The sequence below is a fragment of the Flavihumibacter sp. genome, from assembly GCF_036676075.1.
Classification (GTDB): Bacteria; Bacteroidota; Bacteroidia; order Chitinophagales; family Chitinophagaceae; genus Flavihumibacter.
In genome coordinates this window covers 576,715-634,385 of sequence record NZ_JAKFDQ010000006.1, presented here as the reverse complement: position 1 = coordinate 634,385, position 57,671 = coordinate 576,715, and the positions used below count along the sequence as shown (strand labels likewise).

The following is a 57,671-nucleotide window of genomic DNA, read 5'->3' as shown; positions in this document are numbered from 1 at the left end:
TTCTGAATCCTTATAAGCCTTAATACCTTCAAAAATAGCCTGGCCATAATGTAATGCCGCCAGGGAAGGATCCATCTGCAGGGGCTGGTAGGGTTTGATGGAAACCGATTTCCATTCGCCATCAGCATACTCGGCCTCAAGCATATGATCAGTAAAATACTTTCCGAAAGGGATATTCTTCAGAGGGATATCATTGAGCCGGGTCCGTTCAACTTTAGTAACCGGAATATCGGTAGCTGCAATCATAATTGGTACATTTGCTGCAAAGTAACAACGAAAAATACGGGCGGCCAAACCATTGGAAGAATTTTACTAACACTTGTTAGTAGCTTGTTAACCTGGGTAATTTGCCTGCAACAGACAATCATATCCACCAATGTCAATCAATGATATAGACCTTTCCGGTGAATTATTACAGGCACTTTATAAGGATTCGCTGGTTATAACCATCCCCGAAAAGAGCATCGCTGAAGAGGTGAAGGCGCCTGGCCCCCCGCTTCAATATCTGGGGAACAACAGTAAGCGTTTCGTTATACTTGTAAATTATCCGGAACAGCTCCATCTTCCGGATGAGGCTTTTACCTTTTTAGCTAACCTGCTGAAAGCCTGCCAGTTGAATGCGGCTGATGTAGCAATTGTGAACCTGGCAAAGCAGGCAATCAGTTTGCCCGAGCTCCGCTTTCAGCTGGAACCATCTGTGATTCTGAGTTTTGGGGACAATTCACTGAATGCCGAACTTCCTGCCACAACCCAGCTTGTAGCTGAAAAAACAAATGATTTCGGGTACATGCTGGCCCCTCCTATCGAAACCCTGAACCAGGTTAGTGATACGGTGAAGCCCTTTAAGAAAAAACTCTGGGATGGTATCCTCCAATTAATTCAATCTTAGCGTATGGATCTGATCTTTGCAACCAATAATATTAATAAGATAAATGAGATCCGGCAGATCATTCCCGCCGGATTCAACCTGATAACGCTGCATGAGGCAGGCATAAAGATTGATATTCCTGAACCACATTATACATTTCAGGAAAATGCCTCTGAGAAAAGCCAAACCATTTATAAGCTGACCGGCAAAAGCTGCTTTAGTGAAGATACCGGTCTGGAAGTGGATGCCTTAGATGGCGCCCCGGGGGTAATATCTGCCCGTTTTGCCAAAGAGGATGAAGGCTATTCGGGAAACAACGATAAACTCCTGAAACTGTTGGGACACAACCCCAACCGACATGCCCGATTCAGAACGGTCATTTCCTTAATTTTAGAGGGTGAGGAGTATTTTTTTGAGGGAAAATGCGAGGGGACGATCCTGATGCGGCCAAAAGGTTCTAACGGATTCGGATATGATCCGGTTTTTGTTCCCGATGGCAGTGAAAAAAGCTTTGGGGAGATGAGCATGGAAGAGAAAAAAACATTCAGTCACAGGCGCAAGGCCATGGATCTGTTGATCGCTTTCCTGCAGAAAAGGTCATAAGCGATCGAAAACCTAAGAAATAAAAAAAAGTGGAGCAATCAGGCAACCAAAATATTACGGATTACGACTTAATCAAAGGAAGTATTGCCGGAGACCCCAGGATACAGGAGATTCTGTACCAGCGGTTTGCTCCGAAAATGTATGCTATCTGCCTGCGTTATGCGGGAAATAATGATGACGCCCAGGACCTGCTCCAGGAGGGATTTATCAAAGTTTTCAGAAACCTGGAGAAATTCAGGAATGAAGGCTCATTTGAAGGTTGGCTCAGAAGGGTTTTTGTCAATACATCCATTGAACATTATCGTAGGAAAGTTCACCTTAACAGTATTTCTGAAAAGGAGGAAATAGGCATCGAGGATGTTTCGGTTTCGGTGTTGGACCAGTTAGCGGAAAGAGATATAGTGCAACTGGTTCAGGAATTATCGCCAGGCTACAGGGCGGTATTCAACCTGTATGTGATTGAAGGGTATTCTCATAAGGAGATAGGTGAGATACTCGGCATCAGTGAAGGCACCAGTAAATCGCAACTAGCACGAGCCAAATCCATACTACAGAAAAAAGTGGCAGAACATTTAGGCGTAACAAGAAAATAACCACCAGCTGATGAATGATCCTTTACGAGATAAAATGCATGATTGGCAGGCCGGTCCACCACCTGGTGCGTGGACAAAGATTGCCGCTGAGCTTGAAGAAGTGAATGCGGAGAAGGCAATCAGCAAAAGACTGACAGCCTTCGAATCCACACCTCCCGTTCAAATCTGGAACAGGCTGATGCAGGAGCTTCATGAAGCCAAACCTGAACCAGAACAATCTATCCCCCTCAATCCTGTTGTTCCTGTAAGACCATTATACCCTTACCTGATAAGATATGGTGCAGCAGCCGTTTTAATTGGTCTGCTCATCTGGGCTTTCAATAGCAATCCATTTGATAATACTGCACAAACAGCCACCGCTTCACTGGTTCCGATTGAAAATAATTCAGGAATGGCCGTTACTTCACCAGGTGCAACCCCACAGGCAGATCCTGTTATAAAAGCAGCCCCCCAACAGATACATATAAACGAAGCGCCAACAGAAATAAGGCAAACAAGGCGGCAGCCCCGGTATTCTTCACTCCGCAACAAGCCGGCGGAATACAGTGATAATGGCGATCCGGAAATCTCCGTGAATTATCCGCACCCACCAAGAATTTCACAGGCAATACTTCCCGTACAGAGCAACGAAGAAGGTTATATCATATTGAGGCAGGGAGATGGGCAAAAGGTCAGGATGTCGACCAAGTTTGCCCCTTTATACTATTCACTGATGAATCAGCCAGAGCTCTCTGCAAACGCCAGTATGCTTAATACTTTACAACAGCGCATAAACCGCTCTCCTTATATTCCTGATCCCAATAATTTATTCGATCTGCTGCGCTTAAGTGATCTTATTCAGCAGGATTAAAAATCTTTCTTTTATAAATTTCACCCATGGCCCGCATAAGGTTAAACATGCCCGAGAAGTATATCTTCACAACCGAGCTACCGGTCAGGATCACTGATCTGAATTATGGCGGACATGTTGGTAATGATACCATACTCACCCTGATCCACGAAGCCCGGATGCTATTCCTCAGGAATGCAGGATACACTGAGATGAATGCTGCCGGTGCATCACTTATCATGGCAGATGTTGGTATCGAATTCAAAAATGAATTATTCTATGGCGACCGGCTCCAGGTGAAAATTATTGCTGCAGAATTTACAAGGGTAGGATTTGATATCTTTTACCAGCTGGAAAAAATAAGTGGTGAACGATCAACCATTATTGCCCTTGCTAAAACAGGGATGGTTTGTTATAACTATGAGCAGAAAAAAGTAATATCACTGCCGCAGGAATTGATACAAACGCTGGGAACACCTTAATGCATTATTCGATGCTATTCCAGATCCGCCAACTTTCTTCTGCCTGGATAATCAGCATGTCATAACCATTTTCAATGGCTGCACCTCTTTGTTTACCTTCTTTAAGAAATCTTGTTTCAGCCGGATTATAAACAAGATCATATAAGTAATGGCGGGCTCCTATTGCATCATAGTTAAGTGGAAGGATCGCGTCTTCATTGGGATGCATTCCAACAGGTGTTGTATTAATCCAAAGTGTTGAACTCCTTAGCAAATCTTCTGAAAGAGATTCATAATTGATGGTGGCACCATTACCCTCCACTTTTCTGCTTGCTATAATAAATTCTATTCCAAGTTTTGAGAGCACATATTGAACAGCTTTGGAAGCGCCCCCTGTTCCAAATACAAGGGCTTTATCATGTTCTTTCTTCAGGTACTTTTTCAATGACAATTCAAAACCGATAACATCGGTATTAAATCCCTGCAATTTGCCATCCCGGATTCTAATGCAGTTGCAGGCACCAATAGTTTTCACCACTTCATTTGCTGAATGGAGAAAAGGAATTATAGTTTCTTTATGTGGAATGGTGATATTGAACCCTTCCAAAAGAGGATTGGTAAGCAGCAATGCAGGAACTTCCTGCACTGATGCCATCGGGTAATTATTGTATACGGCATCAATACCTTCCCTATCAAATTTTTCCGTGAAATATCCTTTGGAAAAAGAATGACCAAGTGGGTATCCTATTAAGCCGAACTGGCGCATCAGGCCATTTCTTTATCAAGGAACATATGAAAAGTATCGCCTCTTAATCCAACCCGCATTGCTTCAAGGGAAAGCATTTCAGTAGGAGCGATATTACCCAGATTAACATTGGCGCCGATCAGTTCAATGAAGTAAAGTTGCTGGGCTTTCTGGGGCGCTTCCCAGATGATTTTTTCTTCGGGTATCTGTGTCAGGATCTCCTGCACCAGACCTTCCCTCACTTCCCCGCTTCCGCGATAGATACCAACATTACCCGCTTCCCGGGCCTCTGCAATAACATAGGTAGAACCCGCATCCAACTCTGCCCGCATAAGTTCAATCCATTTATAGGGAGGGATGATATGGGCTGCATCCTTACTTCCTACTTCACTTAATACAGTACCATGCTTGGTGAGTTTTTCAATATATCCACATTTCTCAGCATGCGGGATGGTTATAGAACCATCACTCACTTCCATGTAGCTGATGCCATAATCTTTACAAACACTTATATAATCATCAAACTGGTTTCTGATCAGGAATGCCTCAAACAAAGTTCCGCCAAAATAAACAGGCATATCATAAGAACGGTAAATTTCCAGCTTTTCGCGGAGGTTGGGAGTTACATAAGAAGTTCCAAAACCAAGCTTCACTATATCAACATGAGGATATGCAATACTCATGAAATTCTTACTCTCTTCAATACTCAGGCCCTTATCCATTACCATTGTAATCCCTTTCATTCGCGGCTTGGCAACACGTTCAGGGATCTGCGTTAAATTGAAATTCATTTGCTTTTGTTTAAGGAATTGCCGCGCAAAAATAGGAAACGGAAGGCATATTACGGACGGCTACCTTTCCTGTTCCTGGCAATTACATCAACAACAAGCTGATTTTGCAGTACAGAGGGATGAAGTGCAACAAATTCTTTCAGCTGTTTAGGTGCTTTCTGAATGGCTCTTTCCAGGTATATCAGCGCTTCCCTTGATTTGCCGAGGGCAAACAATATTGCACTTTTATAGTATATAAAAAGGGGCTTGCCTTCAGTATGCTGAAGGGCTGCATCTGCCTGTTCAAGCGCTTCCTCCATAAAAGAGCCTTTGTATAAACAACGTATAAGCGCTTCCCAGCCTGTGGTGCTTTTTGGTCTCGCCCTCACAACATTGGAAAAATAAAATATGGCATCGCGGGTTTCACCCAGCTGGATCTTGCACTCACCCATGGCGAGGTTGAATTCGGGTACCGATTTTTGGATCTGCATGGCCGTTTCAAGCTGTTTAACTGCCTGTGCCCAGAGCTCTTCATTAATATAGGTGCAACCGATCTTATAATAGAGCCTGGCATCATCCGGATTGAGGTGTACTGCTTTCCTGTAATAGAACCTGGCCTGGCCATAATTCTTTATTCTGTCATAGCAGTGACCGATAGCTTCATAGATAACATCTTCAGGGCGACTTAGCTCTAGCACTTTTTCCAGCACTTCGATTGCTTCCCGGAATTTACGCATGCGGATGAATGCATCTCCCATGTTCCGGTAAGCATAATCAAATTTTTCGTCAATGGTGATGGCGAATTTATAAGCATCGATCGCCTTCTCATAAAGCTTAAGTCCCTGGTAAGCCGCGGCGAGGTTGAACCAGGCTAGTTCATTATAAGGGAGCTCTTCGAGGATCTGCTGGTGCAGGCGAATGCTCTCCTCATTCCGGCCGGTGAAATCGGTCCAGAAGCATATCTTATAGAGTGCTTCTTCGTTTGCGGGTTCCTGTTCCAGGATCAGCTTAAGGCAGTCAAATATCTTATCGAACTGCTCGTAATCATCATAAACATCTGCCAGCTCGAAGAGTAGTTCGATCCTCTCCTCCCCTTCAAAATAATTCAGGGCATTCTCCAGTAATTCAACGGCCTTGTCCTGCTGGTCGAGCGCAAGGTAGGCATCGGTGCGCAGAATGAAGAGATTGATATCTGTACTATCGAGGAGTTCAGCGAGGTCTAAAATGGAAAGAGCATCCTGGTATTTGCGGGACGCTATCAGTATATCTGCTTTTCGGATCAATAAGGTGGAAGAATAAGGAAACTGCTCTACTGCCATTTCACTGGCTTCAAGCGCCTGTGCGAGATCTTCGGCCTGGTCGAAGTGATTAATTATCTTTTCATAGGCTTCCTCATCCAGAAAGGAGTAAGAACGGCCGGATTTCCTGTCGTTATACTGCCTGAGCAACTCCTCAATATCCTCTTTATCCTGGCGAAAGGGGTATTCTTTCATTTACTATAGGTTATCCTAATATAGGCTATTCAAAAAAAACATCCAATTAATTGTAACTTTTTTTATCACCATCCGTTAAATACATATTAAAGTTTGTGATAAACGGTTTCGGAATTAGCAAATATTTTTATTATTTTTGTCTCGATGTTAAGAAATCTCCATACAAGAATTGCCCGGCATAGTTTAAAGCTGTTTGTTGCAACAGCTTTCCTGGGGTTCGCCTGCTTTGCATTCGCAAGTATGGGTGGGGAGAAAAAGAACCGCAAAGGCTCAAAGCTCACTGCAGATTTCGTTCCTATCAAAACCAGCTCCGGATTTACACTTAAAGCTGGTCCATCTTACAAAGGCAGCATGATCTTCAAACAGGAGAAATCAGCCAGTCACCTTACTTTCAACACCCTCATCACTTACCAGAAGGGTAACACCACTTATATCATGCCCTATAATCACAGGGTGACTATCAGTAAGTCAGGAGCAGCGCAGGACAACCTGCAATTACTTCGCCTGAAGGTGAAACTCAATAAGTGATCAATTAATTTTTTCTTCCCCTTTTACTTTCTTCGTAGGTCATTTCTCGATAACCAGCTTTTGGTATGTCGAATTTTGATACGGGAACGGGATTCAGTGATACCTGTGATACAACATACCTGATGTTCAGTTTTCCCTGGGTTAGTTCATATTCAAGGGGCAATCCCTTTAAATTGGTGAACTGGCTGTTGTAATCATTGTTCTCCGGAATGATATCTTCTGTATAATAAACTACAAAAGAGCTGCCATCCTTCATCTCAGCAACTGCCTTTTTACAAAGGTAGCCTGCCAGCATCTTGGTTTCAGTGCTGGGTATGAAACGTATTCCCTCATATTTCCGGTTCTTATCTTTCCAGTTATCGGCTGTCATCCGGATCAGCACTTTTTGCCCACCTACTTCCTGCAAAACAACCCCTGCGCCTGTACGTGAGTCATGTATGGTGGTGAACTTTGCAAGGGCGCTTACCATTTCCGACCTACTGTGATGGCCTTTGAGGTAAACCGTGGTAGTTGCACCGTCAAATGCATCTGCCAGCCGGGGCTCAACACTGCCGGTAGTTATGACGGCATCGTAGATGATAGTTAAGTCAGCTGTTTTTTTCTGGGCTTCGGAAGCCAGCGCTGTAAAAAACAGGGAGCCGGCGAGTAATAATTTTTTCATGGTCGATCTTACGGTATCAGACGATTTTTAAACCTTTCAGGTTGTCTAAAATAAGAAAGCCCATCGAAAATGACCTACTTTCCTTTTTTCTGCATGTTCTGCACCCGTTTCTGGGAATTCTGCACTTCCTCCATTTTCTCCTGCCATTTCGATTTGGTCTTCGGTTTAAGGCGGTTTTGTGCGAGCTGGGCAACTATCTGGTCATGATTGATGATATACTTCTGAATAATGAACTGTAGCACCAGCGTAATTACGTTTGATACTGTATAGTACCAGGTTAGTGCTGAAGGCAGCCTGTTAAAAAAGAATAACATTACAACCGGAAAGATATACGGCATGTATTTGAGCATCGGATTGTTCTGGTCCGGCGTCATATTCATGTTGTATAATGATATCAGGAAGCTGGTTATAACAGCCAGTAAAGTAAACAAGCTGATATGATCTCCAAATCCAAGGGGGATGGAGAATGGTAACCGGGCTATTACATCATAAGTAGAAAGATCTTCGGCCCAGAGAAAACGTTCACCCCTAAGCGCCACATTAGCATTAAAGAAACTATAGAGTGCAAAGAAGATCGGGATCTGTAATAATGCAGGAATACATCCGCCCAATGGATTCACGCCGGCTTCCCTGAAGAGCTTCATCTGCTCCATTCCGAATGTTTGCTGGTCGTCACCATGTTTGGCTTTCAATGCATCTATCTCCGGCCTGAGCGCTTTCATTTTTGCACCGCTGAGATAACTGGAGTAAACAAGTGGTGAAGTGATCAGACGAATAAACAATGTCAGCAACGCGATCACTATTCCAAAGCTGCCGATGAATTTCTTAATGAAATCAAATACCGGCATTACCACAAACTGGTTGATGGGTCGCACAAATGCATAGAAGCCCTGGCCCAGGTTAACGATCTTATCCATATCGTCAACGCCAACATTCCGAAGGATCTTATAATCATTAGGACCAAAATAAAACTGTAATGGGATCACGGCAGTATTATCACCAGTCAGTTTTTTCTGGAAACTGGCTTTGGCTGCAACAATAAGGCTGGTGGTGTCTTCACCCGGACTGGTCCAATCAACCTGTGCCGCATCAAACTTGTCTTTAGCAATTAGTGTGGTGTTAAAAAACTGCTGCTTTATACTTGCCCAATGTACAGGCTTTTCGAATTTCTCCTGGTCGCTTGAAAACAGATTGAAGTAATCATATTCACCATCTTCCAATATCACCAACTGAGATTGCTGCCTTTCGTACTTCACGTCTTTTTCCTGCTGGTGTGCATCAACAACCCAGTTGAGGTTCAGTTGCTGCTGTGTGAGAAGGCTATTAACGCCATTCAGGCGAATGGTATAATCAACGAGATAACTTCCCTGTTTCAACGCATATTCATGAACGATAGTTTCACCATTATTACCAGTTACTTCATAACTGATGGTCTGGTTTCCGGAAGGATCTTTCTTAATATCTTTTAGCTGGAAAAACAGTTCTCCTGCCTGGGCAGTCTGGTTAGGACCAATATTAACTGCATAACTTATATTATCGCTGCCATCATGAATCAGGGTAACCTGGCTGCTGTCGGATCTTTTGTAATTTTTCAGCTTCACCTGAACAGGCTGGGCACCTTTGTTGGTAAAGCGAATGGCTAATACATCATTCTCAAGGTCCTGGAATGATTCTGCCGCGGATGCCGCACGTGCCCATCCGGTTGCTGTTGAATCAATTGCAGTAACAGCATTTACGCTGTCAGTTATTACCGGGGCAGTTTTCTTTCTGGCTGATTCTATCTTTGCTACCGAATCTTCGTACTGCTGCTTCTTGACCTGCAGCTCCTGGCTGTTTTTGGAAGAAATGAAGAGATAAACAAAAAGTAGGACTCCCATCAACACAAAACCAATGATCGTATTTCTATCCATGCTCTGCATGTAGTATGTTTTTTGACGTGCAAAGATAGGGTAATAAAGGCCCTCACGGGCCTTTTATTTATATCATTTCACTCTGTAAAAGTGGGTTCCGGATGCCTTCTTTTTTTTCTGCATTTTCCTTTGCTGCCTTAATAAAGTGTACAAAAACCGGCTGAGGATTCTCAACTGTACTCTTTAATTCAGGATGGTATTGCACACCAATAAAGAATGGATGGCCTGGTAATTCCACGATCTCCACCAATCCGCTCTCCGGATTTCTTCCACTCGCAATCATACCTGCCTGCTCAAAATCAGCGAGGTACTGGTTATTGAATTCCCAGCGATGGCGATGCCGCTCACTAATTAATGTGCTGCCATATACAGTATGCGCCAGACTTCCCTCCCTGATTTCGCAGGGATATGACCCAAGCCTCATGGTGCCGCCCTTGGCAGTAACTGCCTTCTGGCCTTCCATCAGGTCAATAACCGCATGGGTTGTATTCGGGTCCATCTCGGTACTGTGGGCATTTTTCCATCCCAATACATTTCGCGCGTATTCAATTACACTCATCTGCATACCCAAACAAATTCCAAAGAATGGTAATTTATTTTCGCGCGCATATTTTACCGCAGTGATCTTTCCTTCAATACCCCTGTGTCCAAACCCTGGTGCAACCAGCAAACCATCAAGGTGACCAAGCTTTTCTTCCACATTCTCTTCCGTGATAAATTCACTGTGAACATTCACCACATTCACCTTGCATTCATTCATCGCACCTGCATGTACAAATGCTTCGAGGATCGACTTATAAGCATCCTGCAATTCAATATACTTACCGATCAACCCGATGGTTACCTTACTCTTGGGATACTTAAGCTTATCAAGGAACTCTTTCCATTTACCCAGTTCAGGCTCTGAATAATTAGTGATATTCATTTTCTTCAGGCAGATCAGGTCAAGTTTCTCACGCATCATTGCTAAAGGAACCTCATAAATGGTAGGTGCATCCGCTGCTTCAATTACTGCTTCCTTTTTCACATTACAGAAGAGCGCAATTTTCTTTCTTATTTCGGGGGATAGTGATTCTTCGGTGCGGCATACAAGTACATCGGGATGTACACCCTCCTGGCTAAGCATCCTGACGCTGTGCTGTGTGGGCTTGGTCTTTAGCTCCTTTGCAGCACGGAGGTAAGGAATCAATGTAAGGTGAACCACCACACAATCTTCTTCGGGTAACTCCCACTGCAACTGACGAACCGCTTCTATAAAAGGTAAGCTTTCAATATCACCAACTGTTCCACCAATTTCAGTTATTACAATATCATAGCCCTGCTGACCAAGTAATAACATTCTGCGTTTGATCTCGTCAGTGATATGTGGTACAACCTGAACTGTTTTACCAAGGTATGCTCCTTCCCTTTCCTTGTTAATAACGGTCTGGTATATGCGACCAGTTGTAACGTTGTTAGCCTGCGAGGTAAATATGCTCAGGAATCTTTCATAATGACCAAGATCAAGGTCGGTTTCAGCACCATCTTCTGTTACATAACATTCGCCATGTTCATAAGGATTAAGCGTACCGGGATCAACATTGATATAAGGATCAAATTTCTGGATCGTTACATTCAATCCCCTCGCCTGAAGCAACTTCCCCAGGGATGCTGCAATAATTCCCTTACCTAATGATGAGGTTACCCCTCCTGTTACGAAAATGTACTTGGCCATATTTTGAATTTTTTCAAAAAAATAAACTCCCAAGCCATAATAGCTTAGGTTATTGCTGACATCCTGTCTTTTAATGTTGAACCGCTTCTCCAGTCTGAATACTGACCTTGCGGAAAAATGGAATATGTATATCCGGGAGGTCATGCAAAGATACAGTATTCCCCATTCCACCCAAGTTGGGAATTGCCTTGTGGAAAAAAACTGTATAGCCGATCAGTCTGTTTACTGGCATTGTTTGAACAAGAGGGCCACTGGATTGTAATCTTAAAAAGTTTACTCATATGAAAAAAATCATTCTTTTTGTTGCCGGTTTGTTATTCATAAAAGCTGCCAGTGCCCAGGAACCAGTTTCCTGCTGTGCGGCAATGGCAACAGAATCATTTGCACAGAATGCCTCCAGCAAATCATTCCGTATGAGCCATGACGAGCCCCTTCCCTTTAAATACCAGTCTGATGCAGGCAAAGACATCAATTATGCTACACCCGATGGTAAAACAGCACATGCCTGGGAGGTAAAATCAGCAACACCAACTAAGAATTACCTTTTCGTGGTTCATGAATGGTGGGGACTTAACGATTACATTAAGCAGGAAGCAGAAAAACTTGGCCGCGACCTTGGAATAAATGTGATAGCGCTTGATCTGTATGACAATGTAGTTGCCACAAACAGGGAGGATGCAGCTAAAACGATGCAGTCGGTAAAGTCAGAAAGGGCCGAGGCCATCATAAGAGGTGCTTATAAATATGCCGGCGACGATGCCCGTGTGTTTACCATCGGTTGGTGCTTTGGCGGCGGCTGGAGCCTCCAGGCCACATTACTGGGTGGCAAACAGGCGGCAGGGGGAATAATGTATTATGGCCAGCCTGAAAAGGATGTTGAAAAACTCAAAACTTTGAATGCAGATATCCTGGGATTCTTCGCCAACCAGGACCAATGGCCGAGCCCGCAAGTAGTGGATGAATTCGCTGAAAACATGAATAAAGCCGGCAAGAAGCTTTTGCTAAACCGCTATGATGCTACCCATGCATTTGCGAATCCGAGTAATCCCAACTTCAATAAGGAAGCAACCGAGGACGCTTACAAGAAAGTACTGGCCTTTATCCGTGAAAGGAGCTGAGGCAGGAACTACCTTAAATACAATAGGCACCCGGTTTCCCGGATGCCTATTTTCCTTTTGGTGATTATTGCTAATTATATAATCCTAATTTACAGATGCCTGGATGATAGGTGTTGCTTTGATCAGACCAGTATGATTTCTTTTTAAAAGGATGTCTTTGATCTTTTCGCTGCCACCTTTATTGGCATGCATAGCCACGATGGCTATAATTTCTAATAGTAAAATCCAACTGCTAATATTCTTTTTCATATCTGTGGTTCAATGGTGGTAAGTCCAACGCGCTGCAAATTACCTCAATTAGGCCTAGCCGCAAAAACCTCCTGTTGTATTTACCATATTAGATTAACGATCTACCCATTAATATATTATTAATAACGTTTTTTCTCATGTATTATGCGGTAGATGCATAAAAATTATCCCTTTTGTATCTTGTCGTAGCTGGCGGCAATCCCTTTTATAAGTGATGAACTGAACCCCTGGTGCTCCATTTCATTAAGTCCCGCTATGGTACAGCCCTTGGGAGTAGTCACCTTGTCGATCTCCTGCTCCGGATGGGTACCTTTTTGTAACAATAGTTCCGCCGCTCCCTTAACAGTTTGAGCAGCAATGAGGCTGGCAGTTGCCGCATCAAAACCTATTTCGATACCTCCCTGTATATTGGCCCTGATATACCGCATCGCATAGGCCGTTCCACATGCACCCAGTACAGTTGCCGCGTCCATAAGCTTTTCATCAATGATGGCAACCCGCCCCAGCTGGTTAAATAATGCCATCACCCACTCCACCTGGGCAGCATCAGCCCGGGTATATCCCACACAGGTCATGCTTTCCCGAATGGCTATAGCCGTATTGGGCATCGCCCTGAATATGGCAGTTTCGCCTTTCAGCTCCTTGGCCAATTCTGCAATGGTCACCCCTGTTACCACCGAGATGAGCATTTTTTCCTTGCCGGTGACCTCTGAAATTTCACGAACAACCTCAGCAGCCTGGAATGGCTTAACGGCAAGAAGAATAACGTCGGCCTGCTGCGCCGCCTCCACATTATTATTCGTTACATGTATCCCTTTCTGCTGTAAAGGCTGTAAAAGAGCAATATTTCTACGCGTTACAGTAATGTTCCCGGCTTCTGTGAATCCACCGGCCAATAAGCCTTCCGCTATTGATATTCCAAGATTTCCGCCACCGATAATGGCTATTTTTTTACTCATCTCACATAGGTTTAAAAAAATGCCATCACTCTTTCGGAGTGATGGCAGCAATCATATTGTAAATATAATGATTTAAAAGTACTTACCCGGTACAAGGTAATTTCTTACATAATCCTCAACCCCTTCTTCCAGTGTATAAAAGCTTTCGGGATAGCCCTGGTCACGGAGTTTCTGCATGTTTGCTTCGGTGAAATACTGATACTTATCACGGATGTCCTCCGGCATATCAATAAATTCTATTACCGGCTCACGGTCCATTCCCCTGAAACTTGCCTTAACGAGGTCCTCAAATGCGCGCGCCTTGCCCGTACCCAGGTTGTACAGGCCTGAAGCAGGCTGGTTTTCCATCAGCCACACACAAACCTTCAACACATCCATCACATATACAAAATCACGGAGCTGCTGACCATCCTCAAAATCTGGCCGGTGCGAACGAAACAACTTCACCTTCCCCGTTTCCTTAATCTGGTTGAAGGAATGCCAGATCACGCTTGCCATCCTTCCCTTATGGTTTTCATTCGGGCCATAAACATTGAAGAATTTGAGTCCGGCCCAAAACGGGGGATGACATTCTTCATGCATTACCCATTTGTCAAATTCATTCTTTGAAACCCCATATGGGTTCAGTGGCTGCAAATTGAAAACAAGCTCATGACTGTCGTCATATCCAAGTTCACCCCCGCCGTAGGTGGCAGCAGAAGACGCATAAACGAGGGGGATATTATGAATGGTGCAGTAGTTCCAGATCTTCTGGGAATATTCCACATTCAGTTCCTGGTGGATGGAATAATTGAATTCAGTAGTATCGGTTCTGGCGCCAATATGAAATACAAAATCGATCCTGGGTTTGTGCTCGCTAAGCCATTCGAAGAAATGGTTACGTGGAATTTTCTCCAGGAACAACTTGCCTTCAGTATTAGGGGCCTTGTCTTCCCTGCTGAAATCATCCACCAGTAAAAGATTATTGAATCCTTTCTGGTTAAGATAACCCACCAGGCAACTACCTATAAAACCTGCAGCGCCGGTTATTACAATAACTGAATCTGTATTCATATATAAGGCAGTTTACACCATTATTAAATAGGCGTCATGGCAAATTCGGCATCATGACCTGCCAGCAATCTTTCAATGGCAGTATCATACTTCTTTTTCCAGGAATTAATATCGCCCCAGTCTTCTCCATCAATGGTGATATTGCCGGAGCTTACAGTTCCGAGTTTCCTGAATGCTTTTCCCGCGAGACTAGCCTCGAACTGCGACTGACTTTCCGGATTAACGGATACGATCACCCGACTTTGACCCTCCCCGAAAAGGAATGCATCCTTACGAATGGCGGGGTCAGTATCGATGCTGAATCCGAGATCGCGGTTAAATCCACTTTCTGCCAGCGTAATGAAAAGTCCACCTTCACTGATGTCATGGGCCGAGTCAATCAGTTTGTCTTTTATCAATTCACTGATCGTTTGCTGAAGGGCAAATTCTTCTTCAATATCAAAATGCGGAACGGGTGAATGCTCCACACCCACTATTTTATTTAAGTATTCAGAGCTATTGATACAGTCTGTACTGTTTCCAATAATGTAGATGGAATCACCCTCCTGCTTAAAATCAAGCGTCATTTTATTGTCGACAGAATCCAGCAATCCAACCATTCCAATAGTAGGTGTTGGGTACACCGGACCATCGGGGTTCTGGTTATAGAAGCTCACATTACCGCCGGTAACCGGGGTATTGAATCTGCGGCATGCGTCACCCATTCCTTTAATGGCCTGAACAAACTGGTAGTAGACCTGTGGGTCGTAGGGGTTTCCGAAATTCAGGCAGTTGGTAACACCGAGAGGTTCGCCACCACTGCACACGATATTTCTCGCGGCTTCAGCAACTGCTATCATGGCGCCTTTGTAGGGATCGGCATATACATAGCGGCTATTACAATCTGTTGTTACCGCAAGTGCTTTATTGCTTGGTTTTGCCAGTACTACAGCTGCATCGCTTGGAGCATTGGTGGAAGTATTTCCTGTTCCAACCATGCTGTCATACTGAACATAGATCCAGCGCTTGGAAGCGATATTGGGGACTTCAACCAATTGGGATGCCACTGCCTTAAGGTCGGCAGGTACCGGAACTTTCGCAGCATCAAAAGCAGCGATCTTCTCGAGGTATGCCGGCGCTTCATATGCACGGTCATATACAGGTGCACCGCCACCAAGTACCAGTTCATAGGCCGGGATGGAAGCCTCCAGTTCACCATGCATATAGAAATCGAGGAGTCCGTTATCAGTCACTTCCCCTATCACTGAACAGGGCAGATCCCATTTTTCAAAGATCTTCTCCACCAGCGCCTCCTTGCCCTTTTCAACCACCATGAGCATGCGCTCCTGGCTCTCGCTAAGGAGGAGTTCCCATGTTTTCATATTCTGCTGGCGGGTAGGCACTTTATCCAGATCGATCCTCATTCCCACGCCACCTTTTGCACTCATTTCTGCGGTGGAGCAGATGATGCCTGCGGCACCCATATCCTGCATGCCAACTACTGCGCCTGTTGTAATCACCTCAAGGCAGGCCTCGAGTAATTTTTTTTCCTGGAAGGGATCACCAACCTGCACCGCCGGCAGTTCCTCGGTACTTTCTGCGGTGATATCAGCAGAAGCAAAAGATGCTCCGCCAATTCCATCCTTACCGGTAGCAGAACCCACAAACATAACCGGGTTGCCTAGTCCTTCGGCAGTGGCACTTACTGTACCGCCCGCCTTTACAATTCCAACACTCATGGCGTTCACGAGTGGGTTGGTATGATAGCATTGTTCAAAATATATTTCGCCCCCCACGGTAGGTACACCAAAGCAATTGCCATAATGGCCAATGCCATGTACCACCCCACCTAACAGGTGCTGGGTTTTACCTTCAGTGAGTTTACCAAAACGGAGAGAATTCAATGCGGCAATAGGTCTTGCTCCCATGGTGAAAATATCCCGGTGAATACCACCAACACCAGTTGCTGCACCCTGGAATGGTTCAATGGCAGAAGGGTGGTTATGGCTCTCGATCTTGAAAACAACGCCATATCCATCACCCATATCCATGAGTCCGGCGTTCTCTTCTCCTGCTGCTACCAACATTTTGCCACCTTCCCTTGGGAGGGTTTTCAACCATTTAATGGAGTTTTTATAGCTGCAGTGTTCACTCCACATTCCACTGAAGGCGCAGAGTTCATTGAAATTAGGGGTTCGGCCGAGTTTCTCTTTGATCAGTTCAAATTCTTCGGCGGTAAGACGTAATTGTTGCGCGGTTTTAACGGTTACTTCCATGTTGCTTTTGCGGATGGTGTAAGAAAGCGCAAAGGTAAGGTAAGGCAGTGAATGCGAAAATTATTGATGCCCTTCAATGCCGGCCACTGCCTGTTTATAATGGGCGATAATTATACTGATATCAAATTGTGCCTTTACAAGCTCCCTTCCCTTTTTACCCATGCTCATGCGAACGGATGGAGTCATAAGCAGCAGTTCCTCCATCTTTAAGGCAAGGTCAAAAGGATCGCCGGGCTTTGAGAGCAAACCGTTTTCAAGATGCTTCACCACATCATGGCAGCCCCTTGAATCAGAAGTAACAATCGGCAGTTCCATACTGGCCGCTTCCATTAAGGATCGCGGCACACCCTCGTTATAGGTGGAGGGAAACACAAAGCAATCTGTCTCCGAAAGCCATGGCCTTACATCATCCATGAAACCCTCATAACGGAGCAGACCTTCCTTTTCCCAACGCGCCAGCTCTTCCATTGAAATGGAATCGGGATGATGGGCTTCCACTGACCCGATCAATACTGATCTGAACTTATGCCCTTTCTTTCGCAGTAACCTGCAGGCATCAGCATATACGCCGATACCCTTGCTTTTTAAGAGACGGCTTGCCATCAGGAAACAAAAATCACCATCTACTTTATCGATTTTTGGTACAGGCGAAAACCATTCGGTATCGATGCCTTCACCCGGCAGCACCCGCGTTTTTTTTATATCAGTAATGCCATTACGGGTAAAGAAACCCGCGTCCTCATTATTCAGAAACCAAACCTCACGGGCACCCTTAAGTGCTTTGCGGTACAATTGCTTTACTATTTGGTAGAGGATATTCTTTTGCGAAAAGGCATAACCCAGTCCGGTTACCACTGCAATGGATGGAATGCCTGCTGCAGTGGCAGCCATGGTTCCATAAATATTTGGCTTGGCAACAAAATGAAAAACAAGATGGGGACGGTATTGCCTGTAATATTTCTTTGCCTCCAGGTAAAATTGAAAATCGGCCAGGGGACTTATCGAGCGGTTATCAAAGTGAAGGGGCTGGTACTGGCATCCTTCCTTGCGGAGCTTGTCAACAAATGCATCCTGCGGACATAAAACCAGGATACGATGCCCTGCCTGCAGCAGGCTCCGGATCACATCGAGCCTGAAATTATAAACGGACCATCCGTTATTGGAAACAAAAGCGATGAGGAGGGATCTGTTTGTTGCAACTTGCATTCGGCCACATTAAAGCCAAATGTATAGATTTGAAAAGGAAAATCAAGAAACCCGGATGGATATATACCTGCGCTACTTCATTGTTTTGATCATTGTTGTGTTGCTAACGCGATGGCTCACCCGAAAAGCTGAGTGGGGTTTCAGCTGGAGCCAATTGCTGATTGCCATGGCAGCAAAGGTCCTCATGGGTTCTCTTTATGGATTTGTGTTCCTTCGGTTTTATGGCGGCGATGATACCTGGTTCATCAATGGCGACAGCATGAATGAACTCGAAAAGCTCCTAACCCGACCAGCGCATTTTTTTGAGGATGTAGACATATTCCGACTTGTATCAGAGAATGGCTGGGCAGGGGGATTGGCAGTTTTCCAGATGAAAATGGAGCAGGCCCTTATCATTAAGCCCCTTGCCTTTGTAAACCTTATATCGGGCGGCAACTATTATATTAATGTGGTTGCTTTCAGCGGTATTAGCTTCTGGGGACATTTCTGGCTTTACCAGGCCTGCCTGGCTGCCTGGCCCCAACTAAAGCAATGGCTGTTCATGCTGATCTTTCTCTATCCCCCCACCCTGTTCTGGCTTAGTGGCATAAGATCGGATGCCTGGCTATTCTTCTTTTTCGGACTCCTTATATATATATATGGAAAATGGTTGGCCCGCGGCCAAGCCGGATACCTGGTGCTTACTATCCTGGCACTGGCAGGAATCAGTTTTATCCGCGCACCGCTGGTAGCCGTCATCATCCCATCGCTTGTGGCCTGGTGGCTGGTGGTGAAAAAACAAAAGCCCCAGGTAAAAGCATTTCTCGGGGTGCATATGATCGCGATGGTGATGTTTTTCCTGAGCGGATTATTACCCTCCCCTCTCAACCTGCCAGAAATGGTTGCTGAGAAGCAAGCCTCATTTTTTGCGCTGGAAGGAAAAACAAGGGTCAGCCTCCAAAAGATGGAACCCTCTCCCGCATCATTTATAAAGATGCTGCCACAGGCTGCTGACAACGCCTTTCTACAACCCCGGCCATGGAATACGAGCGGCGCCCTTCAATTGCTGATGGTGGTTCAGAACCTGGTTCTGCTCGGATTATTTCTAACGCTTATTGCGCGTCGTTACCCCGGCAGGGCTCTCCTTGCCCCTTACCCAATGTCGGCCCTGCTCGCTTACACTGCCCTCCTCACCTGCCTCTTCATCGGTTATACCATTCCTTTCCCCGGTGCACTGGTTCGCTACAGGGCGATCCCCGAAATATGCCTGCTTATCTGGCTGAGTCTGGCGGCCGCAGGCGATAAAATTTCACATTATAAATTAATTAATGTTTATAAAAACAGAGGTTTCTGATATTTATTCTGCACGAAAAGGATGATTTGCATCATTTTTTTACTCAACTTAGAGGAAATTTTTGAAAACCCTGTTAAGGGTCCTTCAAAAAGCTGAGATTATCATTTTTTTCAATAGCTAAAATTAATTCTTAATGTCATTACGTTTCAGTGCTTTAGAAGGCATCAATGAAGGAAAAGAAGTGGAAGTTTCGGGATCTGCCAAGATTACTGCGATTTTTGGGGAGAATGTTTTCACCATCCAGAAGGCCAGGGCCTTTTTGAGTGATGAAGGCTATAAAAGTCTGCTCGCCTCCATTCGCGGTGGAAAGAAAATTGACCGCAATGTTGCCAACCAGGTTGCAGCAGGTATCCGCCAGTGGGCAGAAACAAAAGGTGTAACGCATTACACGCACTGGTTTCAGCCTTTAACAGGAACTACAGCCGAAAAGCATGATTCGTTTTTCACATTAAAGGGAGATGGAACCGCCATTGAAGAATTTGATGGTGCCGCGCTCATCCAGCAGGAACCTGATGCCTCCTCTTTCCCGAGCGGTGGTATCCGTGCCACTTTTGAAGCCCGTGGTTATACAGCATGGGATCCCTCCTCTCCTGCCTTTATCATGGAGATCGGAAATGGCCGCACACTTTGCATCCCAACCATATTTGTTTCTTATACCGGCGAAACACTTGATTATAAAGCGCCGCTTCTTAAATCACTGGAAGCACTTAATAAGCATGCTGTTGATGTTGCCAACTACTTTGATAAAAATGTAAACCGCGTTTCTGCAACCCTCGGATGGGAGCAGGAATATTTCGTGATTGATGAGGCTATGTTCAATGCCCGTCCAGACCTGGTGCTTAGCGGCAGAACCGTTTTTGGTCATGCGCCTGCAAAGGGACAGCAGCTGGAAGATCATTATTTTGGTTCCATCCCCGAGCGCATCTATGCATTCATGCGCGATTTCGAGAACGAATCATACAAGTTGGGAATTCCCCTGCGTACACGCCATAATGAAGTTGCTCCAGCACAGTTCGAATGTGCTCCCATCTTTGAAGAAGTGAGTGTTGCTGTTGACCATAACACCCTGCTCATGGATGTAATGGATCGTGTTGCACGTCGTCACAGGCTTCGTGTACTGGTTCATGAAAAACCTTTCGCAGGAATCAACGGTAGTGGTAAGCATAACAACTGGAGCATGTCAACCGATACCGGTGTTAACCTTCTTGCTCCCGGCAAAACGCCAAAGACAAATCTTATGTTCCTGACTTTCTTCGTGAATACGATCAAAGCGGTTCATGACTATGCAGATGTTCTCCGGGCATGCATCGCTTCTGCAGGAAACGACCATCGTCTTGGCGCAAACGAAGCACCTCCTGCCATCATCTCAGTATTTGTTGGTGGATACCTCAGCAATGTATTGTCTGAAATCAAGGAAAGAGTGAGTGCTAAATTTGATGAGCAGGATGAGGCCATCCTTAAGCTCGACCTGCATCGCAGCATTCCTGAATTGCTCCTTGACAATACCGATCGTAACCGTACTTCTCCTTTTGCCTTCACAGGTAATAAGTTTGAGTTCCGTGCCGTTGGTTCTTCTGCCAACTGCGCAAACCCGATGACTGTTTTGAATACCATCATCGCTGAAACACTTAAGCAATTCAAGAAAGATGTTGACGCGCTGATCGAGAAAGGTGAGAAGAAAGAGATCGCTATCATGCATGTGATCCGCGAATATATAGTTGCGAGCGATAAGGTTCTTTTTGAAGGTGATGGATACAGTGAAGAGTGGGCAGAAGAAGCAGCCCGCCGTGGACTTCCAAATGTAAAGACCACCCCACTTGCTTTGGATGCAATGGTTACCGACAAAACAAAGAATCTCTATGAGAGCAATGATGTACTAACGCACGTAGAGCTGGAAGCACGTCATGAGATCGAACTCGAGAAATACATCAAGCATGTACAAATTGAAGCGAGGATCATGGGTGAACTTTGTACCAGTCATGTGCTGCCTGCAGCTATCAAATATCAGAATATCCTTATAAGCAATATAAGTGGATTAAAAGAGATCGGGCTGAAGGAAAGCAGTTATGCAAACCAGCTGCAGATCCTTGAAAAGATCAGTGAGCATATCAATATATTGAGTGACTTGGTGGAGAAACTGATCGAGGCTCGTAAAGTCTGCAACAAAATTGAAAATACAAGGGAAAAAGCCATCGCTTACGAAAGCCAGGTTAAAGCACCTTACTTTGATTCTATAAGGTACAGGGTCGACAAACTGGAACTATTGGTGGACGACAGCCATTGGATGCTTCCGAAATACAGGGAGATGCTTTTCCTGAGATAATTCTCTTAACCAAAACTAACATTGCTACCAGCCCGTTTCAACTGAAACGGGTTTTTTTATTGCAGTTTCTCCTTCACCCATTTCTGCGCAATATGAAGCTGTTCCTGCATGGTCAGTTTTGAATTGTCAAGAACCAATGCATCATCTGCCTGGCGTAGCGGACTCACTTCGCGGTTGCTGTCAATATAATCACGCATTTCGAGGTTATTCTTTACTTCCTCAATAGTGATGTTAGGATTCTTTTCAAACAGCTCACGGAACCTTCTCTCCACCCTAACAGCATTGTCGGCAGTCATGAATATTTTCAATTCAGCTTTGGGAAAAACAACCGTGCCTATATCGCGGCCATCCATAACAATTCCTTTCTTTCGTCCCATCTCCTGTTGTTGCTTAACGGCAAATGTCCTTACCTCCCTGATGGCAGCAATCTCACTCACCTTTTCTGCAATTACCAGATCACGGATCACATATTCAACGTTCTCATCGTTGAGGAACATTTCAGACTGCTCACTCACTTCATTAAAACGAAAATCTAGCTGGATGTTCGCTAAGGCTTCTTCTACTTCTGCAGTATCGGTCCAGTCAATATGGTTCCTTAAGAAGTACAAAGTGATTGCACGATACATGGCGCCACTATCAATATATACATAGTTGAGTTCTTTTGCCAGTTGCCGCGCCAGGGTACTTTTGCCACAACTACTCCAGCCATCAATGGTAATGATTATCTTTTTCTTCGCTGCCATTTTACAAAGATAGTAAATAGAGAAAAGGCAATAGTGAATGGAAAAAAGGGAAAGGTTCTGATCATCTTCACTTAGAACGGAATGCCTCAACCAGTGGTAGAATAATAAGCAGGCCACAGATCACGAAAATGATAAAAAAATAAGAAGGCACTATAGCTGTGCGTGCGGATTCTACCATGGTCACCTCCACGATCAAAAACAATAGAGCAGTAAGAAGATTTGTTGTACTTAGTACCCGATACTGTGCCTGCTCACTAAGTTGAATCTGGTATGGACCCGGTTTGCGAAACTTTCTGAAATAAGGATTTTTAGTGTTCATCACAAACCATAATATTCCTGTAGTAAAGGTGGCAATCACCGGAATAAGAAAGACCAGAACCTTGTTTCCATATCCATCCACCTCTCCTCTTAAGTTGAAATGTGAAGGAACTGTTTCAGGAAGTGCGTCATACGCCATTAATGGTACAATCCATGTTGCAGCTAAAAGTGCGAGGCTTATGAAATTAAATACCCTTGTATAAAAAGGAATTTCATCCTCACTGATAAACTTTTTTACCATGCTTCAATTTACAAAAAAAGGCCGTCGAATGACGGCCTCTCATATTCTGATTAATTAGAAATTATGCTTCTGACTTTTCCTTCTTGGGAGGAGATGATTCCTTAAGACTAAACCTGATCTTGTTCTGCTCTTTGTCAAGGTCAGCAATAAGTATATCACCATCCTTGATCGTCATATTCAGGATCTCTTCTGCCAATGGATCTTCCAGGTATTTCTGCAGCGCCCTGTGAAGAGGTCTTGCACCAAACTGCTGGTCATATCCTTTCTCTGCAATGAAGTTCTTGGCTTCTTCTGTAAGCTCAAGAGAGAATCCAAGATTCTTCAGGCGCTTCATTACTCCAGCCAGCAGGATATCTATGATCTGGAAGATATGCTCCTTGGTGAGCGAATTAAACACGATCACATCATCTATCCTGTTCAGGAATTCTGGTGAGAATGTTCGTTTCAATGCCTTCTCAATAACCGCCTTGTTGTTCTCATCACTGCTGGCAGTTCTCGCTGAAGTGGCAAATCCAACTCCTTCTCCGAAATCCTTCAACTGGCGAACACCAATGTTAGATGTCATGATGATAAGACTGTTCTTGAAGTCAACTTTGCGACCAAGGCCGTCAGTCAACTGGCCATCATCAAGCACCTGCAACAGTATGTTATAAATATCCGGATGTGCCTTTTCAATTTCATCGAGCAGGATCACAGAATATGGCTTACGGCGAACCTTCTCGGTAAGCTGACCGCCTTCTTCATATCCTACATAACCGGGAGGCGCACCTATCAGTCTGCTGATCGTGAACTTCTCCATGTATTCACTCATATCAATCCGAACCAATGCATCTTCACTATCAAAAAGATAACGTGCCAATGAACGTGCCAGCTCGGTCTTACCAACACCGGTTGGTCCCAGGAAAATAAATGTACCTACTGGCTTCTTGGGATCTTTCAATCCGACACGGTTACGCTGGATGGCCTTCACCACTTTCTGGATGGCCTCTTCCTGTCCAACAACCATATCAGCCATATCAGTGGCCATCTTCTTCAGCTTCTCGCTTTCTGCCTGAACCATTCGCTTAACAGGGATACCTGTCATCATGCTCACCACTTCAGCGATATCATCTTCACTAATGGGGAAACGCTTGTGTTTGCTTTCTTCTTCCCACTGCGATTTTGCTCTCTCGAGGTCTTCCTGTAAACGCTTTTCCGTATCTCTTAGTGAAGCAGCTTCTTCAAACTTCTGGCTCTTCACAACACGGTTCTTTTCATTCTTCACGTCCTCGATCTTTCTCTCGAGTTCTAGGATCTCCTCAGGCACATTAATATTCTTCAGGTGAACACGCGCACCAACTTCATCCAATACATCAATAGCCTTATCGGGAAGTAACCTGTCCGTCATATAACGGTCGCTCAGCTTCACACAGGCATTGATAGCATCATCAGAATAATTGACGTTATGATATTCCTCGTATTTCGATTTGATATTGTTGAGAATAAGAATGGTTTCATCAACACTCGGCGGATCTACCATCACTTTCTGGAATCGACGATCCAATGCACCATCCTTCTCGATGTACATACGATATTCATCGAGCGTGGAAGCACCAATACACTGCAGCTCACCTCTTGCGAGGGCGGGCTTGAATATATTGGATGCATCTAGTGAACCGCTGGCACCACCAGCTCCTACTATGGTATGTATCTCATCAATGAAGAGGATCACATCACGGTTCTTCTCCAGTTCATTCATGATGGCCTTCATCCTTTCTTCAAACTGTCCGCGGTATTTGGTACCGGCAACAAGCGCTGCCAGGTCAAGTGATATAACTCTTTTATCAAACAAAACCCTCGATACTTTACGCTGTACAATTCGCAGTGCCAAACCCTCCACAATAGCCGTCTTACCAACACCCGGTTCTCCTATGAGGATGGGGTTGTTTTTCTTACGCCTGCTAAGGATCTGTGATACGCGCTCAATTTCATACTCACGTCCTACGATAGGATCGAGTGCATTTGTTTCTGCCAGCCGGGTGATATCTCTTCCGAAATTATCAAGTACCGGTGTCTTGCTCTTTGTTGCTCCCGTTGCCTTTGCCTTTTGCTGACTGTATTTCTTTTCCTCATCAAAGTCGTCTTCATTCTCATCCTGGAATTCACTCCTAACGTCATTGCTTTTTACCACGCCTAATTCATTGCGGAAAAGATCATAGTCTACATCAAACTGGTTGAGGATCTGGGTAGCAATATTTTCTTTGTTTTTCAATATAGATAGCATTAGGTGTTCGGTTTCAACTGTGGGACTTTTAAGTGCCTTTGCTTCAAGTACCGTTACACGAATCACTTTCTCTGCCTGCTTGGTAAGCGGCAGACTATTGATGTTAGCAATATTCTTTCCTGTCTTATCTTTTACCGCGAGTTCAACTTCTTTGCGGAGTTCATAAAGGTCAACATTGAAACTTTTTAGAATACGGACAGCGGTGTTGTCACCTTCTCTTATCAGTCCCAGCAGCAAGTGCTCCGTACCGATAAAATCATTCCCCAATCGCAACGCTTCCTCCCTGCTGAACGAGATGATCTCTTTTACCTGGGCTGAAAAATTGTTGTCCATTTTATAAGTTGTTGTGTGTTATACAATAATAACGAATATTTTTGAGTTTAGGTTTGCCCCCCCAGCACTCAAAGAACGAATAAATCGTCACTTAATTTTACGCGTATGCAGGTCAAAATTGATACCAAGGAAAAATTCCATGCCATAACGTTGCTTGACGAGCATATAACTGCTAATATGACAGCAGACTTGCAGAATCGTTTAGAAAGCTTTCTCCAAAATGGCGTTAAAAACGTTGTGTTAAATATGGGAAGCGTATCATCTCTTGATCTTAAGGCAGCCGAAACGTTGATCAAAGTGCAGCAATCTTATTATGAGAATAATGCATCTTTCGTTATTTGTGAATTGAAGCCCGAGGTAGAAGAATGGCTTGATAAAGAGCAATTGCTGGAGATCATGAGTGCAACACCTACTGAATCAGAAGCCTGGGATATTGTTCAGATGGAAGAAATAGAGCGTGAATTACTGGATGATGAAGATCCCCTGTTTTAAATAGTGCTATGCTTGGTGTAACCATATTAGGAAATAACTCTGCTTTACCTGCATTCGACAGGCATCCTACCGCGCAGGTAGTGACGCTGGATGAATTCCTGTTCCTGGTAGATTGCGGGGAGGGCACCCAGATGCAGATGGCCAAGTACAAGATCAGGCGGAGTCGTATCCAGCATATTTTCATATCACACCTGCATGGTGATCACTACTTCGGATTGATCGGTTTGATCACCAGTATGGGGCTATTGGGTCGCGAGATCGATCTTAACCTTTATGCCCCTGCACCCCTGCTGGAACTTATCGAGATGCAGTTAAGAGTTGCCGATACATCCCTACCTTATAAACTTCATTTCCATGCACTGGAAGGAGAAGGCGTAATTGCGAAGCAGGAAAAGTTCCAGGTGAGTTGCTTTCCGGTAAGCCACCGCATACCTTGCTGGGGATTTCGTTTTGAAGAAGTGAAGGCACCGCGAAAAGTAAATCCTGAATTGGCCCGCCACCACGAAATTCCCGCTATATTCTTCGACAGACTTAAATGGGGTGAAAATTACACAAGAAAAGATGGAAGGGTTGTTTTGAATGAGATGGTTACTGACCCGGCACCGCGACCAAAGAGTTATGCTTATTCTGCCGACACCTGCTATGACGAGCGACTGATTGAAAAAGTTAGAGGAGCTGATATTTTATATCATGAGACCACCTATCTCAAAGACCTGGCTGATCGTGCTAATGCAAGGTTCCATTGCACCACCCACCAGGCGGCAACCATTGCAAGCAAAGCTGGAGTAGGTAAATTACTGATCGGACATTTCAGTTCTAAATATGAAAAGCTCGACCAGTTCCTGGAAGAGGCAAGGGAGTTATTCCCTGATACATATCTTGCATTGGAAGGGGTGAGTTACCGGTTATGATCCTTTATTCAGCCAGTCGATAAATGCCGGGAGCTGGCTTCTCCAGGCGGCTTCATTGTGCTTTCCATTTTCATTAACGATGATCGGGAAACTATTCTTCTTTTGTGGATGGACAAGTTGCTGTAGCATTGCATGCACCCTCTCCATATCGGGAACCATTTCCTTTCCTTCCTGCTTACCACCATAAAAGAAATAATCCTGGCGACTATGTGTATTGCGCTTCACCGCTTCCCGCGTATGCTCTTCAATTTGTGGCGCTATCCAGAAAGAGGGTGAAAACACGCCTACTTTTCCAAACGTTCCGGGATACCAGATGCCTGCATAGTAAGAGATGAGGGCGCCCATGGAACTACCGGCAATGGCTGTATGATTTCTGCTTTTCCGGGTCCTGTATTTTTTGTCAACGGCCGGTTTTAAAGTGTTGACGATAAAATCGAGATAAGCCTTCCCTTCCCCTTTTCCAAAACGCTCATGGTCATTGGGATTATATTCATTCATCCTCAGCACCGTTCCATTATCAATGGCGACTATGATCCACTGGTTGCTGGCGGTATCCATGGCTTCATCCAGTCCCCACTCGCCTGCATAGGAAGTAGCAGCATCAAAAAGATTCTGTCCATCATGCATATAAAGCACAGGAAATCTTTTTTTGGAATGGCTATAATCTTTAGGGAGCCATACCCTCACGGTTCTGCTACGCGATAATTGGGGGATATGAAATGTAGTGTCGAACATTTGGCGTATGGTGCTATCATTCAAAAGCGGTGCCGCATAGGTATTGCCCATGCTGATGCCTGTAGTAGCACATATCAGTAACAGCGTAATGATCAATCCGTTCATTTCATAAGGTAAGCGTTCACCTTTTCCCGGAGTTCTTCACTGAGGGGAACCATTGGCAGGCGGAGATGATTGCTTATCAATCCCAACTCCGACAAGAATGCTTTCACTCCGGCCGGGTTGTTCTCTGCGAACAGCAGGTGATAGGCTTCCAGCATGGAGTCGTTCAGTGATTTTGCTTTATGGAAATCGAAAGCAAGGGAGGCCCTTATCATATCGGTGAATTTCCTTGGCAGGCAGTTAGCTGCCACGCTGATAACACCGTCCATTCCGCAGGCAATTTGTGGCATCACCAGGTCGTCATCACCGCTTACCACAAGGAAGTGGTCGGGACGATCTTTCAGGATATGCATACACTGCACCATATTATTCGCAGCTTCTTTAATACCGGCGATATTGGGCACTTCATGGGCGAGCCTGAGCGTTGTGGAGGCTTCCATATTACGTCCTGTTCTGCCGGGAACATTGTAGAGGATCACCGGGCGTGGTGATGCAGCGGCCAGTACTTCATAGTGTTTGAATATGCCTTCCTGCGAAGGCTTATTATAATATGGACTTGCACTGAGAACGGCAGTTGCTTTATCAAGCGGCAGTATTTCCAGGTCTTTCACCAGTTCATGGGTATTGTTACCGCCAACACCTACCACCACGGGAACACGGGCATCAACCTGTTCGTAGGTGAAGTTGATGATATCGATCTTTTCTTCTTTAGAAAGGGTGGGCGTTTCACCTGTTGTTCCAAGGGTTACAACATATTCAACACCATTTTTGATAACATAATTGATCAGGCTTTCCAGAGCGGGATAATCTATTTTTCCTGAACTGGTAAAAGGAGAAACCAGGGCAACCCCGGTACCGCGCAAAGTTTGTCTGAGAGACATGAAACAGTAGTTTATTTAGCTTAAGTAAATTGTTGGAACCAAACCGGTCATGCCGGTAATTCATCCCAGAAGCCCATTTTTCCGAACTTCGAGATACGCTGGCGAACCCGCTCTTCTGCGGGGATCTGTTTGAGCTCCCTCAATGTTTCAATAAGCACCTGTTTAAGATTTGCAGCGGCGAGGTCATAATCCCAGTGAGCGCCGCCAATAGGCTCAGGAACGATCTTGTCGACCAGTCCGAATTCATGCATATGATCAGGCGTAAGCTTGAGTTCTTCGGCGGCTTTTTCCTTCTGGTCCCAGCTTCTCCAGAGAATGGAAGAGCAGCTTTCAGGCGAGATAACGGTATACCAGGTATTCTGCAGCATGAACACCCTGTCTCCCACGCCAATACCGAGCGCTCCGCCTGAGGCACCTTCTCCAATGATCACACAAATGACAGGGACCTTCAGGCGCATCATTTCATATATATTGCGGGCGATGGCTTCACCCTGCCCTCTTTCTTCTGCTTCGAGACCGGGATAGGCGCCCGGGGTGTCTATGAGGGTAACGATGGGTTTGTTGAATTTTTCTGCCAGTCGCATCAGGCGAAGTGCTTTTCTGTAGCCTTCGGGGTTGGCCATACCAAAATTGCGCAACTGGCGCATTTTTGTATTGATACCTTTCTGCTGGCCGATGAACATAACGGTTTCACCATCCAGCTGGGCGAATCCACCTACCATGGCTTTATCGTCCTTAACGTTTCTATCACCATGAAGCTCCACGAAATTGGTGGTCATCTTGGTGATGTATTTCATTGTATAGGGCCGGTCGGGGTGGCGACTAAGCTGCACCTTTTGCCAGCTGCTGAGGTTTTCTGTGATCTCTTTTCTTTTTTCGATCACCTGCTTTTCCAGATCGGCGATGGGGCCGCTCATATCAACTTTGGCATTCTTCTCGGCAGTTTGCCTCATCTTCTCAATATCATCAAAAAGGTCTTTGATCGGTTTTTCAAATTCCAGGAATTGTCTGTTCTTATTCTCCGGCATAAGCATTGGTTATGGTGTAAAATTAAGGGTTGAAAAATTTTTAGGAAAAGTTTTGTTTGTAAGTAGCAATTCCCTTTATCTTTGCAATCCCAAAACACGGTAGTAATGCTGTAAATTAGGGAAACGGATCGGTAGTTCAGTTGGTTAGAATGCCGCCCTGTCACGGCGGAGGTCGCGGGTTCGAGTCCCGTCCGGTCCGCAAGAGTTGATCCGAAAAAAGTATAGCCTGGAGATGAGTCTTCAGGCTATTTTGTTTCTGCGCTTTATACGAACTGCTTTTTTACAAAGTGCAAGTCCATGGTTCCATACTTCCTTTTGGGCACTGCAGGAAATTCTTACAAATCGAAAGTTGACGTTGGCGTACTTCCTTTTCGGTGCTGTATAAAATTCTTACAAATCGCAAGTCCACGTTTCCGCACTTCATTTTCGGCACTGCAGGAAATTCTTACAAATCGAAAGTTGCCGTTGGCGTACTTCCTTTCCGGTGCTGCATAAAATTCTTACAAATCGAAAGTTGGAAGTGCATTAATTTTTGTAGTGAAGTATATACTCATTGTATACTATTTGCAATACTTGTTTCATACTTGTTATTAGGTTGTTTCATACAAGTTATTACGTTGTTTAATACTCAGGTTATACTTGAGTAATGCATAGGTTAAAGACTGGTTATAGCAGAGGAATGCCAGTGGAATGCTATTGACTACGTGTAGGGATGCTTGTGAGATAATTTTGGATAGAAATAAAAAATCAGGATACTGGGGATGTAAATGAGCATTCTAAGGCCAATATTTGATTTTGTTGTTTTCAAATTGGGTGATTGAGGTAATAAAACCCGGGGTTCAGAATCATTTTCAGTATAGTGAAAGCATTGGAGACGCCTTAGAGACGCCTTGCAGACCTATTGTTGACGCATCAAAACAGCTTCCAACACGCTTCCGCAACCGCTCATTCACCCTTCCGCCACGCTTTGGAGACGCTTCCCACCTGCTTAAAAGTCGCTCAGAGACGGCTCAGAGACGGCTTAGAGTCGGCTTAGAGACGGCTTAGGGGCGGCTTTCAACGCCGCTCAATCCAGCATTCCCGCCCAATATATGTATGATATAAAAACCCGGATATTACTCCGGGTTGATTGTTCTCACAAAGAATTAACTGCAATTCCGGCTGGCGAGATGATCAGAGCAATTCAAACCCTCCTCCTACATGAAGGGTAGTACCATGAACATAGCTGGCGTCGTCTGAACAGAGAAATAGCGAACCCTGTGCCACTTCCCTTGGCTCACCCAGTCTACCAATCAAACTCATGGTAGGAATGATATCTTTTTCTTCGATATTGAGCCCCTTCAAAGCTGCGGTAAGCATGGGCGTGCGGATGGCACCGGGTGCAACGGAGTTGATGCGAATACCTTTAATTCCATATTCAAAAGCTGCCGCCTTTGTTAAGCCTACCACGCCATGCTTGAACGCCTGGTAAGCAGGATTACCGGTTGTTGGCTTGAATGCATTGATCGAGGAAATATTTACGATTGCTCCCCCACCCCCCTGTTCCAGAAATTGCCTGATCTCATATTTCATACACAATGCCGTACCCTTGAGGTCAACAGCCTGCAAGCGGTCCCAATACTCCTCATCCAGATCTTCAAACTTGTTATTGTCTGGTTTCAACGCTGCATTGTTCACTGCACAATCAAGACGACCATAAGTGCTTACAGTAAATTTTACCATCGCTTCAACCTGGGAAGCATTTGAAATATCAACTTTGAAAAATGCCGCAACACCTCCGCTCTCAACAATTTCTTTTACCACAGCATTTCCACCTTCTTCGTTGAAATCTGCCACAACTACTTTTGCGCCTTCTTCAGCAAAGAGTTTTGCTGTTTCTTTTCCCATACCCATGGCAGCACCTGTAATAATGGCGGCTTTGTTTTCTAACCTTTTCATTTGTAAGAATTTTATAGTGAACGATATTATTTAAGGCTATTCGATTATTTGTGCGTCTGAGTTTCTTGCAGCCCATTATTCAAATCCTGCAACAATTGGTAAGTTATTTGATGTGCTAACCTTCCATATTGGGCCCGCATAGGTGATGGTACGGTTTACCTTCTTTTGCATTTCAAGCTCACTTAAAAGGCCTTCGGCTTGTTCCAGATCTACCTCATAAAAAACAGCAAACTCTTTTAATGTAACCGTATTGAATTGACTGAAAATAGCTTCATAGGAAGAAGGGTTCTCTATTTGTACATCGCCAGGCAATAATTTCAGCAAGGCCTGTTCATAGTGCTGGTATGGTTTGCTGCCATACACTTTAAAACGGTTATCGTCTTCATCTATAAAATAAATGGTTGGAAAACCTCTGACGCCCCAAGCTTTAGCCATAGAAAGGTCTTCTTCAAATAACAACTTTGCCTTTTGTTCGTAATCAAACTCAAATTGTTTAACATCTAAACCTGCATCTTTAGCTGCCTGTAAAAGATGTTCCAGTTTGGTGATGTTTTTTTTCTCTGTGAAAACCATTTCTTTTATCCGTCTCAGGAATTGTGCTGCTTTAAGGTTGTCCTGCAGTTGCGCAGCTTTAAACGCAATGGAAGGAGGATAGGATGAATGCAGTGGATCTTCGTTCCATACATCACCAGCAATCGGCATTTGATAATGCGCGCCGGCTTCATCCCAATGCTGCCCTACGCTTGACGGACCGCTTACATCGCTTCCACCATATTCGCTCCAGCTTTTAAGCAAGCCGCCCATCCGGTATTCAATGTCAAAATAGTGACCGTATTCCTGCTTCAGTTTCCGAAGCTGCGGTTCAATTCCCCAACAGGATGAACAAATAGGGTCGGTAAAGTATAAAAGCTTAATCGGTTTTTTAACAGCTCCCTGCTTGCTTTCACCGGAAGCTTGAGGAATTTCACAAATCCCAGTTTCCATATCGCAATTCATTGCATCCTTTAAATCTTTTTCCATGTTTTCTTTTTTAAACGGGATGTGCATTTTTCACATCCACTTATATTATTTAGGTTTTAGTCTCTACATATTTTTTAGCCGCCTGTGCCATGGTAACAACAGCTGCTCCCATCATTATGACGTCTTTAATAACAAGCCTTCCCGCAGCACTCAGATAAGGGAAACCAGATTCGCTGTCGCCCAAAGAGGGCACCCAAGTTTCAGGAGTTGTTATCAGAAAGGATAAAGTAACCAGGCTCATGATAAAGGCCAGGAAACTACCAACTGCACTCAGTGCAGGCAAAACAGGATACAACGCAATCAGTAATCCAATCAAAACGATCACGGCTCCTAATCCATAGGAAAACAAATAGGTATTGTTTTCTTTGTGCCAGGCTATATTTTCCGGTTTGTATTCCCCTTCTTTATTCATGTGCTTTTTGTATTCCGGCGCATCGTATTTTAAAAAGAAGCTCATGGTGGGACTGTTGGCAACAAAGGGTATAATTCCCACTGCTTCATACCGGAAAGCTTTTAAGCCACCAATCCAGAGTAGCACGATCACCAATCCAATGCGGGCAAGATGAATACCCGTGGTTTGCAATGATGCTGCGTATCTAAAAAACTTGTTCATGCTTAAAGCGGTTTTTCTGTTTTTACAATATGCCTTGTTCAATATGCAACCGTGAAACGCTGGCAAATATGTTGCGGCTGTTCGAGTTCATCCACAATTGCCACAGCTGTATCCTCTTATTTCATTAGCATAGTCATTGTAATGATTATACAAAGCTACCGTAACACCCTGCCATCGGCCATTGCGTTTGGGCAAGAAATGGCATTGATATAAATCAATGGAAATAGAGAATACAAATGTGGCTATATGCCCGTTAGTGCTTTCAATGAAGATCTTCCCACTTAGTCAATAAGCCCTTCCACTTGCTCATTGCTGCTTTTAATGGCTTTTATGGGAGGGTATCTTTATCCCGAGCCTGATAATAATCACCTTAAAAAATGAAAAATGAAACAGCTAAGATCCCTTTCAGTAATTATTGTATCATGCATTTTACTGAGTTGCCAGAAAGATGTCATACAGGATGAAGAATTAAGTAATAACCTCTCAATGGCGGCTAACAGTAACCAGGAGAAAGAGCTTCCCTTCAAAGGAACCTACATAACTTCATCAGAGATACTGCAGCCCCCACCCTTTCTTCAAACCAGGATCACAGGTGCAGGAAATGCATCGCACTTAGGCAACAGCAGCTTTGTGGCTGTATCTTCTTTAAACTTTACCACACCGCCACCTTTCCAGTTAGGTGGAACGGCCACTTTCACGGCAGCTAACGGCGACGAAATATATACAAGCTTCACCGGCACCGCTACGCCCAACCAGGACGGTAGCTTGAACGTTTCCATGGTGCATATAATAACAGGAGGAAATGGCAGGTTTCAACATGCCAGCGGAAACTTTTCTGGATTTAGCGTCGCTACTCCAGGCCATTCGGAAGGATCTATCGCTCATGAAGGCATTATCAGCTATTAAATAATGGCAGGTGCACTTAAAACTCTTGCTGGTTGATGGCTCCATCAAAACAGTAACAGTAAAAAAACGTAAATTTAATACAACCTCCACGGCACATGTATCTGCGGCTTCTCATACTGTTTTGCTTTCAGCAAATGGCCGGCAATGCTCAAACTCATGGCATCGACAGTATGAGAAACCGCCTGCCATTATTGAAGGGCAAGGCAAGGGTTGATTGCCTCAACAAAATCAGTGAACAGTTTAGTTACAAATGGATACATGGCGACTCGGCAGTCAGGTATTCCCAGTTGGCTTTTCAGGAGGCGTCATCCATCAACTACCAGAAAGGCGTAGCAGAAGCATTGATCCTTGAAGCTGATATATACGGCAGGTTACTGGGGCAACCGCGGCAAATGGTTTTAACCAGCAGAAGGGCAATCGAAATTGCAAAAGCCACCAGCGATAACCGAACCCTTGGCTATGCCTATAAATGCCTAGCCGGTGGACTCGCATTAGCTGGCGAATACCAACATGCGGTTGATACAGCAGGTCTGGCAAAACAAATAGCACTAGATACAAAAGATAAAAAGCTATTAGGATGGGCTATAGAAACGATCGGTTTTGCACACATAAAAAGCGGTGCCTACTGGAAAGGGTTTGAACACCTGGTAGAAGCACATCAGATTGGCAAAGAATTGAATGATTCGTTGCTGGTGTCAATATCACTGGCTTTTATTGCCCGTTCTTATAACAGGGTTGGCGATGCTGAAAAAGCATTGGAATATTACCATGAATTTCTTCCCTCCGCCAGCGCATTCACTTTACTCTGGCCCCATCTCGAAGACATGGCCTATGCCCATTTGCGGTTGAAAAATCATGATTCAGTAATTTATTACCAGCAAAAGCATCTCCGGAATATAGATTCTTTAACCACCGACCTTAGCCTCAGAAAACATTTCTCTGCAATGGTCTGGGGATTTTCTACTGACATTCAACTGGCGCGAAAGGAATATGATTCTGTATTACGGCAGGTGGTTCCTAATATATCAAAACAACGTGAAAACAAAGATGTCATCCCGTTGATGTATTCCCTGCTCATTGCAGGTAAAGCTTTATTGGGGAAAGGCGACTACCCTGCTTCCCTTCGCTATCACCGCGAGCTATACCAGTTAGCAGCAAGCATTGATAATAAACAGTTTTTAAAAGATGCTACTGAACAACTTTCAGCAACCTTTGATCTTTTAAAGCAAACCGACAGCGCCTATGTTTACTTTCGACAGTATGCTGAATTGAAAGACTCCATGGAAACAGCAAAATTTGCCGGCAGAACAGCTCTATACCTGGCCGCATCGCAGGCAGATAATAAAATCCGGCTTCTGCAAAAGGACAATGAAAGGCAGGTCCAGTTAAAGAATATTCTGATCGCGGGATTTATCCTTGCTGTTTTATTTTCTATAATAATTACCCGAAACCTTATTCTAAAACGCCGGAATGAAAAGCTTCGCAACGAACAGGAACAATCGGCATTGAAACGAAAAGCACTGGAACTGGAAATGCAGGCCTTAAGGGCGCAGATGAATCCGCATTTTATTTTCAACTGCCTTAGTGCTATCGATAGTTTGATCCAGACTAACCAGAGCGACAAAGCAACCACCTGTCTTTCCCGCTTTGCCAAACTGATACGCGGCGTACTGGATTGTTCAAAAAACAACCTCGTGCCCTTTGAAAAAGATTTTGAAACGCTGAAGCTTTACCTGGAGATGGAGCAGTTCCGGTGCAATGATAAATTCAGTTATGACCTGCAGGCAGATGATGAATTGTTGAATGGAGATTATAAAGTACCGCCGCTGATCATCCAGCCTTTTGTTGAAAATGCCATTCATCACGGACTGCTCAACAAGCAAAATGGGAAAAGGCAGGTAAATGTAAAGGTGCAGCTCAATGACAACCATATCATTTATGCCATCACAGACAATGGGATCGGACGCAAAAAAGCTGCCGACCTCCGGCAGATCAACAAACCCGACAGGCAATCCTATGGAATAGCCATTACCAGGGAGCGAATCCAGTTGCATAACAAAAATGATATCGCAACTGATCTGGTGATCACCGACCTTGAGGAAGGAGGAATAGCTTTGGGAACCAAAGCAGTGGTGCGTATCAATTGTTTTGAATAAAATACAGCAGATGCTAAGAGCTATTCTCATAGACGACGATCAAAGCAACCTCAGCGCTTTAAGTGGAAAGCTCTTAAAGCATTGTCCACAGATTGAGATTATTGGCTGTTGCGACAATGCTGAAGATGGTATCAAAGCCATAGAATCCAGCAAACCTGATATAGTATTCCTGGATATCGAGATGCCGGTCATGAATGGATTTGTTCTGTTGCAACAACTGAAGAACAGGAATTTCGAACTGATCTTTGTTACCGCCTATGACCATTATGCCATCAAGGCCATCAAATACAGTGCACTTGATTACCTGGTAAAACCCGTTGAAATAGCTGACCTCATTGCTGCGGTTAAGAAAGCAGAGGAATTCAAAAACAGCCGCAATTCTCAATTACAGATCGAACTGCTGCTGGAGCACCTGAATAACAAACAACCGAAACGCATCACCATTCCCACCAGCGACGGCCTTCGTTTCATAAATATTGAAGACATTATCTATCTGGAGGCAAGTAATAATTACACCAACATCTTTCTATCCACAAATCAGAAACTCCTGGTAAGTAAAACCTTGAAAGACTTTGAGGAAATGCTGCCTGCTGACACTTTCCTGCGCATTCATCATGCTACGGTGATCAATAAGTATTTTGTAGAAAAATACATCCGTGGCGAAGGTGGACAGGTGGTGATGCGACATGGAAATGTGCTGGATGTATCCAAAAGAAAAAAAGCTGAGTTTCTGCAGGCAATAGGAAAGTGAGAAAAGCAAATATCTCAGTCTATTTATTTTTGCTTTAGCTTCTTTAAAGTGAATGGCTCTCCTGGGGCAAGCACATATATACGTCCAGGGTTAACAATGCTCTTCCTGAGTTTTTCGGGATCTGCATTAAATGGACTAAAATCTGGTGAATCAACAGAACCCCAGTGATTTAATAATAATGGCGTGTTTGGATACGCATTTGCAATTTTCACAGCCCCTTCAAAAGTAAAATGCCATTCACTATCGGAAAAATCAAAAAGGATCGCATCGGGTGCAGGGTAGTTTAAGTGTTCCGGCAGTAAACGGGAATCGCCTTGAGCCCAAATATTACCATCAGGTGTTTCAATCCAGAACCCACAGGCATCTTCATTTGCAAACCACCGGGTACTCATGCCAGGATAGTGATTTTGATAAGCATGATCAGCAGTCGTAAGTTTTACCCGGACCGGCCCTACAGTAAAACTATCACCAATATTGTGACCAACTGATGGAAATCCTTCACCTTTCATAAGTGAATCCACATAACGGGTTGAGTGGAATACTTTAGTAACAGGTTTCAGGTCCCGATTAGTTGGAACGCTGTAATGGTCATTATCGGCATGCGTTATAAGTACAGCGTCAAGTTTAGGTACATCTTTCGGTGCAATTGGAAACTTGATCATTATCGGCATATCGAATTCACCGAGTAAGGGATCAACCATCAATGTGGTACCCCTGCTATTGATAAAATATCCCGCCATACCCAACCAACGTAATGTAGTGTGGTCAGAAGGGCCAAATGCATTAGCATCAAAGGGTTGTGTTTCTGGTGCTTTAGCCTGGTACTTTTTAGCCTTACTGGTCTTTGCTGTGTCCGTCTGCGCCTGCAGCGTGTTCATTGCTGCGTAGAAAAAAAAGGAAAATGTCGCAACGAATATGGTTCTTATGTATTTCTTAAGATTACTGGGCATATATTCTAATTAAAGTGAATCGCTAGTTGGATTTGCAACTAAGCTATTACAAAGATCAGTCTTAATGTGGGCTTGTGCTTATACGAACTACTGATTCCCTTACCATTTTTACCGATGGTAATCACCAAAGTCTTCAGATCAAGGCTTCTTGCCGGTCTTATCCAAAGCAGCTTTAATCCCCCTGGCTAATTGTTCTGCATTTCCTACACCCCAGTAATGCAGAAAGAAAATCCGCGGTGTTTCATGTACCATATGATTGTGCACAGCCACTACTTCAATATTATTTTCCACCAATGCTTTTATAACTGGTGCAACTTCACCTTCCAGCATTGTAAAATCACCTGCAACGGCAGCCTTTTCAGGTGTTCCCTGCCATGAAGCCCAGGTATTGAATCCCATAAAACTGCTAACAGGAATGCCATGTTCTGTAAGTGCAACATCGGGTCGGCCAATGGTGTATTTGTAAACCCCTTTATTCATTTCTCCCTTAGCTCCAATTATTGAGTCGAGCATAGCGATATTTAAACTGGTGGGAACACTGTCTGCAGCGCTTGCTTTAGGATCTTTCCCTCTCGACTCTTTTACCTTATCAAAAATTGATCTGACACTGGCTGCCAATCCTTCCACCTTCCCTTTCCCGTCAATATGCATATACATCACATTTGGCCGGTTACGAACAAAATGATTATGTATGGCGGTGATGGAAAAGCCCTGACGGATCACTTCCTGTTGTACAGGTTTCAGATCGGTCTCCGTAACAATAATATCACCCATCACCATGGCACTATCAGCGCATGGAGTAAACGCCGCCCAACTTCCCAGTCCCATGGGGGGAGTAATTTTAAATCCATCCACTATAATATTGAGGTCGTTCTGGGGAACAGTTATTTTATACTCACCATTCTTCTCTGTTCCTTTCATGCCTGTGATTTCCTCTATTTTGGCAATATCTAATTTGCTACTTCCCGGCGCACATATTATGGTATCAACCTTTCGGGTGGTAATTGTATTGTTTGCTTCAGAAGATTGCTGCTGGCAGGAAAAGAAAAAAGCAGAACAAACGAGCACAGAAAGAGAAAATTTCATTTGTATAGTTTTATATGATCATCACCAAAACCCTTTAATTAAAAGACCAAGAATAGCAGCAACAATGATAATAACAGGTTCCTGGATCCTCTTGAATTTTAATAACACTATTACAGTGAATAAAGCTAAGAGTAAAGATACAACATCTGATAGCTGTCGGTTTCCCAATACAATCACTGCACCTATAATTGCGCCTATTGCAGCTGCTGTAACCCCGTCTACAAAAGCTTTTATCGATGGATTTTTACCATATTTTTTGAAATAAGGAGCGGGAATGATCGTAAAAAGATAACAAGGTAAAAATGTTGCCAGTGACGCTACACAGGCGCCAGGAACTCCTGCAACAAGGTAGCCAATAAAACCTACAGTAATAACAACGGGCCCGGGAGTGATCATTGCCACAGCAACCGCATCTAAAAATTGTTGTTCATCGAGCCACTGATACTCTTTCACCACACCACCATATAAAAATGGAACAATAGCCAGGCCACTACCAAATACAAAGGCTCCTGCTTTGAAAAAAAACCATCCGATCTGACCAAGCTTTTCATTTATTGGAAAATTGCCAACCACCTGCAGCAGCACCGGGGAAAAATTAATGGTATTATGGATATCATTGAATTTTGGAGGAAACCTGTAGATCCAAACAATGATACCTGCTAACAGTATCATCCAAAGTATTTCTCTTTCAGTTATAAACGTTGAAATGGCAAGTACAATCGCAATTGCCCATAATAACCAATCCTTTCCCAAACTTTTCCGCGATAATTTATAACTGCTTACTGCAATGATTCCAATAACGGCTGCACCAATTCCATAAAAGACTGCCTGCATCCAGGGCAGCCCTCCTGCTTTTACATATGCATATCCTAAACCCAGTACCATTATAAAAGAAGGCATAACAAAGGCGAGACCAGCCAGTGTGGCCCCTAATATCTTATAGTGCACATATCCCAGGTAAATTGATAGTTGGGCTGCCAGGGGTCCGGGGGCTAGCTGGGCCAATGCCAATCCTTCCCTATAATCCTCCTCTCCGATCCATTTTCTATTGTCTACAAGGTCGCGGTGCATATAACCTACTAACGCCACGGGACCACCGAAACCAATTGTTCCAAGCCAAAGGAAATATAAAACCAACTGTTTTAAACTATAGGGAGGAGTTGTCATTAATCAACTGGATTGATTTGTAAAACATTGATTGAATGTGCAAATTCAGGAAGCCTCTAAACCGGGAATAGAATGCAGATAACTTTTTGTACAGGCATTACTTTTCTTTCAACTTTTTCCGGTAGGCAGAGGGATTTTCTCCTGTATGCTTTTTGAATATCCTTGTAAAATGGCTTTGGTCAGAAAACCCAGTGAGGTAGGCTATCGCTGTAAGTGAATAGGAAGCTGTCCTCATCAGCTCCTTTGCTTTTTCAATCCTCTGCTTGCGGATATATTCACCAAAAGATAAGTCCTCAAAGTATTTAGAGAATTCTCGCGAGAGATAAGAAGGGTTTATCTCTAACCCTTTCGATATTTCTTTAAGGCTTAGATTGGTATCGATCTGATCCTGTATTATACCCTTAAGCTCTTTTGCCCATGCAGGTATTTTTTTACCAGAACCAGGTTTGGTCTTCAAAAATTTATTAAACACATTCAACAACAAACTTTCGAAGGGCTGCTGTGTATGCTTTTCTTTTTGTAAATATTTGGCCCAGCTATATAATGCATCATATATCAACATTCCTTTTTCCAACAATTCATGATCGTTTGTAAAGTTGTAAGCAAGTCCTGATGATATTGCCCATAAGCCAGATGACTGAAAGGCAATTTCATGATGATCAGTATCGGCGCCACGAACAATACCGGCCATCGTGAGGATGGCGGGATCTTTTATTTTGTATGCCTTAATCAACGCATCAAACGTGCAGTTGGCGCCCTGATGAGTAAATTCTACATCGGGCACGTCAAAGGGGATGGCATCAAGTTCAATTGATTTTCTAACTACCTGATCGAAGGGAACATAGATGAATTCGGCATTGCTATCAATAAACCTTTTAATAAGCCAAGGGCAGGCAATTCTGTCAATCTTTGGCCGCTCACGGGTTATCCATTTCATGATTTTTTGAAATTACTAATTCTGATAATTCCAGAATCATATTATTGTCAATATTGAGGCGGCTGCGTGTTACTGAAGATCATTCATGACAATCCACCGGCAGGAACCATGCAATTCATCATTCCGATCCTTCAAAAACAGGTAATTCATGCCATACGGGGGGTGCTGTTCGTGACAGTCCACCTGGGTTTTACCGTACTCGCGAAAGGGTTTTTGCTGGGTTTCGACAGGGTTTTTAAGGACTACCCAGGCACTCCCAAGGCACTCTCAAAGGACTCTGGCTGGGGTCCCTCTTTTTAATAATGCTTAAAAGCACGAGTATTGCATAGCATTGTTGACTATCTTAAATAAAAAGATCAGAGGATGCCACTTACTACCCAGATAACATGGTTGTTTCTATTAGCCATTCCAATTGCCTGTGTGGCCTGGACGGTTACGCATGAAGAAGTGTTTAAAGAACCCAGGGAATATTGTAAAAGAAAAAGTAATGAGTGTAAATCTCTTTTAGAAAGAAAATTCTTTTACCTCTTTACCTGCGAATATTGTTTCAGTCATTATGTGACTATACTGTTTCTGATCATTACAGAATACAAACTATTATTTACCGATTGGAGAGGCTACCTCATTGCCGGTTTTTCACTTGTATGGATCGCGAATATTTATATGAGTATTTTCATCTGGGTGCGGCAGGATGTAAAGAAAGTAAAAACAGAAATTGAAGTGCTGGAAAGCGAATCAAAAATCGGGTAATGAAAAAAGTGTTTTGTTTCGGTGAATTGCTGATGCGCCTGTCTCCCGCGTCCAATGGGAAATGGATCGATACCGCCACCATGCCGGTTTATATTGGCGGGGCTGAACTTAATGTTGCGAATGCACTTGCAAAGTGGAATATACCGGTGAAATATTTTACCGCCCTTCCTGATAATTTCCTGAGCAGGGAAATTGTGGAAGATCTCACCAACAAAAACATCGATTGTTCTGCAATACACTATTCGGGAAACCGCATCGGAACCTATTATTTAACCCAGGGTGCCGATCTGAAAAATGCCGCACTGGTATATGACAGGGCTGGCTCTTCCTTCGCTGATCTAAAACAGGGAATGATCAATTGGGACAGCATACTGGATGACTGCCATTGGTTTCATTTTTCAGCTATTTGTCCGGCCCTGAATAATAATATTGCAGCACTCTGCAAAGAAGCCCTTGAAGTTGCCAGCGCAAAGGGTCTCACCATTTCGGTTGACCTCAACTATCGGTCCAAATTATGGCAGTATGGAAAGCAACCTACTGAAATAATGCCCGCGCTGGTAAACCATGCTGATCTCATCATGGGAAATATCTGGTCGGCTGAATCATTGCTGGGAATTGAAACTGCTCTTCAGGAAACTAAGGGCGCAACCCGTTCTGAACTGATCAACGCTGCTGAACGGAGCATGGCTGCATTGCATCAACGATTCCCCCAGGCAAATACATTGGCCTATACTTTTCGTATGGATTCATCTTATTGGGCCATCATGCAACAAGAGCAGGAACAGTATATATCTAAGGAATTTGCACTTGCGGATGTAATCGATAAAGCCGGTAGTGGCGACTGCTTTATGGCCGGACTGATCTATGGAATGCTCAATAGTAAGGAGCCTGCGCAAATGATCAACTATGCTGCCGCTGCAGCCGTTGGAAAATTATATGAAAGAGGCGACGCTACTCATCAAAGCATCGAAGATGTAAACAAACGGGTTCTGGGAACAATATGAAACAGTTGAAGAAAAAACTGGCCAACCCAAAACGAGCTGGCCAATTTTAATTTATCAATTCTGCTTTGCATCATCATTATAGATATCCCTGATGCATACATATTTTCCATCGCGCTTCTCCCAGATGGCCATATACTTTCCTGAATTTATCACTTTACCGGATGCATCCTTTGTAGTGGATTTTCCAACTTCAGTGATGTAATTGCCCTCTCCAAAAACTTCTACCACATCATAACTTACTGTAGCTCCCTTGGCTCTTTTGGCCAGACTTTCCCCCACATCTTTCCTGATGGCTTCCTTGCCCTGGATCATGGGATTGTTATTCCTCAAACTGACCGCATCATCAGCATAGAAGGCTGCAATTGCATTAGTGTCGCGGGCATTGTCGGCCGCAGCCCAGGCTGTCTCAAGGTTCTGGATCTCTGTTTTAACGGAAGCAAGATCAACCTTTGCCGGCTGTTCTACTTCAACAACAGCCTCTGTTTTGTCGGCAGCCTTTTCATTGTTACAACTCATAACCAAACACGATAAGGCGATGCAAACTGTTAGAAATTTAAATTGTTTCATTTTTTTTGTTTTAAGGTGAGTAAAGCATGAAATATTTATCAGAATGAGATCAGGTTATTGCTGGCATTTGAACTGGGTTATCATTCTCTTCGAGGTCAGCTATTTTTTTCACATGAACGGGTATACGCAGAAACTGCATGATGAACCATGCAAATAATATCATCAGGCCAAAAAATAAGAGCGTATACTCCCAATTGAAATTTTCTTTTATGGGACCAATTACTTTTGCTCCTACGATCCTGCCGATATTGGCGATGGTCATGTATAATGTAAACTGGCTGGCAGATACTTTCTTCCAGCAGCATTGCATGGCAATGGCAAAAATGCCAATGGTTGAAAAAACATATAGCACCTGGTAGATCACCATAAAGGCACTGATGAACCAGCTTTCGAGCCAATATATTTTCAGAAAAACTAGCATCGATATTAATGTTACCAGTAGTAAACAATAAATATTCAACATCCTGATCTTACCATACCTGTCAATCAATGCACCACCGATGATCATGCCACCAATCCCTCCTATCAATGTTGCTGTTGCGTAGAATTGAGAATAGGCCTGGTCGGTCCATCCGAGTGCCTGGATGGTGAAAATGGGAATAAGCGTATCGATATAATTGAAGGAGCCCTGTGTTATAAAAACGATCATCCCGAACAACAAACTATTTCGCAGACTGCAAACACGATACAAGGATCTGAATATAACAGACCAACTGGTTAATTGCATCCGCTTTGTTTCATGGGAGGCTTCTCCTTTTGTAAAGGGAAGTAATCTTTCACCTTCCCGCTCTCTCAGGAAAAGCGGCACCAGCATAATGAGGCATACAAGAATGGACAGCATTAATATAGCTGCCGAAAACCCATACGCATTGAGGAGACTGCTTCCTATTGCAAGTGATACAGAAGTGCCGATTATTTTTGAGCCCCACATGAATCCATTGGCTTTGGCCTGTTGATGAATGGGGATGATATCAATGGCCATCCCATCGGTGGCAACATCCTGGATGGAGCCAAAAAGGCCAACCATAAAACCAGCAGCCATAAACAGGTTCAGGTTGTTCAGGGGATCAGGAACAAATGACATTGCGATAAAACTGAGCATCAATCCAAACTGCCCAAAAAGAACCCATGGTCTCCTGCGGCCCATGGGCAAATAAGTAAACCTGTCCATGAGAGGTGCCACTATCATTTTAAAACTCCAGGGCAGTCCAACTGCTGCAACAAAGCTCCCGATCTCTCCTGGTGTTTTTCCATTCATGGCCATCCATGCCGGAATGCCAAAAAATGCCATCCCCTCAGGAATTCCCTGGGCTACATAGAGAGCAATAAAATTGAAATACCGTAAAAAGGTATTCTGAGACAATGAAGGGATAGGGTTACTCATATAGAAACAGTCCGGGCTTGGTTCACTAATAAAATCTCAGACAGGCCGCCAGGGCAGCACTATCTTTCAAGTAATAATTTTCGCTTCGTCAATATGAGAACGGGTGTCGTTTTGCCGTAGGGTAGAAAGAAGAAGGCTTAAAGAGGGTAAGAAGAACAAAAGAGGCCTTTTAAATATACTTAGGTTTATTCAGTATCTACCATTTTTTATGGTATTCCTGAAAACTGAACCATTTTTCGTCTCCAGGCCTTACTGGGACTGGGTTAGGGGGTATGTTTCGAATATGCTTCGAATATTCTTTGGCGCCCGTGGCGCGTGGGAAAGCCCGGGTAGTGATTGGATGGAAAGCGGGGTTGCTAACCGATCTCTTTACTGGCAACTGTCATATCAATTTCATTCTCCCATTTAGCCACAACAATAGTTGCAACGGCATTACCGATGATATTGGTGATGGCCCTGCCCTCACTCATGAACCGGTCAATCCCGAGGATCAGCGCAATGGAAGCAACAGGAATATGGCCCACCACCGGCAGGGTGGCCGCCAGCGTTATAAAGCCACTGCCGGTTACACCTGCTGCCCCTTTGGAGGTGAGCAGCAATACCAGCAGCAGTGTTACCTGCTGACCAATGTCCATAGGCGTATTGGTTGCCTGCGCTAAAAAAACGGCAGCCATGGTAAGATATATGGATGTGCCATCGAGATTGAATGAATAACCTGTTGGAACTACGAGGCCCACTACCGGTTCTGAACAACCGAGGTTCTCCAGTTTTTTTATTAGTCCGGGTAATGCCGATTCAGAAGAAGAGGTACCGAGTACGATCAGTAATTCTTCTTTGATAAACGCGAGTAAGCGGAAAAGATTAAAGCCCGCATATTTGAGAATGCCCCCCAATATGAAAATGATAAAGAGGATGCAGGTGATATAGAATGCTATCATCAATTGTCCCAGCGATGCCAGTGAACCCACACCATATTTTCCAATAGTAAAACTCATGGCGCCAAGGGCTCCCAATGGTGCCAGTTTCATGATGATCTTCAGCAATGCGAATAGTCCATACTCCAGCGATTGTATTCCCTGTAACAATGGCCTTGCCCTGTCGCCGATCTTTGAAAGCGCCAGACCCAGCAATACTGAAAAGAAAAGCACCTGCAGCAGGTCGCTGTTGGAAAGCGCATTTACAATATTATCGGGGATGATATGCAGAATGAAATCAACCACCGATCGGCTCTTCCCTTCTTTTACATAGTCCTGGATAAGTGAATTGTCGAGCGAAGCGGGATCGATATTCATCCCCTTGCCTGGTTGGAGAATATTTATAACTACCAGTCCGATGATCAATGCGAGGGTTGTAACCACTTCGAAATAAAGGATGGCCTTCACTCCCACCCTTCCCACTTTTTTGGTATCCTGCATGCCCGAGATACCGGTAACGATGGTACAGAATATTACTGGGGCGATCATCATCTTGATCAGCTTGATGAATCCATCACCAAGGGGCTTGAGCGCTGTTGCGAGAGAAGGATAGAAATGTCCAAGCAGTATTCCGATCACTATGGCAATGATCACCTGAACATAGAGAACCTTGAGATACTTCATGCTTTGCAGATAGTTAGCTCTACAAGATAATTGCTCTACTGTAAACGGGTAAATATTTTATGGGGATCAGGTACCGAATGAGAAGCTGAAGGCAACCCAGGAACCATCGGGGGCAATGCCGAGGATTCGCATGCGTGTATTTGGATTGGCGAGCATTGCTTCTTCAATATCGGCTGTGCTGTTCACTTCCCTGCCATTTACCTGGGCAATGATGGTACCGGCTGGAATGCCGAGTTTATCAAAAAATGCATCCTTATCAACGCGGGTAACAACAACGCCGGCATTGAGTCCGAATCGTTCTTTCAGTACCCTTGATATGGGTGTGAAGGAAGCACCGAGTTTGTTATAGATCTCCCTTAGCTTTTCATCATTAACACCCGCAGGCGATTTTCTTTCTCCCTGCAATATCACTTTGATCTTTTGCTTATTACCATTTCTCAGGTAAGCCAGGTCAATGGTATCGCCGGGTCTGTGCCGGGCTATCTGCTCAGAGAATTCTGCTGAAGAAAAAAGTTCATTGCCATTAACCTGCTGGATGATATCCCCCTCTTCCAATCCAGCTCCTGCGGCAGCACTGCCTTCCATGATACCGGTTATCAATACGCCGGACACCGAGCCGGGTTTAATACCCATTTGTTTCATCCACTGGCTTTCGTCGGCAGGGGCAGGAAATGCAACGCCCAGCACACCACGCTTTACCACTCCAAATTCTGTGAGGTCGTCCAGAATCTTTTTTGCCAGGTTAACCGGTATTGCAAATGCATATCCGGCATAACTACCGGTGCGGGTTGCGATGGCTGTATTGATCCCTATTAATTCACCTTCCCTATTTACAAGGGCGCCACCACTGTTACCCGTATTGATGGCCGCGTCGGTCTGTATAAATGATTCCACCGCCGTACTTCCAAGATGATCATTCGGGGATTCTGAAGTATTTTCTATTACACCAATACTCCTTCCTTTGGCACTGATGATTCCGGCAGTAATGGTTGTATTCAGGGAGAAAGGATATCCTATTGCCAGCACCCATTCACCAACTTCAACTTCATCAGAATTGCCTGATTTCACAAAGGGAAGATTTTTTGCATCTACTTTGAGCAGGGCCAGGTCGGTATCAGGATCGGTACCTACAAGTTTTGCTTCAAATTCGCGGCGGTCAGGAAACACCACCAATATGCGCAATGCATTTTCCACCACATGTCCATTGGTAGCAATATAACCATCGGGAGAAACGCAAACGCCTGAGCCCGATCCATTGCCCCAGGCTTTTTCAGCGGAGGGTGATCCGAGGATTGCGTCAACTGAAAAACGCGGTGCTGCCGATGGACCAAGAACAGTTTTGATATGTACCACACCCGGAACAGCATTCCTGGATGCCTGAACAAAAGAGGGGTATGAATCCTGAGCCGCCGGTTGGGCAACCGGGGGCGGATTGTTTTTTTGTCCCAGCTTGTAGGAGAGCCAGGCGATCAATGCCATTGCCACCAGGATGACCGGAATAAAAACTGCATTTCTCTTCATGTTCCCAAAAATACTCAAATTCGGTTCCAAGTTTGGGTTTACCGCTCCGGGTAAGCTAAGCTTTAACTAAGTATATCATTGATCTGCCTGATCTCATCTCCTGAAAACTGGTAGTTTTCAAGGCAGCGGATCGAATCATCGATCTGTTCGGGGCGGCTGGCACCTATCAATACGGAGGTGATCCGCGGATCTTTCGCCACCCAGGAAAGGGCCATCTGGGCCAGACTTTGTCCGCGCCTCACCGCCAGCTCATTCAGTTTTCCCGCCTTTTGGATCAGCTCGTCGGTAATAGCGTTTTCTTCCATGGCGCCATTACCAAGGTGGCGGGCTGCTCTTGAAGTTTCGGGTATGCCCTTAAGGTATTTATTGGTGAGCAGTCCCTGTGCCAGTGGAGAGAAAGGAATACATCCTATCTTTTCTTCTCCCAGCACATCAAGCAGGCCATCTTCTATCCACCTGTCAAACATATTGTATTTGGGCTGGTGGATGAGGCAGGGCGTTCCCAACTGCTTCAGGATCTTTGCTGCCTTTCGGGTTTCCTCGGCGCTGTAACTGGAGATGCCCACATAAAGGGCTTTGCCCTGGCGAACAATGAGGTCGAGTGCGCCCATGGTTTCTTCCATGGGTGTGGCAGGATCGGGACGGTGGTGATAAAATATATCAACATATTCGAGCCCCATTCTTTTCAGACTTTGGTCGAGACTTGCAACCAGGTATTTCTTTGATCCAAGATCGCCATAAGGCCCGGGCCACATAGGCCATCCGGCCTTGGAGGAAATGATGAGTTCGTCGCGGTGATCACGAAAATCCGTTTTCAGTATCCTGCCAAAATTCTCTTCCGCTGATCCGGCAGGCTGACCATAATTATTGGCGAGATCAAAATGCGTGATACCAAGGTCAAATGCCCTTCTCAAAATTGCCCTGCAATTTTCGATAGGGTCAATATCTCCGAAGTTATGCCAGAGCCCAAGGGAGAGGGCAGGAAGCATGAGGCCGCTGTTTCCACACCGGCGGTATTCCATTGAATCATACCGCGATGGAGAGGGAGTATAGGACATAATCAGAAGTTATTTTTTTTGAGAGGGGTTTTTGATTTTCATGTTCACCGGATCCCAATGAATGATCTTTTGCTCAAAATAGCTATCGTTACACGCAAGGCATGGAGCTGCTGCCCTGAAACCAAAAACAGCATCTTCTACAACGGTCTTGCCTGTACGAACAGCGTCAAAGAAATTGGTAAAATGATCAACATGCTCATTATAACCGGGAGGAGCTTTATATTCTATATCGGGCTTGGTTGGTGTCTTCTGGTCTTCTGCGCTGTAGCGGTTATTATAATTCTGCCTTAAGCGTTCCTGCATGGCTTTAGGATAAGTTTCCAGTGCATCCCATCCACCAATGCCCGGTGCTTTTGGCATGAGGCTGTGTTTGATGATAAGGCTATTGCCCCTTATTTCCATCGCCCCTTCCTCTCCTATCATTTTTACAGACCCTGTATCACCGCTTCCACTTATGAAATTGACGCGGAGACTCATCTGGAAAGGATCATGCGCCTCGCTTTTAGGATAATCCATGATAGCCGCCATCACATCAGGAACATCGCGCCCATCTTTCCAATGACTTAGCTGTCCGGAGGAAAAAATCTTTTCCGGTCCAAGTGATCCGGTGATCACATGGAGTTTAGATAAGAGGTGAACATAGAGATCGCCGGCAACGCCTGTACCATAATCGCGGTAATTGCGCCACCAGAAAAACTTCTTCGCATCATAGGGGATCTTCTTTGTGCCGGCAATATATTTATCCCAGCTAACGGTTTCAGGAGATGCATCATCGGGCATAGTATATTGCCAGGCACCGAGGGCGCTCTGCCGGTCGAAAGACGCTTCCACCATATTCAGTTTTCCTATGGCCCCGGCCTTATATAATTCAGCGGCCTTGGCAGCAACAATACTACTTACACCCTGGCTGCCGATCTGTAACACTTTACCACTTGCCTTTTGTGCAGCTATCATAGGAAGTCCTTCACTGATGCGATGCACCATTGGCTTCTCGCAGTATACGGCTTTACCGGCTTTAAGGGCATCCGTTGTTATTCTTGCATGCCAGTTATCGCTGGTAGCAACTATAACGGCATCAATATCTTTCCTGCTTATGATTTCGCGGTAGTCGGAACTAACAATAAGTTTATCGCCATAGAGTTCTTTGGCGCGTGCAAGCCGACCTGTGTAGAGATCACAAACAGCAACCAGTTCAACACCCGGAACTTTGAGTGCAGAGGCCAGGTTTCTGAATCCCATGATGCCCATCCCGATCACACCGATCCGAACAGTATCATTGGGAGAGAAAGGGCGGGTAAATGGAAGGATTTTTTCTTGTATGGGCTCATTAGCGAGAGAGCTAAATCCACTTGCGGCAAGCAATAAAGCGGAGCCGCTCATCGATTGTAAAAATTTCCGGCGGGAGGATTGCTTTTTATTTTCAGCCATAATTTTCCTATTGTGCTTTATCTCTAAAGATAAGCACGGAGGGGAAAGCAGACCAAGAAAAAATCATAGTCCTTTATCCGGTGCCGGCACTTCAGCAGGAGGCTCAGTATAAGGCTCCTCGTCAGGTATCATATCGGGCTCCTCTTCCGGAATCATGGGTTCTTCTTCAGGCTCCTCCGGTGGTGCAACTTCCGGGAACTTTTCAGGCTTTGGTAACTGGTCAGGTTCATCGGGCTGTATTCTCTTTGGCATAAACGGATTTTATATTGAAATTAAACTCTATTTTCCGATCATGAATCAGGAGAATCTCAGAACCGTTGCCGTAACGCGTTATGTCATGCCTTTGCGCGAAGGCGGTTCATTGCCGGCCATTGCAGAAGCGGATGATGATTTTCTGTATGTACTTAAGTTCCGCGGGGCGGGCCAGGGCGTGAAGGCACTTATTGCCGAACTCATAGGTGGTGAAATTGCAAGGGCATTGGGATTTAAAGTCCCGGAGATCGTGTATGCAACACTCGATGAAGCATTTGGTCGCACAGAGCCCGATGAAGAGATACAGGACCTGCTGAAAGCAAGCGTGGGACTAAACCTCGGCCTCCATTATCTTTCCGGTGCCATATCATTTGACCCTGCCGTTAATAATGTTGATCCACTGCTGGCATCACGGATAGTATGGCTCGATTGCCTGCTCACCAATGTTGACCGAACAGCAAGAAATACCAATATGCTGATGTGGAATAAAGAGCTGTGGTTGATAGATCATGGCGCTGCACTTTACTTTCACCACTCCTGGCAAAACTGGGAACAACAATCGGTTCGTCCCTTCCAGCATATAAAAGATCATGTGCTGATATCTTATGCAACAGAACTGGAAAAAGTGAATACTGAATTTCGTTCTGTTTTAAATCCGATTCTCATTGAATCGATCATATCATTGCTACCGGAGGAATGGCTATCAGGTTGGTCAGATGATGAAAGCCCGGCAGAGATACGGCGGGTGTATTCGGAATTCTTAAACAGAAGGATAGCTAACTCAGAAATTTTTGTAAAAGAAGCGCAGCATGCAAGAGAATCATTTGTTTGAATATGCCATTGTTCGGGTAGTGCCAAAAGTTGAGCGGGAAGAATTCATCAACGTGGGTGTGATACTCTATTGCCCTTCCAAAAAATTTCTTGGATGCCTGTTTACGCTGAATGAATCAAAGCTGAACATGATGAATTGCCAGCTTGATATGGAGGAGCTGAAACAACACCTGAATGCTTTTGAAAAAATATGTGCGGGAGATAAGGCTGGCGGACCAATTGCCAGGCTTGATCTGCCATCGAGATTTCGGTGGTTAACGGCAACAAGAAGTACAGTGTTGCAATCTTCCAAAGTGCATCCGGGGCTTGCACCCGATCCTGCCAGGATACTGGATCATTTGCATAAGCAATTGGTATTGTGAAATGCTAAAGATATTTGGTGAACCATCGTGCTGCGAGAGCAGAAACCTTTTCCATGGCACCTTCTTCTTCAAAGAGATGGGTAGCCTTATGAACGATCTCCAACTTGCAGGGACAGTGCAAGTGTTGCAGTGCTAATTCATTCAGATCGATCACCACTTCATCATTGCCACCCACTATCAGCAGTACCGGTACATTCACTTTGTCGAGAATATTTATTGCGAGGTCGGGCCTTCCGCCCCGGCACACAACCGTTTTGATGAGCGGGTTATTCGCTGCTGCATATAATGCAGAAGCAGCACCTGTACTGGCACCAAAAAATCCAAAATTCAATCCCCTTGCATAAGGCTGTTGAGAGAGCCATTGGGTAACTGCATCAAGCCGGCTGCTGAGCAATGGGATGTTGAACCGGTTATTACGATCCATGTCTTCTTCCGGTGTGAGCAGATCGAATAATAAAGTTCCAAAATGAAAACTGTTTAAGAAAGAGGCAACCATTGTATTCCGCGGACTGCGCCGGCTGCTTCCACTTCCATGGGAGAATATGACAATGCCTTTTGCATCGTCAGGAATAAAAATATTACCCATCAGATGAAGATCACCAACGGGGATGATAATTTCTTCAGCTACCACTTCTGTCGTTTTAGATTTCAATGGAAGTTGTAAGTTCATCGGGAAGTTCATTTTTCAGCAATGCCTGGTTTACTACTTTTGAATGCAGGTCGCCGATCACTTCCCTTGCCGCTTCTTCGAAAGAAGATGACACACGTCTTGAGAATAAATTATCAGAATATATCGTGAGCCTGATCTCGCAGATCTTGTTTTCAGGAGATGCAGGATCGTCTATGCGGAAATTGATCTCTGCCCGCGATATATCTTTATTAAGATTGGATAAATGCATTATCTCTCTCTCGAGTTCCAGCAGGAACTTCTCGTCCACTTTCTGGTAGGGACTATGAATTTCAATGGTCATATGGTTGATATTACTTGCATATAAAAGTAATCCCTGCTACCATATCGCACTATGACGATACTCATTATTACAGCTGATTGTATTCATGCAGCAAAATTCTTCAAACATAAACGCATTAAGCTTTGTTGTTCAATTACTGCAATTCAATCTTATTGCAGGTTTTCAACCAATCTGTTTGAAAATTTTAACATAGTTAAAACGATTTATCATGAAAGTTTTATTTGTACTTACTTCCCACAGTGAGCTGGGTAATACCGGGAAAAAAACCGGGTTCTGGATCGAAGAATTCGCTGCACCATATTACAAGTTAAAGGATGCCGGAGTTGAAGTAGTGCTGGCCTCACCAAAGGGCGGACAACCGCCCATAGATCCTAAGAGTGATGAACCCGAAAGCCAGACACCGGCAACCATCCGTTTCAAGGAAGATAAACCATTGCAGCAGCTGCTGGCGAATACAAAAAAAATAACGGAGGTATCGGCTGATGATTTTGATGCGGTCTTCTATCCCGGTGGACATGGACCTTTATGGGATCTCACTACTGACGTAAATAATATCAAACTGATCGAATCATTCTGGCGTGCAGGCAAGCCCATTTCTGCGGTTTGCCATGCGCCCGCTGTTCTTTTGCATGTTAAAGAGAAAAATGGTGAACCCCTTGTAAAAGGAAAGCATGTTACCGGCTTTACCAATTCAGAAGAAGCCGCGGTACAACTTACAGATATTGTTCCCTTCCTGCTGGAAGATGCATTAAAGGAGAAGGGGGGACTGTATTCGAGCAAGGCCGATTGGGCTTCTCATATAGTAACAGATGGCTTATTGATCACGGGACAGAACCCTGGTTCATCAGAAGCAGTTGCGGAACAGTTAATGGTACTGTTAAATAAATAAAAAAAATCTAAACAGAAATTACGGGATATGCAGTGTGAATGCTGATTTCACGCTGTATGTCCCGTAAATGTATACTTGAATCAGGTATTTTTTACCCCATTATGGGAAGGCTCAAAAAGAATACAAAATCCATGCACGATTTTTGTTCTTATGGCAACCATCTGCTATACCTCATCGTCTAATAGCAGAATAAAAGCAAAAGAATTTGAATAGAAATCCAATGAACTTCCGTTATTCAGGCATCTTCTTCGCCTTATTTGCCACAGCGATCTTAAGCTTCGCGGGCATACGCAGTGCAGCAGGTGCAAGAGAAAGCAATCCGGGTTATGTGATCAGTAAGAATAGCATACCCGCAACAGATAGTAATATAACCGAATCGGCTATCGCAGAAAAGTCATCTTCCATGATGATGTATGAGAGCCTGGGACTTGGTGAGATCGGCCTCGGTATAGAAGCTTTTGAACTTGCACTTAAGGGTTATGAGAAACTGAAAATGGCAGGTAAGCTGGATCGTGATCAATTGTTGACGATCGCAGATTTCAGTCAGCCCAGCACACAGAAAAGACTCTATATAATTGATTTCAACAAGCAGCAACTGCTTTTCAATACTTATGTTGCTCATGGCAGGAATTCGGGCAAAGAGCAGGCTGTTCATTATTCCAATACGATGTCTTCCTATAAGAGCAGTCCCGGTTTTTATCTCACTGAAGGAACCTATTACGGAAGCAATGGATATTCTTTAAGATTAGAGGGACTTGAGAAAGGGATCAATGATAATGCCGACAAAAGAGCTATTGTTATGCATGGGGCAGATTATGTAAGTGAGCATCTTATAAAGCGCCAGGGATTTCTTGGCAGAAGCCAGGGTTGTCCGGCAGTGCCAGTTAAACTTGCAAGGCCCATCATAAATACAATAAAAGATGGCAGTTTACTCTTCATTTATGCGCCGGTGAATTTTTATGCGCAGCGTTCTACACTAATAAAGTAATTATCAATTATTGTTTTTCAGTATGATGAGGGAAGAAGCATTTCCTTTATCATTCTTCAAAGCTTTTTGCTGCCTGATACCCGCGCCAAAATCAGCATTTCCAATCACAATATCCGGCTTAGCATCACCATTAAAATCGCCGGTATCCATTGAGATCCAGTTGCCTTCTGCCACTTCGCTGAATGATGAGGGCTTGAAATCATTGTTGCCTTCGTTTTTCCACAAAATGAATCCTTCTGCGGGCATGGATTCATGATCGGGGAAAAATGATATGGATGCAATATCAAGGTCTCCATCTTTATCGAAATCAACAGCCATTGCTTTTCCGGCGCCGTTCATGGGAAGAAAAAAAGCCTCTTCGAATTTATTCTGTTTATTGCTGAGGTAAACCCTGATACCATGATAGGCTTTGAGAATTGGCGGATAGTCGCCGTTATCACCATTGGTAGCGAGAATATCCGCATAACCATCACCGTTCATATCAACCATTTCGAAATAATTGGATCCATAGGTGGGTGGAAAATGCAATAATCGTTCTTCGAGAAACTTTCCTCCACCCTGGTTCTTGTATAAAAATATCCCTTCATCACCCTGAGCCATCATCGCGATAATATCTGTGAGGCCATCATTATTAATGTCGCGGAGTTCTGTTCTTATAGCACCGGGAAGTGGTCGTAGGATATGTTTCCTGAAATTGCCTTCAGAAAGTTTTTCAAACCAACCCAACTGACCAGTGATGTTACCAAATTCACAGATTACAATATCTTCCCTTCCATCATTATTAAGATCAGCATAGGTGGCGTGAACAGGCCGCTGCAGGCTGTCGAGGAGAATGGTTGATGTGCCGGAATTTTTATCAATTGAGAGTAACTGCCCGATCTTCAGGTCGGAGGGTTGCAATACACCCATCGTGAGCACCATCAGGCTATTCTCTCTTATTACGAGGTTTGATATACCAACACCTACCCTAAAGGAATCAACTTTATTAAAAGCCGGATCAGCAACATAGAGTTGTTGAGAGAGACCATCTCCAAAGAAGATACGCTTGCTTAAACTATCAATCTTTACCATGGTGGTAACCGGCTGGCTATTACGGAAGGCAGGGATTATTGTGTTGAAATCCGACAATCCAATTTGTATGGAAGGCGATTTATTTTCTCTGGGCAAAGGTTCAGCGGGTGATTGAGCAAGGTAGTAATGAGTGATCTTATTCCACTCTTCCAGGGTCATCAGATCGGGGATACCGGTGCGCACATAATGATTCATGCCAAGGTCACGAAAGCCAACCAGCTCTCCCATTTTTGGTAAAACATAATTGGCCCAGGTGGTCTTGTTCAACCACTCAGCTTCGGGCAGGAGGTGACAGGAAACGCAATGTTTTTTGGCAAGTGCATGACCTTCCTCCGCCTGTTCGTCAACATATTTTTTTTGATCGGTACCGGTACAAAAGCTTATCCAGGCGAAACAAATAAAAATAAGGGTGGATATAATTAAAAGTTTCCGGGTGATCATTTGGCATCGTTGGTTTTCTGCAAAATATAACTACCAACCCATAGTCCCTGTTTTGTGCCTTCTTCAACACCCGAGCGGTAATGTATGCCTCCATAAACCCGGCTGATAGAAGCTTCTGTTGCTGCCTCCAGGAAGGAGTTAAAATCTCTTTCCATACCTATATACTCTTTATCACTATCATCATGAAATGAAAAATTATCTCCTAACAATCCTGTGAGGATGGTTGCTGCGGATGCTGATATTACACTATGTCCACTGGGGTATTCGGGGAAGGGAGGAGTTTGAAGAAATGGCACCCATTTCTCATCAATAAGTTCATTGATCACGGTTACCGGCCTTACCACCTCAGAGTTAAATTTCTCTTCCCAGCAGGAGATGAATCCTTCCATTAATCCAACTGCCGTTAATGCGAGTATCCTTGCGGTGAACACTTCATCTGCCTTTGCTTTCCTGGCTGCTATAGAAGCGATGCCCATCCAATGCCCGCCCGGGGTGATTTTTTTATTGGCGAACATCATATGCCCTGTATGCTCAACAACAATGGGGTTATCATCCCAGTAGGTAGCAATATCTTTTAATTCTGGGGTCAGGTTAGTGCTGATCGTATACACTTCTTTAACGCTCTTAAAGAATGCGCTGGAGGTATCTGTGCTGTAGGCAGGTGGTGGGGGTAATTTATACTGCGATGATGAGTCGAGGGCAAAGGTCTTCATATCACCCCAGCAGGGTTCTATGGCATCAGAATAATCCGGTGGTGTGGGTCGCCATTTACCCGGGGCATGACTGCCGATATACCGGGCTTTACCCCTCGACTGTGGATAGTGATCTTTTGCCGCACGCGCGAGTATGCGCTTCGCCACTTCCTCTCCAAAGGCTACAGATCTGTCAAAGGTCTCCTGGTCTAATTTATCATTGAAATTTTCCAGCAGATCATTCTCATAGATCTTCAGGGTATCTGTGGAGAAGGTTACTTTGTAAGCCACTGAAAAAAAAGCCTTCGAAGCAGCCAGTAAGAAATCATATTCTTTTCCTTCCTCTGGTTCCGGCATTTTTTCAAATCCATTCAGCTTTGCAGTCAGGGATGAATAGCCTGGTTTTGCAAACCTGATGGCCTCATAGGACGCCAGTGATGTATAGGAATAAATACGAGCTGCTACCGGTGGCGAAAACACATCATAAATGATCAGGTCGGTCAATCTTTTCTGGTTCTGGTGAAGAACCTCCGCACCTTCCAGGTTCATGGAAGCTATCTTGCTTTTTTCCTTGCATGCGGAGAAGAAAATTAAACTGATCGCTAATAGCAATCCACCTGTT

Annotated in this window: 57 protein-coding genes and 1 tRNA gene (2 of these 58 only partly in view); 22 read left to right on the top strand and 36 right to left on the bottom strand. The window is 44.4% G+C overall.

Annotation, left to right across the window (positions count from 1 at the left end):
* Nucleotides 1-246: the start of a branched-chain amino acid aminotransferase gene (locus V6M43_RS02770; RefSeq protein ID WP_332732507.1), read on the bottom strand. The gene continues 819 nt to the left of window position 1, outside the view; only the first 246 of its 1,065 coding nucleotides appear in the window; the start codon lies at nt 244-246; the stop codon falls past the left edge of the window.
* A 130-nt stretch (nt 247-376) separates the two neighbouring features.
* Between V6M43_RS02770 and V6M43_RS02765 the strand changes: the two genes are divergently transcribed.
* Genes V6M43_RS02765 through V6M43_RS02745 form a run of 5 tightly spaced genes read left to right on the top strand, consistent with a single transcriptional unit; the run spans nt 377 to nt 3,375 of the window.
* Entirely contained in the window at nt 377-889 is a 513-nt protein-coding gene (locus V6M43_RS02765) for a hypothetical protein (RefSeq protein WP_332732506.1), read from the top strand.
* Between the two features lie 3 nt (nt 890-892).
* Nucleotides 893-1,471 (top strand): RdgB/HAM1 family non-canonical purine NTP pyrophosphatase, encoded by a 579-nt coding sequence (rdgB, locus tag V6M43_RS02760; protein ID WP_332732505.1) that lies wholly within the window; start codon nt 893-895, stop codon nt 1,469-1,471.
* A gap of 29 nt (nt 1,472-1,500) precedes the next feature.
* Nucleotides 1,501-2,064, top strand: coding sequence for an RNA polymerase sigma factor (locus V6M43_RS02755; RefSeq protein WP_332732504.1), 564 nt, complete (start codon nt 1,501-1,503; stop codon nt 2,062-2,064).
* A gap of 10 nt (nt 2,065-2,074) precedes the next feature.
* On the top strand, nt 2,075-2,914 hold the full coding sequence (locus V6M43_RS02750; RefSeq protein WP_332732503.1) for a hypothetical protein: 840 nt from the start codon (nt 2,075-2,077) through the stop codon (nt 2,912-2,914).
* Between the two features lie 26 nt (nt 2,915-2,940).
* On the top strand, nt 2,941-3,375 hold the full coding sequence (locus V6M43_RS02745; protein ID WP_332732502.1) for an acyl-CoA thioesterase: 435 nt from the start codon (nt 2,941-2,943) through the stop codon (nt 3,373-3,375).
* Between the two features lie 4 nt (nt 3,376-3,379).
* Here the strand turns inward: V6M43_RS02745 and V6M43_RS02740 are convergent, their stop codons facing one another.
* From V6M43_RS02740 to V6M43_RS02730, 3 genes are read right to left on the bottom strand one after another with little or no spacing between them, the layout of a single operon-like run.
* The gene (locus tag V6M43_RS02740; protein WP_332732501.1) at nt 3,380-4,120 is read right to left on the bottom strand and encodes a shikimate dehydrogenase family protein; all 741 of its coding nucleotides are present in this window, start codon (nt 4,118-4,120) and stop codon (nt 3,380-3,382) included.
* Complete coding sequence (locus tag V6M43_RS02735; protein ID WP_332732500.1) at nt 4,120-4,890, bottom strand: phosphosulfolactate synthase; 771 nt, start codon at nt 4,888-4,890, stop codon at nt 4,120-4,122. The genes V6M43_RS02740 and V6M43_RS02735 overlap by 1 nt, the downstream gene beginning before the upstream one ends.
* Nucleotides 4,891-4,940: 50 nt before the next feature.
* Complete coding sequence (locus tag V6M43_RS02730) at nt 4,941-6,362, bottom strand: tetratricopeptide repeat protein (protein ID WP_332732499.1); 1,422 nt, start codon at nt 6,360-6,362, stop codon at nt 4,941-4,943.
* Between the two features lie 144 nt (nt 6,363-6,506).
* On the opposite strand from V6M43_RS02730, the gene V6M43_RS02725 reads away from it, so the two are divergent.
* On the top strand, nt 6,507-6,890 hold the full coding sequence (locus tag V6M43_RS02725) for a hypothetical protein (protein WP_332732498.1): 384 nt from the start codon (nt 6,507-6,509) through the stop codon (nt 6,888-6,890).
* A gap of 4 nt (nt 6,891-6,894) precedes the next feature.
* Here the strand turns inward: V6M43_RS02725 and V6M43_RS02720 are convergent, their stop codons facing one another.
* The 3 genes from V6M43_RS02720 to V6M43_RS02710 form a co-directional block, all read right to left on the bottom strand.
* Entirely contained in the window at nt 6,895-7,551 is a 657-nt protein-coding gene (locus V6M43_RS02720; RefSeq protein WP_332732497.1) for a hypothetical protein, read from the bottom strand.
* 74 nt (nt 7,552-7,625) lie between these two features.
* Nucleotides 7,626-9,470, bottom strand: a complete 1,845-nt coding sequence (gene yidC / locus V6M43_RS02715; RefSeq protein WP_332732496.1) for a membrane protein insertase YidC — start codon at nt 9,468-9,470, stop codon at nt 7,626-7,628.
* A gap of 58 nt (nt 9,471-9,528) precedes the next feature.
* Nucleotides 9,529-11,175, bottom strand: a complete 1,647-nt coding sequence (locus V6M43_RS02710; protein WP_332732495.1) for a CTP synthase — start codon at nt 11,173-11,175, stop codon at nt 9,529-9,531.
* A gap of 281 nt (nt 11,176-11,456) precedes the next feature.
* On the opposite strand from V6M43_RS02710, the gene V6M43_RS02705 reads away from it, so the two are divergent.
* A complete protein-coding gene (locus V6M43_RS02705; protein WP_332732494.1) occupies nt 11,457-12,293 on the top strand; it encodes a dienelactone hydrolase family protein in 837 nt (278 codons plus the stop codon).
* 84 nt (nt 12,294-12,377) lie between these two features.
* Here the strand turns inward: V6M43_RS02705 and V6M43_RS02700 are convergent, their stop codons facing one another.
* The 5 genes from V6M43_RS02700 to V6M43_RS02680 form a co-directional block, all read right to left on the bottom strand.
* Nucleotides 12,378-12,542: a hypothetical protein gene (locus V6M43_RS02700; protein ID WP_156123693.1), complete on the bottom strand. Its 165-nt coding sequence runs from the start codon at nt 12,540-12,542 to the stop codon at nt 12,378-12,380.
* A 164-nt stretch (nt 12,543-12,706) separates the two neighbouring features.
* Nucleotides 12,707-13,501, bottom strand: coding sequence for a pyrroline-5-carboxylate reductase (gene proC / locus V6M43_RS02695; protein WP_332732493.1), 795 nt, complete (start codon nt 13,499-13,501; stop codon nt 12,707-12,709).
* 72 nt (nt 13,502-13,573) lie between these two features.
* The gene (gene rfaD, locus V6M43_RS02690; protein ID WP_332732492.1) at nt 13,574-14,554 is read right to left on the bottom strand and encodes an ADP-glyceromanno-heptose 6-epimerase; all 981 of its coding nucleotides are present in this window, start codon (nt 14,552-14,554) and stop codon (nt 13,574-13,576) included.
* 23 nt (nt 14,555-14,577) lie between these two features.
* The gene (gene purL, locus V6M43_RS02685; protein WP_332732491.1) at nt 14,578-16,809 is read right to left on the bottom strand and encodes a phosphoribosylformylglycinamidine synthase subunit PurL; all 2,232 of its coding nucleotides are present in this window, start codon (nt 16,807-16,809) and stop codon (nt 14,578-14,580) included.
* 60 nt (nt 16,810-16,869) lie between these two features.
* Entirely contained in the window at nt 16,870-18,015 is a 1,146-nt protein-coding gene (locus tag V6M43_RS02680) for a glycosyltransferase family 4 protein (RefSeq protein ID WP_332732490.1), read from the bottom strand.
* A gap of 55 nt (nt 18,016-18,070) precedes the next feature.
* Between V6M43_RS02680 and V6M43_RS02675 the strand changes: the two genes are divergently transcribed.
* Both V6M43_RS02675 and V6M43_RS02670 read left to right on the top strand, forming a co-directional pair.
* Nucleotides 18,071-19,348, top strand: coding sequence for a hypothetical protein (locus V6M43_RS02675; protein ID WP_332732489.1), 1,278 nt, complete (start codon nt 18,071-18,073; stop codon nt 19,346-19,348).
* 133 nt (nt 19,349-19,481) lie between these two features.
* A complete protein-coding gene (locus V6M43_RS02670) occupies nt 19,482-21,671 on the top strand; it encodes a glutamine synthetase III family protein (RefSeq protein ID WP_332732488.1) in 2,190 nt (729 codons plus the stop codon).
* 56 nt (nt 21,672-21,727) lie between these two features.
* On the opposite strand, the gene cmk is transcribed toward V6M43_RS02670, so the two are convergent.
* The 3 genes from cmk to V6M43_RS02655 form a co-directional block, all read right to left on the bottom strand.
* Entirely contained in the window at nt 21,728-22,414 is a 687-nt protein-coding gene (gene cmk / locus V6M43_RS02665; protein ID WP_332732487.1) for a (d)CMP kinase, read from the bottom strand.
* Between the two features lie 67 nt (nt 22,415-22,481).
* On the bottom strand, nt 22,482-22,973 hold the full coding sequence (locus V6M43_RS02660; protein WP_332732486.1) for a DUF1648 domain-containing protein: 492 nt from the start codon (nt 22,971-22,973) through the stop codon (nt 22,482-22,484).
* A gap of 61 nt (nt 22,974-23,034) precedes the next feature.
* On the bottom strand, nt 23,035-25,569 hold the full coding sequence (locus tag V6M43_RS02655) for an ATP-dependent Clp protease ATP-binding subunit (RefSeq protein ID WP_332732485.1): 2,535 nt from the start codon (nt 25,567-25,569) through the stop codon (nt 23,035-23,037).
* A 105-nt stretch (nt 25,570-25,674) separates the two neighbouring features.
* On the opposite strand from V6M43_RS02655, the gene V6M43_RS02650 reads away from it, so the two are divergent.
* A complete protein-coding gene (locus V6M43_RS02650) occupies nt 25,675-26,061 on the top strand; it encodes an STAS domain-containing protein (protein WP_332732484.1) in 387 nt (128 codons plus the stop codon).
* 8 nt (nt 26,062-26,069) lie between these two features.
* Complete coding sequence (locus V6M43_RS02645; protein ID WP_332732483.1) at nt 26,070-26,972, top strand: ribonuclease Z; 903 nt, start codon at nt 26,070-26,072, stop codon at nt 26,970-26,972.
* Here V6M43_RS02645 and V6M43_RS02640 read toward each other — a convergent pair.
* The 3 genes from V6M43_RS02640 to V6M43_RS02630 are packed head-to-tail and all read right to left on the bottom strand — an operon-like array spanning nt 26,967 to nt 29,718.
* The gene (locus V6M43_RS02640; protein WP_332732482.1) at nt 26,967-27,812 is read right to left on the bottom strand and encodes an alpha/beta hydrolase; all 846 of its coding nucleotides are present in this window, start codon (nt 27,810-27,812) and stop codon (nt 26,967-26,969) included. The two genes, V6M43_RS02645 and V6M43_RS02640, sit on opposite strands and share 6 nt — an antisense overlap.
* The gene (gene dapA / locus V6M43_RS02635; RefSeq protein WP_332732481.1) at nt 27,809-28,690 is read right to left on the bottom strand and encodes a 4-hydroxy-tetrahydrodipicolinate synthase; all 882 of its coding nucleotides are present in this window, start codon (nt 28,688-28,690) and stop codon (nt 27,809-27,811) included. Before dapA ends, V6M43_RS02640 begins: the two co-directional genes overlap by 4 nt.
* Nucleotides 28,691-28,737: 47 nt before the next feature.
* Nucleotides 28,738-29,718 (bottom strand): acetyl-CoA carboxylase carboxyltransferase subunit alpha, encoded by a 981-nt coding sequence (locus V6M43_RS02630; RefSeq protein ID WP_332732480.1) that lies wholly within the window; start codon nt 29,716-29,718, stop codon nt 28,738-28,740.
* A 125-nt stretch (nt 29,719-29,843) separates the two neighbouring features.
* Between V6M43_RS02630 and V6M43_RS02625 the strand changes: the two genes are divergently transcribed.
* Nucleotides 29,844-29,917, top strand: a tRNA-Asp gene (locus tag V6M43_RS02625).
* A 974-nt stretch (nt 29,918-30,891) separates the two neighbouring features.
* Here the strand turns inward: V6M43_RS02625 and V6M43_RS02620 are convergent.
* From V6M43_RS02620 to V6M43_RS02610, 3 genes are all read right to left on the bottom strand, one after another.
* Entirely contained in the window at nt 30,892-31,656 is a 765-nt protein-coding gene (locus tag V6M43_RS02620; protein ID WP_332732479.1) for an SDR family NAD(P)-dependent oxidoreductase, read from the bottom strand.
* A gap of 75 nt (nt 31,657-31,731) precedes the next feature.
* Nucleotides 31,732-32,676 carry a ClpXP adapter SpxH family protein gene (locus V6M43_RS02615; protein ID WP_332732478.1) on the bottom strand — a complete coding sequence of 315 codons (945 nt, stop codon included), beginning with the start codon at nt 32,674-32,676 and terminating at the stop codon, nt 31,732-31,734.
* Nucleotides 32,677-32,725: 49 nt separating this feature from the next.
* Nucleotides 32,726-33,289 (bottom strand): DUF417 family protein, encoded by a 564-nt coding sequence (locus V6M43_RS02610; RefSeq protein ID WP_332732477.1) that lies wholly within the window; start codon nt 33,287-33,289, stop codon nt 32,726-32,728.
* A 384-nt stretch (nt 33,290-33,673) separates the two neighbouring features.
* On the opposite strand from V6M43_RS02610, the gene V6M43_RS02605 reads away from it, so the two are divergent.
* The 3 genes from V6M43_RS02605 (at nt 33,674) to V6M43_RS02595 (ending at nt 37,102) form a co-directional block, all read left to right on the top strand.
* A complete protein-coding gene (locus V6M43_RS02605; RefSeq protein ID WP_332732476.1) occupies nt 33,674-34,195 on the top strand; it encodes a hypothetical protein in 522 nt (173 codons plus the stop codon).
* Nucleotides 34,196-34,290: 95 nt separating this feature from the next.
* Complete coding sequence (locus tag V6M43_RS02600; protein WP_332732475.1) at nt 34,291-36,351, top strand: sensor histidine kinase; 2,061 nt, start codon at nt 34,291-34,293, stop codon at nt 36,349-36,351.
* A 10-nt stretch (nt 36,352-36,361) separates the two neighbouring features.
* On the top strand, nt 36,362-37,102 hold the full coding sequence (locus tag V6M43_RS02595) for a LytR/AlgR family response regulator transcription factor (protein WP_332732474.1): 741 nt from the start codon (nt 36,362-36,364) through the stop codon (nt 37,100-37,102).
* A gap of 23 nt (nt 37,103-37,125) precedes the next feature.
* On the opposite strand, the gene V6M43_RS02590 is transcribed toward V6M43_RS02595, so the two are convergent.
* The 4 genes from V6M43_RS02590 to V6M43_RS02575 form a co-directional block, all read right to left on the bottom strand.
* Nucleotides 37,126-38,052, bottom strand: coding sequence for an MBL fold metallo-hydrolase (locus V6M43_RS02590; RefSeq protein ID WP_332732473.1), 927 nt, complete (start codon nt 38,050-38,052; stop codon nt 37,126-37,128).
* Nucleotides 38,053-38,190: 138 nt separating this feature from the next.
* Nucleotides 38,191-39,138 carry a DUF1259 domain-containing protein gene (locus tag V6M43_RS02585; protein WP_332732472.1) on the bottom strand — a complete coding sequence of 316 codons (948 nt, stop codon included), beginning with the start codon at nt 39,136-39,138 and terminating at the stop codon, nt 38,191-38,193.
* Between the two features lie 21 nt (nt 39,139-39,159).
* Nucleotides 39,160-40,305, bottom strand: coding sequence for a chromate transporter (locus V6M43_RS02580; protein WP_332732471.1), 1,146 nt, complete (start codon nt 40,303-40,305; stop codon nt 39,160-39,162).
* Nucleotides 40,306-40,402: 97 nt separating this feature from the next.
* Nucleotides 40,403-41,242: a chromate resistance protein ChrB domain-containing protein gene (locus V6M43_RS02575; RefSeq protein ID WP_332732470.1), complete on the bottom strand. Its 840-nt coding sequence runs from the start codon at nt 41,240-41,242 to the stop codon at nt 40,403-40,405.
* Nucleotides 41,243-41,308: 66 nt separating this feature from the next.
* Between V6M43_RS02575 and V6M43_RS02570 the strand changes: the two genes are divergently transcribed.
* From V6M43_RS02570 to V6M43_RS02560, 3 genes are all read left to right on the top strand, one after another.
* Entirely contained in the window at nt 41,309-41,542 is a 234-nt protein-coding gene (locus tag V6M43_RS02570) for a hypothetical protein (protein ID WP_332732469.1), read from the top strand.
* Nucleotides 41,543-41,605: 63 nt separating this feature from the next.
* A complete protein-coding gene (locus tag V6M43_RS02565) occupies nt 41,606-41,992 on the top strand; it encodes a hypothetical protein (RefSeq protein ID WP_332732468.1) in 387 nt (128 codons plus the stop codon).
* Complete coding sequence (locus V6M43_RS02560; protein ID WP_332732467.1) at nt 41,992-42,996, top strand: sugar kinase; 1,005 nt, start codon at nt 41,992-41,994, stop codon at nt 42,994-42,996. Before V6M43_RS02565 ends, V6M43_RS02560 begins: the two co-directional genes overlap by 1 nt.
* A gap of 54 nt (nt 42,997-43,050) precedes the next feature.
* On the opposite strand, the gene V6M43_RS02555 is transcribed toward V6M43_RS02560, so the two are convergent.
* The 7 genes from V6M43_RS02555 to V6M43_RS02525 all read right to left on the bottom strand — a co-directional run bounded on the left by V6M43_RS02555 (nt 43,051) and on the right by V6M43_RS02525 (nt 50,804).
* Nucleotides 43,051-43,563, bottom strand: a complete 513-nt coding sequence (locus tag V6M43_RS02555; protein WP_332732466.1) for a YybH family protein — start codon at nt 43,561-43,563, stop codon at nt 43,051-43,053.
* Between the two features lie 49 nt (nt 43,564-43,612).
* The gene (locus V6M43_RS02550; RefSeq protein ID WP_332732465.1) at nt 43,613-44,947 is read right to left on the bottom strand and encodes an MFS transporter; all 1,335 of its coding nucleotides are present in this window, start codon (nt 44,945-44,947) and stop codon (nt 43,613-43,615) included.
* Nucleotides 44,948-45,303: 356 nt separating this feature from the next.
* Nucleotides 45,304-46,545, bottom strand: coding sequence for a dicarboxylate/amino acid:cation symporter (locus V6M43_RS02545; RefSeq protein ID WP_332732464.1), 1,242 nt, complete (start codon nt 46,543-46,545; stop codon nt 45,304-45,306).
* 66 nt (nt 46,546-46,611) lie between these two features.
* Nucleotides 46,612-48,066 (bottom strand): trypsin-like peptidase domain-containing protein, encoded by a 1,455-nt coding sequence (locus V6M43_RS02540; protein ID WP_332732463.1) that lies wholly within the window; start codon nt 48,064-48,066, stop codon nt 46,612-46,614.
* 62 nt (nt 48,067-48,128) lie between these two features.
* On the bottom strand, nt 48,129-49,124 hold the full coding sequence (gene mgrA / locus V6M43_RS02535) for an L-glyceraldehyde 3-phosphate reductase (protein ID WP_332732462.1): 996 nt from the start codon (nt 49,122-49,124) through the stop codon (nt 48,129-48,131).
* Nucleotides 49,125-49,133: 9 nt separating this feature from the next.
* The gene (locus tag V6M43_RS02530) at nt 49,134-50,552 is read right to left on the bottom strand and encodes a Gfo/Idh/MocA family protein (protein WP_332732461.1); all 1,419 of its coding nucleotides are present in this window, start codon (nt 50,550-50,552) and stop codon (nt 49,134-49,136) included.
* A 63-nt stretch (nt 50,553-50,615) separates the two neighbouring features.
* Nucleotides 50,616-50,804 carry a hypothetical protein gene (locus V6M43_RS02525; RefSeq protein ID WP_332732460.1) on the bottom strand — a complete coding sequence of 63 codons (189 nt, stop codon included), beginning with the start codon at nt 50,802-50,804 and terminating at the stop codon, nt 50,616-50,618.
* A gap of 40 nt (nt 50,805-50,844) precedes the next feature.
* Here V6M43_RS02525 and V6M43_RS02520 point away from each other — a divergent pair, with 40 nt between their 5' ends.
* Both V6M43_RS02520 and V6M43_RS02515 read left to right on the top strand, forming a co-directional pair.
* Nucleotides 50,845-51,636 (top strand): HipA family kinase, encoded by a 792-nt coding sequence (locus V6M43_RS02520; RefSeq protein WP_332732459.1) that lies wholly within the window; start codon nt 50,845-50,847, stop codon nt 51,634-51,636.
* On the top strand, nt 51,614-51,997 hold the full coding sequence (locus tag V6M43_RS02515) for a DUF3037 domain-containing protein (RefSeq protein ID WP_332732458.1): 384 nt from the start codon (nt 51,614-51,616) through the stop codon (nt 51,995-51,997). Before V6M43_RS02520 ends, V6M43_RS02515 begins: the two co-directional genes overlap by 23 nt.
* A 4-nt stretch (nt 51,998-52,001) precedes the next feature.
* Here the strand turns inward: V6M43_RS02515 and V6M43_RS02510 are convergent, their stop codons facing one another.
* Both V6M43_RS02510 and V6M43_RS02505 read right to left on the bottom strand, forming a co-directional pair.
* On the bottom strand, nt 52,002-52,667 hold the full coding sequence (locus V6M43_RS02510; RefSeq protein WP_332732457.1) for a dienelactone hydrolase family protein: 666 nt from the start codon (nt 52,665-52,667) through the stop codon (nt 52,002-52,004).
* Nucleotides 52,639-52,968: a hypothetical protein gene (locus V6M43_RS02505; protein ID WP_332732456.1), complete on the bottom strand. Its 330-nt coding sequence runs from the start codon at nt 52,966-52,968 to the stop codon at nt 52,639-52,641. The genes V6M43_RS02510 and V6M43_RS02505 overlap by 29 nt, the downstream gene beginning before the upstream one ends.
* Nucleotides 52,969-53,176: 208 nt before the next feature.
* Between V6M43_RS02505 and V6M43_RS02500 the strand changes: the two genes are divergently transcribed.
* Nucleotides 53,177-53,857, top strand: coding sequence for a type 1 glutamine amidotransferase domain-containing protein (locus V6M43_RS02500; protein ID WP_332732455.1), 681 nt, complete (start codon nt 53,177-53,179; stop codon nt 53,855-53,857).
* 205 nt (nt 53,858-54,062) lie between these two features.
* Complete coding sequence (locus V6M43_RS02495) at nt 54,063-54,845, top strand: murein L,D-transpeptidase catalytic domain family protein (protein WP_332732454.1); 783 nt, start codon at nt 54,063-54,065, stop codon at nt 54,843-54,845.
* 3 nt (nt 54,846-54,848) lie between these two features.
* Here V6M43_RS02495 and V6M43_RS02490 read toward each other — a convergent pair whose 3' ends face one another.
* Nucleotides 54,849-56,357, bottom strand: a complete 1,509-nt coding sequence (locus V6M43_RS02490; protein ID WP_332732453.1) for an FG-GAP repeat domain-containing protein — start codon at nt 56,355-56,357, stop codon at nt 54,849-54,851.
* On the bottom strand, nt 56,354-57,671 hold the 3' portion of the coding sequence (locus V6M43_RS02485) for a vanadium-dependent haloperoxidase (RefSeq protein ID WP_332732452.1). 17 nt of this gene lie beyond the right edge of the window; only the last 1,318 of its 1,335 coding nucleotides appear in the window; its start codon lies beyond the right edge, outside the window; its stop codon occupies nt 56,354-56,356. The genes V6M43_RS02490 and V6M43_RS02485 overlap by 4 nt, the downstream gene beginning before the upstream one ends.

Bases quoted from the DNA above. Each gene is read 5' to 3' on its own strand.
- V6M43_RS02765 (WP_332732506.1), top strand. From the start codon at position 377: ATGTCAATCAATGATATAGACCTTTCCGGTGAATTATTACAGGCACTT.
- rdgB (WP_332732505.1), top strand. From the start codon at position 893: ATGGATCTGATCTTTGCAACCAATAATATTAATAAGATAAATGAGATC.
- V6M43_RS02750 (WP_332732503.1), top strand. From the start codon at position 2,075: ATGAATGATCCTTTACGAGATAAAATGCATGATTGGCAGGCCGGTCCA.
- V6M43_RS02745 (WP_332732502.1), top strand. From the start codon at position 2,941: ATGGCCCGCATAAGGTTAAACATGCCCGAGAAGTATATCTTCACAACC.
- V6M43_RS02740 (WP_332732501.1), bottom strand. From the start codon at position 4,120: ATGCGCCAGTTCGGCTTAATAGGATACCCACTTGGTCATTCTTTTTCC.
- V6M43_RS02735 (WP_332732500.1), bottom strand. From the start codon at position 4,890: ATGAATTTCAATTTAACGCAGATCCCTGAACGTGTTGCCAAGCCGCGA.
- V6M43_RS02730 (WP_332732499.1), bottom strand. From the start codon at position 6,362: ATGAAAGAATACCCCTTTCGCCAGGATAAAGAGGATATTGAGGAGTTG.
- V6M43_RS02725 (WP_332732498.1), top strand. From the start codon at position 6,507: ATGTTAAGAAATCTCCATACAAGAATTGCCCGGCATAGTTTAAAGCTG.
- V6M43_RS02720 (WP_332732497.1), bottom strand. From the start codon at position 7,551: ATGAAAAAATTATTACTCGCCGGCTCCCTGTTTTTTACAGCGCTGGCT.
- yidC (WP_332732496.1), bottom strand. From the start codon at position 9,470: ATGCAGAGCATGGATAGAAATACGATCATTGGTTTTGTGTTGATGGGA.
- V6M43_RS02710 (WP_332732495.1), bottom strand. From the start codon at position 11,175: ATGGCCAAGTACATTTTCGTAACAGGAGGGGTAACCTCATCATTAGGT.
- V6M43_RS02705 (WP_332732494.1), top strand. From the start codon at position 11,457: ATGAAAAAAATCATTCTTTTTGTTGCCGGTTTGTTATTCATAAAAGCT.
- V6M43_RS02700 (WP_156123693.1), bottom strand. From the start codon at position 12,542: ATGAAAAAGAATATTAGCAGTTGGATTTTACTATTAGAAATTATAGCC.
- proC (WP_332732493.1), bottom strand. From the start codon at position 13,501: ATGAGTAAAAAAATAGCCATTATCGGTGGCGGAAATCTTGGAATATCA.
- rfaD (WP_332732492.1), bottom strand. From the start codon at position 14,554: ATGAATACAGATTCAGTTATTGTAATAACCGGCGCTGCAGGTTTTATA.
- purL (WP_332732491.1), bottom strand. From the start codon at position 16,809: ATGGAAGTAACCGTTAAAACCGCGCAACAATTACGTCTTACCGCCGAA.
- V6M43_RS02680 (WP_332732490.1), bottom strand. From the start codon at position 18,015: ATGCAAGTTGCAACAAACAGATCCCTCCTCATCGCTTTTGTTTCCAAT.
- V6M43_RS02675 (WP_332732489.1), top strand. From the start codon at position 18,071: ATGGATATATACCTGCGCTACTTCATTGTTTTGATCATTGTTGTGTTG.
- V6M43_RS02670 (WP_332732488.1), top strand. From the start codon at position 19,482: ATGTCATTACGTTTCAGTGCTTTAGAAGGCATCAATGAAGGAAAAGAA.
- cmk (WP_332732487.1), bottom strand. From the start codon at position 22,414: ATGGCAGCGAAGAAAAAGATAATCATTACCATTGATGGCTGGAGTAGT.
- V6M43_RS02660 (WP_332732486.1), bottom strand. From the start codon at position 22,973: ATGGTAAAAAAGTTTATCAGTGAGGATGAAATTCCTTTTTATACAAGG.
- V6M43_RS02655 (WP_332732485.1), bottom strand. From the start codon at position 25,569: ATGGACAACAATTTTTCAGCCCAGGTAAAAGAGATCATCTCGTTCAGC.
- V6M43_RS02650 (WP_332732484.1), top strand. From the start codon at position 25,675: ATGCAGGTCAAAATTGATACCAAGGAAAAATTCCATGCCATAACGTTG.
- V6M43_RS02645 (WP_332732483.1), top strand. From the start codon at position 26,070: ATGCTTGGTGTAACCATATTAGGAAATAACTCTGCTTTACCTGCATTC.
- V6M43_RS02640 (WP_332732482.1), bottom strand. From the start codon at position 27,812: ATGAACGGATTGATCATTACGCTGTTACTGATATGTGCTACTACAGGC.
- dapA (WP_332732481.1), bottom strand. From the start codon at position 28,690: ATGTCTCTCAGACAAACTTTGCGCGGTACCGGGGTTGCCCTGGTTTCT.
- V6M43_RS02630 (WP_332732480.1), bottom strand. From the start codon at position 29,718: ATGCCGGAGAATAAGAACAGACAATTCCTGGAATTTGAAAAACCGATC.
- V6M43_RS02620 (WP_332732479.1), bottom strand. From the start codon at position 31,656: ATGAAAAGGTTAGAAAACAAAGCCGCCATTATTACAGGTGCTGCCATG.
- V6M43_RS02615 (WP_332732478.1), bottom strand. From the start codon at position 32,676: ATGGAAAAAGATTTAAAGGATGCAATGAATTGCGATATGGAAACTGGG.
- V6M43_RS02610 (WP_332732477.1), bottom strand. From the start codon at position 33,289: ATGAACAAGTTTTTTAGATACGCAGCATCATTGCAAACCACGGGTATT.
- V6M43_RS02605 (WP_332732476.1), top strand. From the start codon at position 33,674: ATGAAACAGCTAAGATCCCTTTCAGTAATTATTGTATCATGCATTTTA.
- V6M43_RS02600 (WP_332732475.1), top strand. From the start codon at position 34,291: ATGTATCTGCGGCTTCTCATACTGTTTTGCTTTCAGCAAATGGCCGGC.
- V6M43_RS02595 (WP_332732474.1), top strand. From the start codon at position 36,362: ATGCTAAGAGCTATTCTCATAGACGACGATCAAAGCAACCTCAGCGCT.
- V6M43_RS02590 (WP_332732473.1), bottom strand. From the start codon at position 38,052: ATGCCCAGTAATCTTAAGAAATACATAAGAACCATATTCGTTGCGACA.
- V6M43_RS02585 (WP_332732472.1), bottom strand. From the start codon at position 39,138: ATGAAATTTTCTCTTTCTGTGCTCGTTTGTTCTGCTTTTTTCTTTTCC.
- V6M43_RS02580 (WP_332732471.1), bottom strand. From the start codon at position 40,305: ATGACAACTCCTCCCTATAGTTTAAAACAGTTGGTTTTATATTTCCTT.
- V6M43_RS02575 (WP_332732470.1), bottom strand. From the start codon at position 41,242: ATGAAATGGATAACCCGTGAGCGGCCAAAGATTGACAGAATTGCCTGC.
- V6M43_RS02565 (WP_332732468.1), top strand. From the start codon at position 41,606: ATGCCACTTACTACCCAGATAACATGGTTGTTTCTATTAGCCATTCCA.
- V6M43_RS02560 (WP_332732467.1), top strand. From the start codon at position 41,992: ATGAAAAAAGTGTTTTGTTTCGGTGAATTGCTGATGCGCCTGTCTCCC.
- V6M43_RS02555 (WP_332732466.1), bottom strand. From the start codon at position 43,563: ATGAAACAATTTAAATTTCTAACAGTTTGCATCGCCTTATCGTGTTTG.
- V6M43_RS02550 (WP_332732465.1), bottom strand. From the start codon at position 44,947: ATGAGTAACCCTATCCCTTCATTGTCTCAGAATACCTTTTTACGGTAT.
- V6M43_RS02545 (WP_332732464.1), bottom strand. From the start codon at position 46,545: ATGAAGTATCTCAAGGTTCTCTATGTTCAGGTGATCATTGCCATAGTG.
- V6M43_RS02540 (WP_332732463.1), bottom strand. From the start codon at position 48,066: ATGAAGAGAAATGCAGTTTTTATTCCGGTCATCCTGGTGGCAATGGCA.
- mgrA (WP_332732462.1), bottom strand. From the start codon at position 49,124: ATGTCCTATACTCCCTCTCCATCGCGGTATGATTCAATGGAATACCGC.
- V6M43_RS02530 (WP_332732461.1), bottom strand. From the start codon at position 50,552: ATGGCTGAAAATAAAAAGCAATCCTCCCGCCGGAAATTTTTACAATCG.
- V6M43_RS02525 (WP_332732460.1), bottom strand. From the start codon at position 50,804: ATGCCAAAGAGAATACAGCCCGATGAACCTGACCAGTTACCAAAGCCT.
- V6M43_RS02520 (WP_332732459.1), top strand. From the start codon at position 50,845: ATGAATCAGGAGAATCTCAGAACCGTTGCCGTAACGCGTTATGTCATG.
- V6M43_RS02515 (WP_332732458.1), top strand. From the start codon at position 51,614: ATGCAAGAGAATCATTTGTTTGAATATGCCATTGTTCGGGTAGTGCCA.
- V6M43_RS02510 (WP_332732457.1), bottom strand. From the start codon at position 52,667: ATGAACTTACAACTTCCATTGAAATCTAAAACGACAGAAGTGGTAGCT.
- V6M43_RS02505 (WP_332732456.1), bottom strand. From the start codon at position 52,968: ATGACCATTGAAATTCATAGTCCCTACCAGAAAGTGGACGAGAAGTTC.
- V6M43_RS02500 (WP_332732455.1), top strand. From the start codon at position 53,177: ATGAAAGTTTTATTTGTACTTACTTCCCACAGTGAGCTGGGTAATACC.
- V6M43_RS02490 (WP_332732453.1), bottom strand. From the start codon at position 56,357: ATGATCACCCGGAAACTTTTAATTATATCCACCCTTATTTTTATTTGT.